The sequence below is a fragment of the Roseibium aquae genome (assembly GCF_008711285.1).
GTDB lineage: Bacteria > Pseudomonadota > Alphaproteobacteria > Rhizobiales > Stappiaceae > Roseibium > Roseibium aquae.
Genome location: NZ_VXDC01000015.1, coordinates 1 through 57,671 on the forward strand (window position 1 = coordinate 1; position 57,671 = coordinate 57,671).

A 57,671-nucleotide genomic window follows, 5' to 3' on the forward strand; every position below is an offset into this window, starting at 1 on the left:
CTTCGGCTGAAATTGCGCTGGCGACTTCCGGCCGCAGCTTTGTGTGGATTTGTTCTGTCCTGGGTGACCTTGGACGACCGAGTTTTTCCATAGTTAAGCCTCTGTATTTGCTTCATTTTATGGCTCTAATTGTACCATAAAAGCACGCAAAAACCTAAGCTTTTGGGCGGTGCAAGGGTGGATAAACTAGACACGTACTCTCGCAAAGCTGACCAAACCTTCACCGGGCTGAGTTAACCCGGCTGGAGCGCGACGAACAGATTGCGCGGTGGGTGGAGTTGACTGAGGCTAAGGAGGTTTTGTTTCAAGTTGAAACGAAACCCCAAGGCGGCAGGCCAGAAAGTGGCGTTAACGCAGCATCACGTGAATTGGGCATCGACAAGGATGCCGCATACCGCGCAGTCAAGGTCGCCAGTATCAGCGACAGGGCCAAGGAAGCCGCACGGCAAGCGTTCAGGCGTTGGCCACTGCCAAAGAGGCCGGGATTGATCCACAGGCGGCGCTCAAGCTGCTGGACTGGGGCGAGGCGGCGGAAGGGCCGACCGAATAGGGGACGCCACCCCTGCCGGTTTTCCTCAGTTGTCCGGCAAATGGTAGCGGTAACTCGTGAGTGCGCTTTGAAAAAACCGCGAGAGGGGACGGCAGGTTGGTCACTGCTGCTTGCGCGGTCCCCGCTTTTTTCCGCACACCTAAAAAGGGGGAATTAGTGGGGGAAGGATTTTTTAAGAAGTCAATTTTGATATAAAAAACAATAACTTATGGAAAAGGTTGGCGGTGGGGGTGGGATTCGAACCCACGGTACGCTCTCACGCACGGCGGTTTTCAAGACCGCTGCCTTAAACCACTCGGCCACCCCACCTTGGATGCGCACACCAGCCGCGCCGAGAGCCCCCGTTTCGGGTCTTTGGCGCCCGATGTCAAGGGCGAAGTCATGCGATGGCGGTTTTCTTGGGCGCAACGGCCCACCCCTGTGAGCGGGTCCGATATGGAGAAGCGAAATCTCGGCTTTGACATGACCGGGCTGGATCAATCGCCCGTCAAGTCAAAGCGGCACGCTCCCGCTTAACCGGAAAAGTCCCTCTCCCTTTTTAAAGTGGGAGAGCATCTTTTCCTGATCCGATTGATCGCAAGGCGATTCAATCGTCTCAAGAAGGCTCCAGCTTGGAGCGGGCCGAGCCGGACCCGTCAAAAGAAAGGCACGGGCAGCGGCGCTTCCAAACGGGAGACCGCGGCGCGCAGGCACAGTCCCTGCGCCCCGCCGGAGGCCCGGATCATCCAGAACCTCTCAAGTCGGACGGCCACTGGCGGCATCTGCACCAGCGCGTTGGCCGTTTTGCTTGCAACGGCCAAAGATGCGCACCCACTCAAGAATCGCTCAGCTGAAGGCGTGAACCCGGTTCAGATTGAACGCCAAGTGATCTTGGTGCGCCGGCAGGTGCACCAGATTGCCGGGACGCCCCAGATCTCCCCAACAGGATATGCAGCCGGGGACGCACGGGCCGGACGGCCGGGCGGTTCCCCTTCTGTGACGATCCTGCATGCTCCCCCGGGACCGGAGCTGGCCCGTGCCCGCCGATCCGCATCATCAGCCGGTCACGCCGCCTGATGAGCGGCCATCACCCTTTCCAGATGAAAGTCCGTATCGCCCAATTGGTGGTCGATCATCACCAGCCGTTTGGCCAGATGGGAGGACGGATACTCCCAGGTCATGGCGATACCGCCCTGCATCTGGATGCTTTCCTCGGCGATCAGCCTGGCCGTGCGCCCGATCAGGTTCTTGGCCATGGACACCGTGCGAGACTGGTCCGGCGTCCCCATGCGGCTCGCCGCCAGGATCGTGATCGAGCGCGCCTGTTCGATCTCGGTCGCGAGATCCACTGTCCGGTGCTGCAGCGCCTGGAAGGAGCCGATCGTCTGCCCGAACTGCTTGCGGGTCTTCAAATATTCCAAGAGAAGCGCAAAGGCCCGGTCCATGACGCCGAGCGCCTCGGCGCACAGGGCCAGCGCCCCAGCATCCAGGGCATCCTGAAGCGCCGCCGCGCCATCGGCCACCACGAGCCGGGCCGGGGCGTCGTCTAAAAAGACTTCAGTCGCGCCGCCGCCGTCGATCAGGCCATAACCGGACACCGCGCAATCCCGCGCGGCGACCTCGAACACGGCGAGCGTGTCCCCCAGGCGCGCGGCCACGAGAAACAGGTCGGCGACATGTCCGCCATAGACGACGCTCTTTCGGCCGGAGACCCGATAGCCGCCGTCGACCGCCTCTGCCTGTGCCGCAATGTCTTCCAGGCCGTAGGGCGCCTCGATCTCCCCGATGGCGACCCCGTAGCGTACAGCCCCCGAAAGCAGCGGCCCAATTCCGGCCCCCGTCCCGGTCCCGGTCCCTGCCCCGTTCGCTGTCTCATCCCCAGCCGCGAGCACCCTGGCCGCCATCAACGCCGGAAGAACGGGTTCCGGACACAAGGCCCGCCCCAGCGGCTCGAACACGGCCATGATGTCAAATCCGGTCCCGCCATAGCCGCCCTGCCCTTCGCCGGCCAAGGCATAGAGAACCCCCAGATCGGCCAACTGCGTCCATTTTTCAGGATCGTGAAACGGGGCATCATACGCGACCTTGGTCCGGTGCTCGATCCCGTAGGTGTCGCCAAGAAAGCGGTTCAGGCTGTCCGCGATCATGCGGCGGTCTTCGCTCATTTCAAAATTCATCGCTTACAGCCCCAGCATCGCCTTGCTCAGAATGTTCTTCTGGATCTCGTTGGATCCGCCATAGATGGAGATCTTCCGGTTGTTGAAATAGGTGGCCGCATGGCACCGGTCTTCGGCCGGCACAGGCGCCGCGTTGCCGTCGAGATCCTCGGAAGGAAACGGGGCTGCGGCCGGGCCGAGCGCGCGGCGCGACAGATCGTTCAGGGCCTGGCGGATCACCGTGCCCTTGATCTTGAGAATGGAACTTTCCAGCCCCGGCGCGCCGTTTTTCTGGGCATTGCTCAACATGCGCAGGTTCGTGATCTTCATCGCTTCCAGATCGATCTCGATCTCGGACAGCCGCGCGGCGAACAACGGATTGTCGATCAGCCTCTTCCCGGACCGGCGCTGACGCTTCGCCAAGGTCTTGAGCTGGTCGAGGGCCTTCACCGAATAGCCCACACCGGCGATGCTCGTGCGCTCATGGCTAAGCAGGAACTTGGCGATCGTCCAGCCCTGGTTTTCCTCCCCGACAAGGTTTTCAGCCGGCACACGGACATCGGTGAAGAAGACCTCGTTCACTTCATGGCCCCCTTCAATCAGACGGATCGGCCGGACCTCTACCCCCGGCGTGTCCATGTCCACCAGAATGAAGGATATCCCCTGCTGCGGCTTGCCGTCCGTGGAGGTGCGCACGAGGCAGAAGATCTTGTTCGCGTGCTGGCCGAGCGTCGTCCAGGTCTTCTGGCCGTTGATGACATAATGCGCGCCGTCCCGGACCGCCCGGGTCTTCAGGCTGGCAAGATCCGAACCCGCGCCCGGCTCCGAGTAGCCCTGGCACCACCAGTCGGCGCCGCTCAGAATGCGCGGCAGGATTTCCGCCTTCTGGCGATCGTTGCCGAATGCCATGATGACCGGACCGAGCATGTAGATCCCGAACGGAACCACCTGCGGCGCATTGGCCATGCACGATTCTTCCTCATAGATATGCCGTTGCACCGGCGTCCATGCGGCCCCGCCATATTCTTTCGGCCAGGTGTTGGCCAGCCAGCCGCGCGCGTTCAGGATCGCGTGCCAATGCTCCATGTCGGCCTTGGTCAACTCCCGGCCCTGCCGCACCTTGTCCACGATCTCGGCCGGCAGCTTTTCTGTAAAAAACGCCCGCACATCATCGCGAAACGCCCGTTCCTCCGGCGAAAAACTTAACTCCATGCAATCCTCCAGCCACGGGGACATCGCGCCCCGCCTCAACGCTTTACCGCGCCGCCGTTCCTACCCCGGCACCATCAGGAGATGACGTATTGGTAAGCGTCGTCAAGCCCACTTTTGGCGGCAACAGGCCGGAGCAGCCACCGTCAAGCAAGCGCAGCCCGGATCACGGGCCTGCGGGCGCGCTGCCTGAAAAGCAATTCCGCGTCAGGTCAAAGCGGCACGCTCCAATCTGAACGGGAAAATTGTTCTCTATTCTATAGTGTTAGAGCGTCTTTTCCTGGCAGGATTAAACCAGGAGCGGCTCAAACGCGTCAGCAGATACTCTCGTGAACCGGACACCGGCGCAATCGCGTCAAGCAGCAGCCAGACGCGAAAGCTTGGTCAGAACCGTGGCCGCGCCTTTCAGGCGCGTATCGGTGTTTTCCCACTCGCGGGACAGCACGATCTTCTGGTCCGGCCGGATTTTCGCGAGCACGCCCTGTTCGGAGATATAACTGACCAGAGCGGCGGGATTGGCGAATTCGTTGTTGCGGAAGGTGATGACGATCCCCTTCGGCCCGGCGTCCACCTTCTCGATATTCGCCTTCCGGCACAGCCCCTTGATGAAGACGATTTTCAGAAGATGTTGCACCTCGTCCGGCAACGGCCCGAACCGGTCGATCATCTCGGCGCCGAATGCGTCGATTTCCTCGGCCTCCGTGAGATCGCCAAGCCGGCGGTACAAGTTAAGACGCAACTGCAAATCTGGGACATAACCTTCTGGGATCAGTACAGGTGTCCCGATATTGATTTGCGGCGACCATTGCTCTTCGCCGAAATCCGCGCCGCCATCCTTGAGCTGGGCGACGGCCTCTTCCAACATCTGCTGGTAAAGCTCGAACCCCACTTCCCGGACATGGCCCGACTGTTCCTCGCCAACCAGGTTGCCCGCGCCCCGGATATCGAGATCGTGGCTGGCAAGTTGAAACCCGGAGCCGAGCGTTTCGAGCGATTGCAGCACCTTCAGGCGCCGCTCCGCCGCCGGGGTCATGGTCTTGTTCGCCGGTACCGTGAAAAGCGCATAGGCCCGTGTCTTGGACCGTCCGACCCGTCCGCGCAGCTGATAGAGTTGGGCCAGGCCGAACATGTCCGACCGATGGACGATCAAGGTGTTGGCGGTCGGGATATCGAGGCCCGATTCCACGATCGTGGTGGACAGGAGAACGTTGTACTTGCCTTCGTAGAAGGCATTCATCACGTCCTCCAACTCGCCCGGCGGCATCTGACCGTGGGCCACCGCCACCTTCAGCTCCGGCACCTGCTCCTCCAGAAACGACTTCTGGTCGGCCAGGTCCGCTAGCCGGGGGCAGACGTAGAAACTCTGGCCTCCGCGGTAATGTTCGCGCAGCAGGGCTTCGCGGACCACCAGCGGGTCGAACGGCGAGACAAACGTGCGCACCGCGAGCCGGTCGACAGGGGGCGTGGCGATCAGCGACAGCTCCCGGACCCCGGTGAGCGCCAGCTGAAGCGTGCGCGGGATTGGCGTCGCCGACAGGGTCAGGACGTGAACGTCGGACTTCAGCTCCTTGAGCCGCTCCTTGTGCTTGACACCGAAATGCTGTTCCTCGTCGATGATCAGCAGCCCGAGATCGCGGAACCGGATGGCCTTTCCAAGCAGCGCATGCGTGCCGATGACGATATCGACCGAGCCATCCGCAAGCCCCTTCTTCGTCTGGGTCATTTGCTTCGCAGGCACCAATCGCGAGGCGTGGGCCACGTTGACCGGCAATCCATGGAACCGTTCGGCGAAGGTTTTGTAGTGCTGGCGCGCAAGCAAGGTGGTCGGCACGACAACCGCCACCTGCCGCCCCGTCATGGCCGCAACGAAGGCGGCGCGCAGCGCAACTTCCGTCTTGCCGAACCCGACGTCGCCGCAGACCAGCCGGTCCATCGGCCGCCCGGCCGCCAGATCCGCGAAAACCGCGTCGATAGCGTTGAGTTGGTCCTCGGTTTCCTCGTAGGGAAACCGGCTCGCGAATTCGTCATAGACCCCCTCTGGGGCCTCGACCACCGGCGCGCTTTTCAAGGCCCGCGCGGCGGCCGTCTTGATGAGACCCTCGGCGATTTCCAGAATGCGCTTCTTGAGCTTGGCCTTGCGGGCCTGCCAGGCTCCGCCCCCCAGCTTGTCAAGCTGGACCTCGGTGTCCTCGGAGCCATAGCGCGACAGAAGCTCGATGTTCTCGACCGGCAGATAGAGGCGGTCGCCGCCGGCATATTGCAGTTCCAGGCAATCGTGCGGCGCGCCGACCGCTTCGATCGTCTTGAGCCCGACAAACCGGCCGATCCCGTGATCGGCATGCACGACAAGGTCGCCCTCGGACAAGCCCGTCGCCTCGGTGATCACCTCCGAGCCCCGCGCCTTGCGCCGGCTCTTGCGCACAAGCCGGTCACCAAGGATGTCCTGTTCGCCGATAAAGGCGATCTCCTTGAGTTCAAAGCCGTGCTCAATGCCCAGAACCGCGAGGGCGGTGGTCTTGGCCGGCAATGCCAGGGCGGCCTCCAGGGTGTCGACCTCGGCCTTGTTCTCAAGCCCGTGGTCGGCCAGGATTTGCCCCAGACGATCCCGTGACCCTTCGGACCAGCAGGCGATCACCGCCCGCTTTCCGGCGCCCTGCAGCGCGCGGACATGCTGGGCCAGCGCGTCGAAAATGTTGACATCTCCGGCCGCGCGCTCGGCAGCAAAACTGCGGCCCTGGCGCCCATCGAGATCGATGACGATCTTGCCCTGCCCCGGGGGCGGCGTGAAGGGATCAAGGCTCGCGGTGCCCATGTCCGCCAACCGGCCGGTCCATTCCTCACTGGACATGTAAAGCAGCCGCGGTTCGACCGGCATGTAGGGCACGGCTCCCGCGCCCTTGCCATCGTGCCGGGCCTCCTCCCGGGCCGCGTAGTGCTCCTTGATCTGGTCCAGACGCTCGCGTACGGCATCCGCGGCCAGCGCATCGAGCACGACCGGCGTATCCCCGATATAGTCGAACATGGTTTCCAGCCGCTCGTGAAACAGGGGAAGCCAGTGCTCCATACCCGCATAGCGGCGCCCGTCACTGATCGACTGGTAGAGCACATCGTCGCGGCTGGCCGCGCCGAAGCTGGCCAGATAGGACCGCCGGAACCTGGAAACGGCCTCTTCCGACAGGACCACTTCGCTCATAGGCACAAGATCAAGCCGTTTCATCTGCTTGACGGTACGCTGCGTCGCGGGATCGAAAGACCGGATCGATTCCAGCGTGTCCCCGAAAAAATCGAGGCGCACCGGCTCGGACGAGCCGGGGGCAAAAAGATCCACAATCCCGCCACGCACCGCGTATTCGCCGGTCTCACGCACGGTTGGCGTTCTGGAAAAGCCGTTGCGTTCCAGCCAACTGGAAATGTTGGCCATATCGATCCGGTTGCCGGGCGCCATGGCCAGCGCCTGCCCGGCCATCCAGCCGCGTTCGGGAAGACGCTGCAAAGCCGCGTTCACCGTCGTCATTAGAACCGTGGGCGCGGCCGATTGAAGACCACGGGCGAGCTCGCCGAGGGCCAGAAGACGCCGGGCGCTGATCGAGGTATTCGGGGACACGCGGTCGTAGGGCAGACAATCCCAGGCGGGCAACTGAAGGACGTTCGCGTCCGGCCGGAAGAAGCCGAGGGCCTCGGTCACCATCTGCATGCGGGTCGCATCGCGGGCAATGAACACAAGCGCAAGACCCGCGCCAGCGCGCTCCTCCAGCAGGCGGGCCAGCGCATAGCATTCGGCACCATCGGGCACGCTGGCCAGCGTGACGTTGGCCTGATCCTTCAATAACGGGTCGAACACCTGCTTTATCCTGTCTTACTTGTTCTTGGCGTTCATGGCCGGAATATTGGCTTCATGGTAGGCAATGATCCGGCGGTAAAGCGGACCGTCCCATTCCGCCGGCAGCGGCCGGCGCCCGGTCATCCAGGCGTACAGATCCTGATCGTGGGCCGTGAGCAGATGCTCGAGCTCGGCCAGTTCGTCCTCGCTCAAGGCCGCGATATGCGCCTTGGCAAAACCGCCAAGCAGAAGATCCATTTCCTTCATGCCCCGGTGCCAGCAGCGGAACAGAATCTTCTTGCGGCGGACTTCGTCGGTCGTGGGCTCGGCGATTGAAGAACCACTTTCCATAGATGTCATTGTGTTTCCCAAGTCTCAGGTGTCTGATCCGGCGTGCGGGCGGTATATAGCGCGTCCCCCTCACTCTGTCAGTGCCCCGATTTGCAGAGGGGGCTGAACCATGCCAGAAGATGTCGGCCGAACCCTCCGATACCAAGTTGCTCTCATGCGGCCCAACGTTCTCGATCCCCTGTTTGCCCCCGTATCCAGTCTGCCGGGCGTTGGTCCGAAAATCGCCGCCCTGATCACCAGCCTGGTGAGCCGTCTGCCGGATCGCGAGGCAACGGTGGCGGACCTGTTGTTTCACATACCCCATTCGATGATCGACCGGCGCCACCGGCCCGGGATCGCCTATTCGGAAAATGGTGATATCGTCACGCTCGACGTCACGATCGCCCGCCATGCGGCCCCGCCCCGCGGGTCCCGCGCGCCTTACAAGATCCTCGCCTTCGACGACACCGGCCAGATCGAGTTCGTGTTCTTTCATCCGCGCCGGGACTGGCTGCAGAAAACCTTCCCCGAAGGGGAAAGACGGATCGTGTCGGGCAAGGTCGAATGGTTCAACGAACGCCCGCAAATGGTCCATCCCGACTATGCGGTGCCGCCGGATGAGGCGGACAGTTTGCCGGCTGTGGAACCGGTCTATCCGCTGACGGCCGGTCTGGCGGCGAAGACCCTGCACAAAGCGGTGGGCGGCGCCCTAATGCGCGTGCCCCACCTGCCGGAGTGGCTGGATCCCGCCCATCAGCGGCAGAACCACTGGCCCGATTTCAAGGATGCCATCACCATCCTCCACAAGCCGCAAGGCCGTGAAGACCTCGCCCCGGAGGCCCCCGCAACCCGGCGGCTGGCCTATGACGAGTTGCTGGCGAACCAGCTGGCGCTTGCCATGGTGCGGTCCCATATGCGCAAACTCAGCGGGATCTCCCGCAAGCCGGAGGGCCGCCTGCAACGGGCCGTGATCCGCGCCCTGCCCTTTCAGCTGACCTCCTCCCAGGCCAACGCGATCAAAGAGATCAATGAGGACCTGGCAGCTCCCGTGCGCATGCTAAGGCTGCTTCAGGGCGATGTCGGATCGGGCAAGACCGTTGTGGCCCTGGCCGCGCTTGCCCAGGTCATTGAAACCGGTGCACAAGGCGCGCTGATGGCGCCAACCGAGATCCTCGCGCGCCAGCACGCCGCCTCCATGGCGCCCTTGTGCGAGACAACGGGCATACGCCTTGCGCTTTTGACCGGCAAGGACAGCGCCAAAGCACGCCGGGAAACGCAAGACGCGATCCTTGCCGGGGAAATCGACCTTGTGGTGGGAACGCACGCCCTGTTTCAGGGCTCCGTCGCCTTCAAGAACCTGGGGCTCGTGGTGGTCGACGAGCAGCATCGCTTCGGCGTGCACCAGCGGCTGGCGCTGTCCTCCAAGGGCCAGGGCGTGGACGTGCTGGTGATGACCGCCACCCCGATCCCGCGCACTCTGGTGCTGACCTCCTTTGGCGACATGGACGTGTCCCGGTTGACCGACAAGCCCGCGGGACGCAAACCGATCACCACCGTCTCCGCCTCCCTTGACCGGCTGGAAGAGATCATCGGGCGGATCGGCAGGGCCATTGAAACCGGACAGAAGGTGTATTGGATCTGCCCATTGGTGGAAGAGTCTGAAAAGATCGATCTTGCGGCTGTCGAAGACAGGCACAGGATCCTGGAACAGGTCCTTGGCCAGCGGATCTCCCTGGTGCATGGCCGCATGGGCGCGGACGAAAAGGAAGCCGGGATGCAGGCTTTCAAGTCGGGTCAAACGAAGGTCCTTGTCGCGACAACGGTCATCGAGGTCGGCGTCGATGTCCCCGATGCGACCATCATCGTCATCGAGCATGCCGAACGGTTCGGCCTGGCCCAGCTTCACCAGCTGCGCGGCCGGGTCGGGCGGGGCGACAAGCCCTCCACATGCGTCTTGCTGTTCAAGGGACCGCTCGGAGAGACGGCCTCGGCCCGCCTCAATATCATGCGCGAGACGAATGACGGCTTCCTGATTGCAGAGGAAGATCTGAAATTGCGGGGTGGCGGCGAAATCCTGGGTACCCGGCAGTCCGGCATGCCGGGTTTCCGGATCGCGAACGCCGAGTTTCATGCCGACCTGATGGAAACCGCCCGCGACGATGCCCGGCTAGTTCTGGAAAGGGATCCTCAACTGAAATCCGCCCGCGGCGAAGCGCTGCGCTGCCTGTTGTATCTTTTCGGCCGTGATTCCGCGATCAGCTACCTGCGGGCGGGATAGGCTCCGCGGCCCGGTCATGCGTCTTCCGAGGCGGACACTTTGGGTTTGGGGCCGTCCGATTGCGGGTCGGCAGGTTGTTTCCGCTGCCGGATCGCTTCGGCGGCAGCGGGATCCATGTGGTCCTTGAGCATCTCGGGATACTCGGGGTTCACAAGACCGGCTGAAATAATGAGTTTGGCGGCATCCTCAACGCTCATCTTCAGTTCGATCATGTCTTCGGCCGGCACGAACAACAGGAAGCCGGATGTCGGGTTGGGGGTTGTCGGCAAAAAGACAGACTTAAGTTCACCCCCGACGGAAAGCCGTTGGGCGACCTCGCCTTTTGTCGTGGTCGACACGAAAGCGATCGCCCAGAGGCCCCGCCGCGGATATTCGATCAATGCCGCCTTGCTGAAACTGGAGCCACGTTCGTCGAGAATGGTCTCGAATATCTGTTTCAAGCCACTATAGAGATTGCGGACGAGCGGCATCCGGCCGACGATCGATTCCCCGAAAGAGATCAGGCTGCGACCGGCGAAATTGGCGGCAAGAAACCCGACCATCGTCAAAAGAAACCCGGCGACGATCAAGCCGAAACCCGGTATGCCGAACGGCAGATAGGTTTCGGGATGGTAGATTTTCGGGACAAGCGGCTTGACCCAGCCATCGACCCATTTGATGAACGTCCATGTCAGCCAGAGGGTGATCCCGATTGGCCCGGTGATCACGAGCCCGGTGAGAAAGTAGTTCCGGATACGGGTTGCCAGGTGGCCCTTGTGTCCGCCGGTTGAATCTTGTTCTTTGCCCTTGTCGCGCGTCATGCGTCTTGTCCACTTGCCATGATGGTCTGTCCACCGTCCCCCCGCTCCGGCGTTAAGCAGTAGTTTTATAACGCACTCGGCCCACGACGCGATGTGTTATTTTTGGCCCCAAAGCACAGGTCGCTGCACGAATCGGAGGCATTTTTTCCCTTGCGCCGAAAAACCTTCTTGGTCCTGGGTTGCCTCAGCCTTGCGGTTGGCGCGGCCGGCATTGTCTTGCCGGTGCTCCCCTCCACCATATTCTTCATTTTGGCGGCCGGCTGTTTCGCACGCTCGTCGCCCCGGCTCGAACGGAAGATCCTGGATCATCCCACCGTCGGTCCGCCCGTTCGCGCATGGCGCGAGCACGGGGCTATTCCGGTCAACGCGAAGATCTACGCCATCACGGGGATGACGGTGGGTTTCGGCCTGTTTTACTGGAGTTTGGCCCCCACCGCCGTGTTGACCGTGCTGGTTGGCGGCAGCATGGTTGTGTGTGCGATTTTCGTCTTGACACGGCCCAATGGGCCGCGACGAGCCAAGATCCCCGACGGCGCGCCAAAACCGGGCTCAGCCCCGAACGATCCTTAAGCCGAAGGGGCGCCCCCGGGACCAAACCCTTTTGGATGGCCCTACTCGACCGTCACCGATTTCGCCAGGTTCCGCGGCTGGTCAACGTCCGTTCCCATGAAAACCGCCGTGTGGTAGGCAAGCATCTGGACCGGCAGCGCGAAGATGATCGGCGCCACCAATTCATGCATGTCTGGCAGCACGATCTTTTCCATGCCTGCGGTGGCAGGGTTGTCCGCGCCCGCCTCGTCAGTGATCAAGACAATGCGCCCGCCACGGGCTGCGACCTCCTGCATGTTGGAGACGGTCTTTTCGAAAATCGCATCGTGTGGCGCGATAACGAAAACGGGCATCGTCTCGTCAATCAGTGCGATGGGTCCATGTTTGAGTTCACCGGCGGCATAACCTTCCGCATGGATGTAGGACAGCTCCTTCAGCTTGAGCGCTCCTTCAAGCGCCAGCGGAAAGTTCGTTCCGCGGCCCAGATACAGCGCATTCGGCGCTTTGGAGAGCGCCTGCGCCAGGCCTTCGATCGCCGGCTCGGCCTGCAAGGCTCGCAATGCCAGGTTAGGCGCGGCCGACAGGGCACCGACAAGATCGGCGTGCGCTTCGGCTGACAGATGCCTGCGCGCCAGGCCCGCATGCAGTGCAAGAGTGACCAGAACGGTCAGCTGGCAGGTGAAGGCTTTGGTCGACGCGACCCCGATCTCTGGGCCCGCAATGGTCGGGAACACAACATCGGCTTCCCGCGCGATCGTGCTTTCGGGAACGTTCACGACCGCTCCGATCAACGCACCTTGCGCCTTGGAATAGCGGAGCGACGCCAGCGTATCGGCCGTTTCCCCCGACTGGGAGATGAACAGGGCAAAGTCGCGGTCGCTCATCGGTGTTTCACGATAGCGGAACTCCGACGCTATATCGATTTCCACGGGCAGCCGGGCGTATTTCTCGAACCAGTATTTCGCCACCAGACCGGCGTAGTAGGCCGTGCCGCAGGCCGATATCACGATCCGGCCAAGAGATTGAAAATCAACACTTTCAATGCCCTGGATTTCGGTCGTCCTTTTGCCCAGGTCGATATACCGGGACAGGGTATGGCCGATGACCTCGGGCTGTTCATGAATTTCCTTGGCCATGAAATGGCGGTAATTGCCCTTCTCGACGAGCGCAGCGGTGACCGACGACTTGGAGACCGGACGAAGAACGGCGGCATTCGCCGCGTCGAACACCTGAAGACCCGACCGGGTCAGGACCACCCAGTCCCCTTCTTCCAGATAGGTGATCCGGTCTGTGAAGGGCGACAGGGCGATCGCATCCGATCCAAGGTACATTTCACCGTCGCCATGGCCCACGGCCAATGGCGATCCCTTGCGGGCACCGATCAGCAGATCTTCCTCACCCTCAAACAAGATCGCCAGCGCGAAGGCCCCGCGCAAACGCGGCAGAACCGCCGCGACCGCTTCTTTCGGCCGTGCCCCTCTGGCACGTTCCGCATCCAGCAGATGGGCGACCACTTCCGTATCGGTGTCCGATAGCAAGGTGCCACCGGCGGCCACGATCTCCTCGCGCAGTTCGAGGAAGTTTTCGATTATGCCATTATGAACAACGGCCACCCGGCCGGCGACATGCGGATGGGCGTTCAGGACGGTCGGTGCGCCATGGGTGGCCCATCTTGTGTGGCCGATGCCGATCGAGCCCCGGATCGGCGCCTCGCCGAGGGCTGCCTCCAGGTTTCGCAGTTTTCCCTCTGCGCGCTTGCGGGCAAAAACCCCCTGATCCAGGGTGGCGATACCGGCCGAGTCGTAGCCGCGGTATTCCAGCCGTTTCAAGGCATCGAGCAGTTGCAGCGCCACATCCTGACGGCCAAGAATACCAACAATTCCACACATGAATAAAATCCTTGCTCCACAAATCCGGCACGATCCGTTTATCCGCTCCTGGAAGACGAAGCGAAATCAAACCCTGTTGCAAAAGATGACAAGGCGGCCCGGGCATAGCCCCGCGAAAGGGCTGTCTTCTACTTGCGGCCGTCCTTGGCAGCTTGCAACCGGGCCCGCAAGGTCTTTGCCCGCCCTTGTTTAATCACCTGGCGGCCACGGCCGATGACGAGGGAATCCCCGGGGACGTTGTCGGTCACGGTACTACCGGCGCCGACATAGCTGCCCGGGCCGATCGAAACGGGCGCGACCAGGGTGCTGTTCGATCCGATAAAGCTCTTGGCCCCTATCTCCGTGCGGTGTTTGGAAAACCCGTCATAGTTGCACGTGATCGTCCCGGCCCCGATATTTGCCGCCGACCCTACCGACGCATCCCCCACATAGCTGAGATGATTGACCTTAGCGCCCTGGCCGATGGTTGCATTCTTGATTTCCACGAAGTTGCCGACATGGGCCTGCGGGGACAGGGATGCCCCCGGCCTAAGCCGAGCAAAGGGTCCGACCGTGCAGCCGGTTCCGACACTTGCGCCCTCAAGATGACTGAACGCGCGGATTCTCGCACCCGGCTGCACCTTCACCCCGGGACCGAACACAACGTTCGGTTCCACCACCACATCCTCGCCCAGCACCGTATCATGAGAGAAATGGACAGTTTCGGGCGCCTGCAATGTGACACCGTTCTCCATGGCCTCCGCGCGTTTGCGCGCCTGGAACACCGCCTCGCAGCGGGCGAGCTGAGCGCGTGTGTTGATCCCCTGAACTTCGTCTTCCGAGCCTTCGACAGCCTGAACTGTCAATCCCCGGGAGTTTGCGATTTCAACGGCATCGGTGAGGTAAAATTCGCCCTTCGCATTGGCATTGCCGATGGCATCCAAAAGCTCCAGAGCCGCTTTTCCGCAAAAACCCATAATGCCGGAATTACAGAAAGTTACAGCCTTTTCCTCAAGTGTCGCATCCTTGTCTTCACGAATAGCAACGAGACGGCCGCCCTCCACTAGAAGCCGGCCATACCCCGCCGGGTTTTGCGCCTCGAACCCCAGAACCGCGACATCTGCTCCTTGCGCCAGTTGCTCCCGCACCCGAAGGATCGTTTCTGGCGAGACCAGCGGCGTGTCTCCGAACAGGACCAGCACATCGTCCGCGCCGGCTTCGAGGGCCGGCCGCGCCGCAAGCGCCGCGTGCGCGGTTCCCAGGCGCTCGTTCTGCACATAACAGCCCGCCTCAGGCACCAGTTGGCGAACCTGGTTCTCAAGGTCCTCCATCTGCGGCCCGACAACCACCGCAATTCGCTCGACGCTGGCCGACCGCAGAGCGGTCAGAACATGGCCCACAAGGGACAGTCCACCGATCTCATGCAGAACCTTGGCCCGGCTCGATCGCATGCGGGTTCCAAGGCCAGCAGCCAGAACAATCGACAGACAAGAACGAAAAGACATGGGGACATCCCTGCAGCACTTTGGTCGGTTGGCGCTACCTATGCCCTGTCCATTTGAAAGATGAAAGTTCTTCGGGGGAACTCGCTGAACTTTCGTTGTTCATTAACCATAAATGGGGTGTCATGGGATGCTAGCACGCGAAGATTCGCATCCAAACAACATCGGACCCTATCATTTTGCGCAAGGGCAGCCCGAAAGTGCCGATCCGCGACCTGATCACGCAGACGCTGACACCCCAGCGCCTGTCCGTGAGCGGGTGGGCTTTAGCGGCGATCCTGTTCGGAACCGTCGGATTGGCGGCAATCAACATGGATGCCCGCACCCCCGGTTTCGATCACCGTTTCGCCGCCCCCGGCCTTCCGCTTCCTCCAGCCGGGCCGGTCACGACAACCGCTTCGATTGGCGGCCAGCCTTACCAGATCGAGGTCCTCTCCCCGCCGGATACCAGGTCCGGGTCGGATCTGGCCGGTCATGTTGAGACCCTCCGGCAGGAGATCGTCGCCCTTCGCCGGCGTCTTGAAGCCATAGCCAATCAGAACGAGGGGTATTCCGCCCGGCTTTCCGCCCTCGAAGCGGGCATGGAGGAGCCATTGTCTTCGATTACCGGCTCTCCGACTGTGCAGGCAGGCCAAGCTCCTGGTCCCGTGGCGCCGGTTCCGTTGGCAACAGGCAAGATGGAAGGTGAGATCCAAGGCTCGCCGTTGCCCCCCGACACAACCGGCCCCCACCCGCAAGCCGCCTCCCCGTTCCCTCTTCCCAAACCGAAACGCGGGACAGCCATAGCCATGACGGACACGGCGGTTGATGCCGCCACAAATGCACGTCCGGAACCGGCCGATGACATCCCGGCCACGAACCCGCAGCTCTCGGAAGCCCCGGCACCGGACGCAGCGAATGTCCCGGAAACGATTCCCCGCACCGGCCCCCCACCGCGTCTGATCGAGGGTCCGCTGCCGGGCTTTCCGATGCCGGAGCGGGATTTGCCCGCGCCGATCGGCCCCAGACTTGCCGACACCGCCGACAGCCCCGTCAAGATCATCGAGCTTCCGACGGATACGAGCGCCCCGGTCACCACCGGTTCAATCGATCCCGCCGAACAAACACGCGTCCCGGCCGCACCTGCCACTGTATCGGGACCCGGCATCGAGGAGGCCGCCGCACCGGAGGAACCGGTTTCCCTGCTTCCCCCGGTCGTTCGGGCTTCCGATGGTGTCGGCCGTTTGAAAAGCGCGGCCGCAAGCAGCCTGGCGCGGAGTGATTTTGGCGCTGTGATCGGGCGCTATGCCAGCCAGGAAGACGCAATCATGGCTTGGATCGACTTTGCCGATCAGAATTCCGAACGGATGAGTGGATTGCGCCCGATGCTCGCGCCGTCCACAATATCGGACACCGGGTTCGAATTGCTGGTCGGCCCTTTCGGAAATGCGGCCGATGCCGCGGTCGCGTGCCTTCAGCTGCTGGATGTCGCGCAAACGTGTTACCCGACGCTCTTTGCGGGAAAGCCTCTGCCCGCACGCGAAAATGCGCAGAATACGGTCCGCCGGCCATAGAACAAGTCCGGACCCCGGTTCACGCATCGCGCTTTTCGGTTTCCAACGCCCGCTGATCTAATCGCGGAGCGGGTCAATCTCGTCAGGTGATCGGCTCGGCGTGCCAGGGCCGGCAAAAGCGCGCCGACTTTGCTTGGCGATCCTGGCGTGAGATTTTATAGATGGATGGGAAGAGCTTTCCCCTTGATCTCCGGCTGGCTGGCTCACCCACGCAAGAGACCGGCGCGGGCGGGTAGCGCCGGCCTGCCGGTGCGGCTGTCACTCAACCGATCTGTTGGAAAACCGGAAAAGTCTCCAGAAGCCAGAATGAAAAGACCGCCATCTGTCCGGTGAGAAACATAATACCGGTCAGAACGAGTACACCGCCCATGGCCTTTTCGACCTTGCCCATATGGCGTTTGAAACGGGCCATGAAGCCCATGAATGGCCGGGCGAACAGGGCCGCCAACAGGAAGGGGATCCCCAAGCCAAGCGCATAAGCGCTCAACAGCAAGGCGCCTTGCGCGACCGTACTCTCGGACCCCGCCACGAACAGGATGGTTGCCAGAATGGGTCCGACGCAGGGTGTCCAACCGAAAGCGAACGCCAACCCAATCAGGTAGGCACCAACAAGACCGGCCGGTTTCCGCGCTACATGGACCCGCGCTTCCCGGTACAAGAACCCGATCCGGAAAAGCCCGAGGAAATGAAGCCCCATGATGATGATCGCGGCACCCGCAATGTAGCCGAGAAACTGGATATGCTGGGTGATGAACTGTCCCAGAAAACTGGCGCTCGCCCCCAGGATGACAAACACGGTCGAGAACCCGGCGACAAAGGCCAGCGCACTGAAAAACACCCTTTGGGAGGCTTCGTTCCGATCGTCCTCACCGGTCAGTTCCTCAAGCGAAACCCCGGCGAGAAACCCGAGATAAGGGGGAACAAGGGGCAGGACACACGGTGAGACGAAGGACAAGACACCGGCGAAGACGGCACCCAGTATTGTGACTTCCTGAAGCATGCATGTTCCGTTTCAGACGGGACCTGCGCACAGCCCCTGACGACGCGCGATCCTGTTTTAATCGATCCCGGCGCACGGCGCAAAGACACGGCCGCCTCACCTTTGCGTGTGGCTCATCTGTCGCAGCCTGTCTCGGGCACCCCTTAGTCGCGCACGATCATGACGGACTGATTGGCGTGGCGGACCACCCGTGCCGCATTCGGACCGAGTAGATAGTCCTTCAACTCCGGCCTGTGGGAGGACAACACGATCAGATCGCAGCCGAGCTTATCCGCAGCCTTATTGATTTCCTCGTAAATCGTCCCGTGCGCGATATGCCCCTTCGAGACGATATCTTCCGGCACATGCTCGGCCATGAAGGCCTTCAGAATGTCGGCCGCCTTCTGGAGCGCCTCGCCTTCGAAATTCTTCGGAAAATAGCTGCCGACAATCGAACGGCCGAAATCGGGCACGACCGTTACGACGTGGAGTTCCGCCCCGAAAGTCCGGCACAATGCAATGGCCGACGGCAAGGACTTCTCCCAAGACGAGGCCTCACCGAGATCCAGGGGCACCAGTATCGACTTGTACATGATCGTTGTCCTTAGAATGCGGGAACATCGGTCCGGCGGCGCTGGACCGCGATCACGATGAACAGCAGGCCAAGCGCCGGGATGTAGAAGATCTCCTTTGGCAAACGGTCACTCGCCTTCTGCACCTCGATCACCTCGACGGGCTGGTCGCCGTAAAAGTCGAAATCCTGGAAGGTGGAGAAATAGGGTGTGCCAGGGAACGGCTCTTCCAGAAGCGCCTTTCCGTCGTCGACCATGATCGTCAGGCCCGCGTCATTGATGCGGCTCTCGCCATCTGAGCCGGCGGCAAGTGGAACTTCGATGAAGGTCTCCACAATCCGATCCGGATTGTCGAAATCCGGACCGCGCACGACGAATTTCAGATAGCCGCCGTCACCCACCGTGGACGCCGTCTCGAACACAGCTGCCGGATCGGTCGACTGATAAGGCGGCTGAACCATGTCCAGCCAGAAGCCCGGGCGAAACAGCGTGAACGCGATCAGGAGAAGCGCAACGGCTTCCCACGCCTTGTTGCGGGCAAAGAAGTATCCTTGGGTGCCTGCCGCGAACAGCAACATCGCCACCGTTGCCACGATGAACACGAACACCGCTTCCACCGGTCCAACATCGATCAGCAGCAGGTCGGTATTGAAAATGAAGAGGAACGGGAGAGCAACGGTGCGCAGGCTGTAGTAAAAGGCTGTGAAGCCGGTCTTGATCGGATCTCCCTGGGAGATTGCGGCCGCTGCAAAACTTGCCAGCCCGACCGGCGGTGTCACGTCCGCCATCAATCCGAAATAGAAGACGAACAGATGGACCGCGATCAACGGCACGATCAGTCCGTTCATGGCACCGATTTCCACCACCACGCTCGCCATGAGCGACGAGACGACGATGTAGTTCGCGGTCGTCGGCAATCCCATGCCAAGGATCAGCGAGAAAACGCCGACCAGAATGAGCATGAGCATCAAATTACCGCCGGAAAGGAACTCGATGAACTCGCCCATGATCTGGTGGGCACCAGTCAGTGAGATCGTTCCGACGATGATGCCCGCGGCCCCGGTCGCCACGGCGATGCCGATCATGTTGCGGGCGCCGGCGATCAGTCCCGCGGCCAGATCCGAAAGACCGTTTGCGACCTCCCCGCCGAGGTTGCCCGTCCCGCGCATTATTGCTTTCAGCGGTTTTTGGGTCAGCAGGATGACGATCATTCCGACGCTGGCCCAATAGGCGGAGAGCCCGGGCGAGAAGCGCTCGATCATCAAACACCAGACAAGGACGACGATCGGGAGGAGATAATAGAGCCCGGTCAGAAGCGTCGGAATGAACGCAGGAAGTTCGGTCACAGGAGCATTCGGGTCGTCCAGTTCAAGATCCGGCCGCCGGGAAGCGACATAGAGCAAGCCCAGGTACGCGAGGGCGAAAATCACGATCACCGCCTGGAACGTCGCGTCCCCGAAGACATCCTTGGTCCAGCCAAGGCCATAATGCAGGCCGGCCGCCAGAAGCGCGATTGTCAGGAAGCCCGTCAGGATCCCCAAGATGCTCTGGATCACCGTCTTCGCGGGACCCGGTTTCGGCAGCCCCTGCATGCCGGCCTTCAGAGCTTCCAGATGCACGATGTAGAGCAGCGCGATGTAGGAAATGGTAGCCGGAACGACGGCATGACGAACGACGTCGAGATAGGAAATCCCGACATATTCGACCATCAGGAAGGCGGCCGCGCCCATCACCGGAGGCATGATCTGGCCATTGACCGAAGACGAAACCTCGACCGCGCCGGCGGTTTCAGGTTTGAAGCCGACCCGTTTCATCAGCGGGATCGTGAAGGTGCCGGTCGTCACCGTATTGGCGATGGACGAACCCGAAATCAATCCCGTCATCGCCGAGGATACGACGGCCGCTTTGGCCGGCCCACCGCGCAGATGGCCCAGAAGCGCGAACGCCACCTTGATGAAGTAGTTCCCGGCCCCGGCCTTGTCGAGCATCGACCCGAACAGGACAAAAAGGAAAATCATCGATGCCGAAACACCGAGGGCAATGCCAAACACACCTTCGGTCTGCATCCAGTAATGCCACATGGCTTTGCCATAGGAGGCTCCCTTCCATTGGATCACTTCCGGAATGAAGGGCTGATCGCCAAAGAAGACATAAATCAGGAAGACAGACGCAACGATCACGAGCGGCAGGCCAAGCGCCCGGTAGGTGGCGACCATCATGATGACCAGACCCACGGTTGAGACAACCAGGTCACTGGTGGTTGGAAGACCCGCCCGCGTGGCGATGTCGTCCTTGAAGACCACGAGATAAAGACAGGCGCCGACGCCAAGCAGCCCCAACAGCCAGTCGTACCAGGGGATGGCGTTCCGGGGGCTTGTCTTGAACAAGGGATAGGCCATCGATGCCAGCAGCAAGGCAAAGGCCAGATGCACGGACCGGGCGGTGTCCGAATTCAACGTGACATTGATTCCAAGGAGATCCGTGAGCAGGAACGGCAGTGTCGAGGCGTAGTAGAGCTGGAAAAGAGACCACGACAGCGCCAAAGCCGCCATGAGGTTCCCGATGGAGCCGGCGGGACTGCGGGCACCCGTGTCCGACTGCGCAACCAGCTCATCCAGGTCGATCTCTGAGGATTTGGAGACGCCGCCACCGGCGCTGGTTTGTTCGCTCATGGCTACCCCACCCTGCCGCTGTTCACCGCCCGGCGCTTGCGCGCTCTGGTCTCAAACGGGTCAGCGGTCGTGTCTTCGTCAAAAAGGCAAAAAAGAAACGGAGCGGGCGAATGCCCGCTCCACCAGGCCGGATTACATCCAGCCACGTTCCTTGTAGTACTTCTCGGCACCCGGATGCAGAGGGGCCGACAAGCTGTCCTTGATCATCTCCTCTTCCTTCAGGTTGGCAAATGCCGGGTGCAGCTTGGTGAAGTCTTCAAAATTGTCGAAAACAGCCTTCACGAGGGTGTAAACGACTTCGTCCGGCACATTGGCCGAGGTGACGAATGTCGCCCCCACGCCGAAGGTATTGACGTCTTGTTCATTGTTGTACATGCCGGCCGGGATCGTGGCGGTACGATAGTACGGGCGATCGGCCACAAGCGCTTCAATCTCCGGACCGGTCGCATTGACCAGCACGGCTTCGCAGGTCGAAATCGTCTCCTGGGTCAGGGCCGACGGATGGCCAACCAGCCAGAAATAGGCATCGATCTTGTTGTCGCACAGCGCCTGGCCGGTTTCGGCTGACTTGAGCTCCGCAGCCAGCTTAAGGTCGCTCCGCTCCCAGCCCAGGGCCGTCTCGATCACTTCCCAAGTGCCGCGCGTTCCCGAACCGGCGTTCCCAATGTTCAGGCGCTTGTCCTTCAGATCTGTGATGTTGGAAATCCCAGCGTCAGCACGGGCAAGAATGGTCACCGGCTCCGGATGGACCGAGAACACGGCGCGCAAGTCTTCAAACGGGCCAGCCTCTTGGAAGCTCGATGTGCCGTTGAATGCGTGATACTGCCAGTCGGACTGGGCAACGCCGAATTCCAGCTCGCCCGCACGGATCGTATTGATGTTGTAGATGGACCCGCCGGTGGATTCCACGGAGCAGCGAATGCCGTGTTCCTTGCGATCCTTGTTCACCAGACGGCAGATTGCGCCGCCGGTCGGATAGTAAACCCCGGTCACACCGCCCGTGCCGATCGAAATGAACTGCTGCTCGGCGGCCTGAACGGCACTCATGCTGCCAGCGACCATTGCGGCGCCAAGCGCAAGGCTTGCGATCTTCATGTGAGTACCTCCACGTAAATCGTTGCGGCCTTCCGGCCGGCCGGCATGTTTCACCGGCCTTCTGACCTAACCAAAAAGCGCCGTAATTGAAAACCCTTACAAGCCGAATTTAGGGAAAACATTCTGAATTGTAGGAATGTTTTCTGCCATAGTCAGTTTCTCGGCCGAAAAACGAAAAGGGCGCGCCGATTGGTGCGCGCCCTTTTTCGGGGGGACCGGCAGATCTGGAAATGGCAGACCTCCGGTAACTTTGACTAGTTGTGACGGCGCCCGCCACTGATGACTTCGAACAGTTGCCGGCGAAGCTCAACCTCGTCTTCGCCGTCCCGCAGACCCTGACGCCATTGTTCGATAACCAAGCGCAGCCCCATTGTGTCGCGGCTGTGCGGCAGCTTTTCTATGAAGCCTTCAAAAAAGGCATCCAGACGATCCCGATCGAGCGCACCCTGATCGATCATTGCATGAATGAGCGTCATGGTGGCGGCGATGTGGCCTTTCACAAATTCCAGTTCGAGGGTCCGGGGCTCGGGGCCCGCCGGATGGTAATGCATTGGCTTCACTCGCTCTTCGCAGCCACTCGTCCGCCAAAGTACGGAGTTCGCGGGGCTACGCATGTTTTTGTGGTCGGGGAAGAGGCCCAGGTTTGGGCGCCTCAAGCCCGTGCGTCGATCATCAAAAAAAGGTGCGGCTTCCTATCACTCCAGCCGCGGTTCATCAAACCAGACCCTACCGGAAACCGCGTAAAGAACATTATATCATTAACATGAGCTCGGACGTATGGGTTGTGCCGTCGCCCGGCGCTGACCTTACTTAGTTAAGCACACCAATGAGCGATTGGAAGATTGTCAAAATTTGCCTCCAGCTCAGTTTGGTGCCTGACGATTGACACACAGTGTTCCTGTTCAAACCCCACACGCATATAACCCCCTGATATACGGCGCGGTTTTGTCGGATATACTCAAACAATGTCAGGTCGGCCGGACGGATCCCACTACCCCGCACTCTTCGATCCTTGGTTTCAAAAAACCTAAGTAAATAACTCCAGAATGACCCTATCAGCTGACGCCAGTCTTTCAATGACAAAATTTCTGGTTGCCTTGTATGAAATACGATGGGGCGAAGTTGAATGCGCCAGCAGGCAAGATCGGTTTCCATTTCGAACCTGTCAGGATGCACAGCAGTGATAGAGAGCCAAGTCCAAGAAACGACCGCTAAGCCCTTCTTTGCCCTTATCATGTTGGACCCGACTACAACACCCGCGCCATAGCGCTGTCGTCGGGTGTGCCAGGAACCCTACAGGTTCAAAATCGGGTACCGGCCCCTCAAGGCGCGTATCCCAGTGACATGTCCCAGCCGGACAGAAAGTCTTGTTTCTTCAGATCGTCGAGAAATGTCAGCAGACCCGGGGTCAGGCGGATCGGCAGGAAGGTGCCACGCCGGTTCTCAATCTCCCGCTCGATCGCTGATTTCGGGTTCGCAACAGGCAGCAACGGCAGCAGCGGCGTTTGTTCGGAGATAATCCTTTGGCCTTCTTCGGAAAGAAGAAACCGGATGAACTGGGCGGCCACAACCGGGTTTGTGGACGTTTTGGGCACGAAAGCAGTGCGGGACATGACCAAATTATAGTCGTCGAAAAAATGCAGGCCGAGATAAGGGCTCTCCGCGGCATAATGGGACGCATAAGAGCCAATGGCATTGAATACAAAAGCAATTTCACCGTTAGACATCGCCGCGACCATATCGGCGGTGCAACAGAAGGTTCGCAAACCTGCCCGTCCCAAAACCTCGAAAAGGCGCAAGGCCTGCGGTCCTTGCAGACTGTCCTGGGTCGCGTAGAGATAACCGATCCCCGCCTGGCGGATGTTGTAGGTGCCTATCCTGCCTCGGAACCGGTCCTCGTTGCTGCGCACGAAGGATGCAAGGTCACGGTGGCTCAGCGGCAATTCCTCACTCGAGATTTCACGCCGGTCGTAAACGACCACAGCGGGCTCGAACGTGAAGCCGAACAGCTCCGAACGCCAGACCGCCCAATCCGGCGGCGCGTTTTCCGGGGTCACCTTGATGCGCCGCGCCAATCCCCGATTAACCAGATCGACTTGCAGATCCATGGCCGAGGAGATGACGACATCCGGCTGACGGGCCGTGTCCGGCTGCAGAACGGACTGGTAAAGGCTAAGGGTCTGGAACTCGACATAGTTCACCTTGACGCCCGGATTCCGGTTTTCGAAGGACTCCACCAGCGGCCGCATAGCGGGTGGGTCGGTGGCGCTGTGAATCAGCAGGGTTTGGGCCGCAGCCGGTTCCGGTTCAACCAGCACGCCGGCCAGCAGAAGAACGAGCACAGCGAGCCGTTGGAAGATCAACGTCACGTTCAACCCTCCGAGGCTGGAGCGGCCAAGCTTCAGGTCCGCGCCATGCCCCTCGGCGACCGCCTTTACGATCGAAAGGCCCAGACCCGATCCCTTGGTGTAATCGGACAGTGACGTGAAACGATCCGTCGCACGTGCCATATCGGTCTCCGCGATTCCCGGCCCGGCATCCTCCACGCTCAGCCGCACACGGCTTTCATCCGAAGCGAGCGTGATCATGACCGTATTGTCAACGGGACCATGGCGGACGGCATTTTCAATCAGGTTGCGCAGCGCCTCGCCGATCGACACCTCGTCACCTGCGATCACATCTGTCCCCACCGCCAGGTCATCGTCGTTGAAAGAGAGCGACACGGCACGCATCTGGCTGTCGCGCAAACTCTCACCCAGGATATCGCGAACCAGCGGTTTCAGGGCAAGCGGCTGCAGGCTCGCCTTGTCAGACCGATGGATCACCATGGCATTGGCCAGGAGTTGATTGGTCAAACGGACGGTGCGCTGGGCCTGGCGGTCCGCCTTGATCAAACGGGTCCGCATCTGGTTCGGGTCCTTCGCGTCGGCGGCCAGAGAAAGATGCCCCTGCATCGCCGAGAGCGAGGTACGGGTCTGATGGGCAACATCGGCAATGAACGTTTCGGTCAACGTGCGGCTACGCCGCAGACGGATGATGAAGCCGTTGATCGCGTCGAAAAGGCCCTTTATTTCCCGCGGCGGCACGCCCTCAACGAGCGCCAGGTCGCCAGGCTCGCGGCGCGCCAGATCCAAGGCAATCTGCCGCAGCGGTGCAAGCGAAGTGCGGATCGCAACCCAGACGAACCCGAGACCGATCAGGGACAGAACGGCCAGCCCGGCAAGCCCTGTGGTGAAGAAGGACCGCTGCTGCGCTGTGCGCTGCTCCACCGTCTGCCCGACCTGAACAGCGACCCATGTCCTGCCCTCGGGCGTGTTGATCTGGCGCCCCTGAAGGACAAATCGGAACACGGAACCCCGATAGACCGAATCGTAGAAAACGGGTTCGATTGATGGGGTCAAATCGCCGGCAGCCGGCAGGTCCCGCGTTCCGGTGATCTCCCGCTGCCCGGGAACGAAGACCCTGTATTTCACGCGATCAACCGGGTTGAGCGACAGAATGTCCATGGCGGAATTCGGCAAGTCGACGGTTGCGCCGTTCGTGCGGACGGAGACGCGGTCAAGGATCGCCAGAGCGGCCCCGGCCAGCAGAAGGTCCTGGGTCCGGTTCGCCGCCGCCTGCGCATATGTCCACAACAAGGCGGAAATGAGCACGAGCAGCAGCGCAAATCCAACGGCCATCGTTGCCAGCAAACGGCGTTGCAGCGAATGGCTCTGCCGCTCATTCATCATCGGCGAGATACGCCATGTATCCAAGACCGCGCGCGGTCTTGATGACCAAGGGGGTGCCATCCAGTTTGCGGCGCAGCCGGGTAACGATCTGCTCCACGGCATTCATGCTGGGCGCTTCCGAGAACGTGTAGAGATGATCGGCGACCTCTTCCTTCGTCAGCATCCGGCCAATATTGTCGAGCATGATTTCAAGAAGCTGGATTTCCCGGGCCCGCAACTGGGCGTCCTGCCCATTGATGGTGGCCCGTTTGGCCGCCCGGTCGAACGACAGGGTGCCTGCTGAAAAGATATTGCTCGCGCTCCCTGCCCGGCGCCGGGCCAGCACGCGGCACCGGGCGGACAGTTCCCGGAAATCGACCGGTTTCACCATGTAGTCATCCGCGCCGGCATCCAGCCCCAGCACCCGGTCATCGATCTGGCTGCGGGCGGTCAGAATGATCACGGGCGTATCGTCGGTGCGCGCCCTGAGCGAGCGCAGGAGATCATAGCCGCTCCGTCCCGGCAGATTGACGTCGAGCAGCACCAGATCGAATTTGAAATGGCGCAACAACTCATTCGCCTCGTTCCCGTCCCGTTCCCGGTCAACGGAATGGCCCTCTGCCCGCAGCCGATCGATGATCGTCTCCGCCAACTCGTCATTGTCTTCAACCAGGAGCATGCGCATGCCGCCAAATTAGCAGGCCGGTTTGAGGCCGCAAAGCGCGGACAGACCGAACCCGCAGCATGTCAGCGTCCTGTCAGTTTGACGTCAGGATTGTCTCAGCCTGCGCTGCAATGGTCGGTGCACGGGGCCAAAACCCGTCCACAAACAGTTCTGGGAGGAACACCATGTCTTTCGCACGCCTCGGCGCGGCCATGTGCCTTGCCGCCTCGCTCGCCGCGCCCGCTTTCGCCCAAAGCCAGATCGACGATCCCGAATGCGTTGCCCCGGCCAATCCCGGTGGCGGGTTCGATCTGACCTGCCGGGTCGCGCAGACCGGCCTCGACCCGCATGTCGACGCGCCCATCCAGGTCAATTTCATGCCCGGCGGGATCGGCGCCGTGGCCTACAATCTCTTCAACACGACCCGCACCGATGACGGCTCGGCCATCGTCGCGTTTTCGACCGGCTCGCTGCTGAATATCGTGACCGGCAAGTATGGTGCGTTCACGGAAAAAGACGTCCGCTGGGTCGCCACGGCCGGCGCGGATTTCGGGGCGGTCGTCGTGCGCGCCGACAGCGAGTACCAGACCTTGGCGGAACTCATGACCGATTTCTCCGCGGACCCGGCGTCCGTTGTCGTGGGAGCAGGCGGTTCGGTTGGCTCTCAGGACTGGATGAAAGGCGCGCTCCTGTTGCGCGAGGCAGGCGCCTCCCCCATGGACATGCGCTACGTCGCCTTTGACGGCGGCGGGGATGCGATCGCGGCCCTGCTCGGCGGGTCTATCGAGGTCTATACGGGCGACGTTGGCGAAATGGTTCCGCACATGGAATCGGGGCAGATGCGCTTGCTCGCCGTCATGTCTCCCGAGCGTCTGGAAGCGCCCTTCGCTGACATCCCGACGGCGATCGAAGAAGGGTTCGATGTCGAATGGACTATCATGCGCGGCTTCTACATGGGCGGCGATGTCTCCGATGCCGATTACCAGAAATGGGTCGATGCGTTTGAAGCCGCCTATGCGACGGAAGCCTTTGCCCAGGTCCAGAAAGAACGCGGCCTTCTGCCCTTGAACATGGCGGGCGAGGAACTTCAGACGTCCGTGGAACAACGCGTTCAGACCCTTCGGGAAATCGCCACCGAGGCGGGCCTGATCCAATAACCAAGGCCACTGGCCGGCCCGTGTCATTCGAGGTACGGGCCGGATTCCCATTTCAACACCCCCTTGCATCAGGAGACCGTCATGGTCGACCGAATTTTTGCCGGGGTGCTTCTGATCGTGACGCTGGCCTATACAGTAATCGCATTCACCGCCATCAGAGCGCCCTTCCAATATGATCCGCTCGGCCCCGAGAGCTGGCCGCAAATCCTGTCCGTCGTCGCGATCTTGTGTCTGCTCTTCATTTTATGGAAGCCCGATGCCTCTGAACTGGGTGTCTCGAAACAGACGTGGTTCCGCCTTGCCGCGACCGTGATATTGCTCGGCGCCTATGCAGAGCTGTACGAGCCGCTCGGCTTCATTCTGTCCACCCTGCTTTTTGGGACCGCCCTCTGCGCCATGTTGGGCGGCAGCATCCTGAAATCGCTGATCTTTGGGTTTGCCACAAGCGTGGCCGGCTTTCTGCTCTGCGTCACGCTGCTCGGACTCAATCTTCCGGAAGGAGAGCTGGTGGAATACCTCCACAAGCAGGCTTCAGGCCTTGAAGAAGGAGTGTCGTGATGGATGCGGTCTTGACTGGCCTTGCGACCGGTTTCAGCGTCGCTCTCGATCCTTTCAACCTGTTTCTCGTTCTTGCAGGCTGCTTCGCCGGCACACTCATCGGCGCCTTGCCGGGGCTCGGGCCGATCAACGGCGTCGCGATCCTGCTGCCGATCGCGTACGGTCTGGGCTTCGGCCCGGAATCCGCGCTGATCCTTCTCGCCGGCATCTATTATGGCGCAGAATATGGCGGCCGGATTTCCTCCATTCTTCTGAACGTTCCCGGCGATGCCAGCGCGGTCATGACGACGCTCGACGGCAATCCGATGGCCCGCAACGGAGAAGCGGGGCGCGCATTGTCTCTGTCCGCGATCGCGTCTTTTGTCGGCGGGACGTTTGCTGTTGTTCTCCTTTCCCTCTTTGCTCCAACGCTGGCGACATTCGCCGTGACCTTCTCGCCTGCCGATTATGTCGCGTTGATGGTCTTCGCGTTCGCGTCCCTGGCTTCGCTCGTCGGCAAGAACGTAGTCAAGACGCTGCTCGGCGCAACCATCGGACTGATGCTGGCAACCATCGGGATCGACGCGAACACAGGGGTTCCCCGCTACACGTTTGGCATTCCAGACATCCTGGCGGGCATCGACTTCCTGATTGTCGTTGTTGGCCTGTTCGGAATGGCGGAATTGTTGACGCTGGTCGAGCAGCAGGTGTCGGGAAAGCTGAAATCCCTCCCGCTCGACAACAGCTTCGTGCGCATGGCCGATCTGGCGAAATGCAAATGGACCATCGTCCGGTCTTCCATCATCGGCTTCTTCATCGGGGTCTTGCCGGGCACCGGAGCGTCTGTTGCCTCGGCGGTCGCCTATGGCACGGAAAAGCGCATCGCCGATGACGGCAGCACCTTCGGCACGGGCAATCCGCGCGGGCTGGCCGCCCCCGAATCCGCGAACAATGCGGCCGCTGGCGGCGCCATGGTGCCCATGCTGACGCTCGGCATTCCTGGCTCCGGAACAACCGCCATCCTGCTCGGCGCGCTGCTCATGTTCAACATCCAGCCAGGGCCAATGCTGTTTTCCCAGAACCCAGAAGTGGCCTGGGGCCTGATTGCCTCGATGTATATTGGCAATGTCGCGCTGTTGATCATCAACTTGCCGCTGGTTGGGATTTTCGCCCGCATGTTGACGATCCCGCAGCACTATCTGACGCCCCTGATCGCCATTTTGGCCTTCATCGGGATCTACACAATTGTCGGGAACCCGTTCGATCTTCTGTTGATTACCCTGCTTGGAATCTTCGGGTGGTTCTTGCGGAAAATGGACTTCTCGCTCGCACCGGTCATTCTGGGTTTCGTTCTGGGCAGCCTGTTCGAGAACAACCTCCGGCGTGCCTTGTCGATTTCGGGAGGTGACTGGACAATCCTGGTTGCAGACTACAAGAGCATCGTGCTTTACGCGCTCTCCGTGCTGGTTGTGCTTGCCCCCATCTGGCTCGCCCGCCGGGCCCGCCGGATGGCAGCCGGTCCTGTCTCCTCCAGCAAGGGCATCTGATGATCGGCGGATTGGCACCGGCCGCGGCAACGCTCGCTGCAGGCTTGACGGGGGCGGCTTTGGCCGCCCTCATTGGGGTTCCCGCCGGAGCGCTCATCGGCAGCACCCTTGCCGTCGGTGCGCTTGCCACGTCCCGCATCCAGGTCGGCTTGCCGGTCTGGCTGCGGAACCTGGCCTTTGGCACGATCGGCGTATCGCTCGGATCGGGCGTCGACGAACGGCTCTTGGATCAGCTCGGCGCCTGGGGCATCAGTCTGGCGATCCTGACCGTGTCCCTGATTGCGACGATCATCACCGGACGACAGATCCTCATGAGCGGATTCGGGCTGGACAAACAAACAGCGACGCTGGCCAGTTCCCCGGGAACCATGTCGAACGCGATTGCCATTGCCGCCGAAGGCCGGGGCGATGCGACGGCGGTGATGTTCCTTCAGCTGATGCGCCTGCTGGTATTGGTCTTTGCCGTCCCGCCGCTGGCCATGGCCCTCGATAGCGCTCCATTGGAGACGGGGGTTGCACCGCAAACCATGTCCGTTCCGGTGCTTGGCGGCCTTCTGGCCCTGACGCTTGCGGCCGGCACCCTCGGAAGCCGGCTCGGAGTGCCAGCCGCCAGCTTGCTCGCCGGTGTGATCTTGAGCGCCGCCGGCCACGCGACCGGCCTTGTTCACGGCGCCGCTCCGGCCTTGCTGATTTTTCTTGCCTTCGCGACTACAGGCGCGGTTCTGGGATCGCGGCTGAGCCGGGTCAGCACCGCTCAGATGAAGCGCTATGCGGCGGCGGGTGCTGCCTGTGTTGGGACCGCCCTTGTCGTCTCCCTGGCATTCGCGTTCCTGGCCGCCCAGGTGACCGGCCTGCCGTTCTCGCAAGTCTGGATCGCCTATGCCCCCGGCGGCGTTGAGGCAATGGCGGCAATCGGCCTGTCGCTCGGTCTCGATCCCGCCTACGTGGCGGTTCATCATTTCGCCCGCATCTTCGCGCTCATCCTGATCGTTCCGATCGCTCTCAAGTTGTGAGCGGAACGGCCATAAAGGCTCTTCCGGGCTTGAAAGGCGAAACGAAGAACCGCGTTTCAGGCTTTGCGGCGATCCCGCCGCCAGCTTGAAGTAAATGACAAAGCATGGAAATCACGCGTTTCCACAATCCAAGTTTTTTTGAAAAATCGCGCTTCAAGGGCTTGCGGCAAGGTCCCGGAACCATTAGACAACGCGTCATCCCAGCACATGGTGAGAGCCGATAGCTCAGCTGGTAGAGCAACTGACTTTTAATCAGTAGGTCCAGGGTTCGAACCCCTGTCGGCTCACCAAATAAAGATCCGATCCCGTCCGGCAACTTCGTGACACCACCGAATAGGGCTGGTGATTGCGAGACATTGGCCGCGCTGGCCAACTCCACTTCCATGCCCCCACGGACAGGACATTGCGCGAACTGCATCCGAGCGGATAATCGCCCAGCAATGGTGAACAACCGTGCGTGCGAAAGCGCACCTTCCGGCGGATGTGTCCAGCGGATCACGGCATTGGCATCTTCAATCCGCCCGGTCACGGATCAAGGCTGTTGACCGGCTTGAGAAACGGAAAGCAGATACTCCCATCAGCTTGATGCCGGAGGTGCGGTTTGTCCGAAACCTCATCTTGAGGTGCGGAGCGAAGCTTCGAAAGAAAGGCAGCAGAAACAATACGCCCGCGACGGCCTTGTGAAACGCTCCTTCGAGACCGTCCTGTGGACCTCATCAGAATGAGGTGATCAACGCGCCTTGTCAGCAGTCTGACGGGAGCAGGTGCTCCCGTCTTCCTTGTCGTGGCTGCAGCTCATTCGGCCGGTGCAGGCGCTGGGTCGGACGGCTTGCCGCCTGGCCCCTTGTCGCCCCCGCCCAGCATGGCCTTCACCCGCTCCCGGACGCCTTGCAAAGCCGTGTAGAGCACCGGGATAAGGATCACTCCAAACACGGTGGCAAAGGCCATGCCGCCGAAGACCGCAAAGCCGATCGCCTTCTGGCTGGCCGCGCCCGCACTCGAGGCCGTCATCAGCGGAACCACGCCCAGAAGGAAGGACAAGGCCGTCATCATGACGGCGCGGAACCTCAGATGGGCGGCCTCGACGGCGGCTTCCATGATCGACTTGCCTTGCTCACGCTGCTCCATCGCGAATTCCACGATCAGAATCGCGTTCTTGGCCCCCATTCCAACAAGCATGATCATCCCGATCTGGGTGTAGAGATTGATGTCGCCGCCAGTAACCATTACCGCAACAAAGGCACCCAACAGGGCAACACTTACGGACATGAGAATGGCGACCGGCATACTCCAGCTTTCATACTGCGCGACGAGGAACAGATAGGCGAACAGGATCGACAGCAGAAGAATGAACAAGACAACATTGCCCGTGCCTTGCTGTTGCTGCGCCGTTCCGGTCCATTCATAAGCATATCCAGCCGGAAGCGCCTCCTCGGCGGCCGCCTCCATCTCGCCCATGATGACGCCTGTGGAGGCCCCTGGGGCCGGCTCGCCGTTCACAGACGCGGCGCGGAACATGTTGTAGCGGTTCAGACTTTGCGGACCGAGCACATTTTCGGTTGTGATCAGGGTGCGCAGCGGCACCATTGTGCCATCATTCGCCCGCACATACAGCTGACCAATGTCGTCGACCTTGTTTCGGAACTCGCCTTCCGCCTGGATCATAACTTTGTAGACCCGGCCAAAGATGTTGAAGTCGTTGATGTAATACGAGCCCAGATAGGCCTGCAGGGTTGTGAAGACATCGGCGACATTCACACCGAGCGTCTTCGCTTTCTCCCGGTCCAAATCGACGAAGATCTGCGGAACGTTCGCCCGAAAGGTGGAATAGGCCTGTGCGATCTCCGGACTCTGGTTGACCGAGTACACCAGCGACCCAACCGCCGATGACAGATCCTGCGGCGTTCCCCCGCCCGTCTGCTGGACCTTCATCTCCACACCGCCCGTTGTCCCAAGGCCCGGGATTGGCGGCGGATTGAAGGCAATGATGTTCGCCCCCTGGATCGTGGCAAACTCCTGCCAGAACTTTGCCAGGATTGCATCCACCCGAAGACTGGGATCCTGCCGGTCCGACCAATTCGACAAGGTTGTGATGATCAGCGCGCTATTGGAGGACAGAGCGTTGTTCAGCATAGAGAACCCGTTGACCACCACGACGTCGGTGACGCCCGGCGTTGCCCGAACTTGATCGACAACTTGACCCGTCACAATTTCTGTTCTTTGAAGCGAGGCCCCATCTGGAAGCTGAACATCAACCATCAGGTAGCCCTGATCTTCCAGCGGAAGGAAGCCTCCGGGCAAACGTCCGCCCAGAATAGCAATCATCGCAATAACGCCGCCAACTGCGACAATCCCGAGGAACGAAACCCGTACGAGCCGCTTCACCAGGCCCGTATAGCCGTTGCGTACCGAGCCGATGCCCTTTTCAAAAACGGCCAGGAGGCCCTTTGGTGGGCCGCTGCGCGCCTTCAGGATAAGACCACACAAGGCCGGCGACAGCGTGAGCGCGTTGATCGAAGAGATGATCACCGCTGCGGAAATCGTGATCGCAAACTGGGAATAAAGCTGACCGGGAATACCCGGCATGAAGATGGTCGGGACAAACACCGCCAAAAGCACCAAGGTCGTGGCAATCACGGGTCCAGTGATCTGCTCCATCGCCTTGGCGGTGGCTTCCGGAGGAGATAGTCCCTCCTCGGTAATGATCCGCTCGACATTCTCGACTACGATAATGGCGTCATCGACCACGATCCCGATCGCGAGGACTAGCGCAAACAACGAGATCGTGTTCAGTGACATGCCAAGCGCCAGCAAAACGGCGAAGGTGCCGATCAGGGACACCGGAATGGCGACCGTTGGAATGATCGTCGCCCGCCAGTTTCCCAGAAAGACGAAGACAACGGTCACGACAAGCAGGAAGGTAATGAACAGCGTTTCAATGACGTCGTTCAACGAAGCTTCAACGAAATCCGTCGTGTTAAAGGGAACCGCATAGTCCATATCGTCCGGGAAAGACTGAGAAAGACTTTCCAGCCGCGCCAGAACGCCATCGGCCACCGCTAGGGCATTGGCGCCCGGCGCCTGATAAATGGCGAGAACGGTAGAAGGCTGTCCGTTGAACTGACCGCTCGCATTATAGAACTGCGCAGCGCGTTCCACCCGGGCGACGTCGCCTATTCTTACAACCGCGCCGTTCGCGCCAGTGCGCAAAACGATGTCTTCGAACTCCTTCTCAGTGGTCAGGCGGCCCTTGGCTGTGATCGTGTATTGAAACTGCTGGCCCTGCGGGACCGGCGGGGCGCCAATCTGGCCAGCGGCGACCTGGATGTTCTGGTCCCTGACCGCAGCAATAAAATCCGTCGGGGTCATGCCGAGGCTCGTCAACCGGTCCGGATCCAGCCAAATCCGCATCGCATAGGCAAAATCGGTCATGACATCCGCCCTGCCCACACCTTGAACCCGGGCAAGCGCGTCTTTCAGATTGATCGAGGCGTAGTTGGACAGAAACACCTCATCATAAGTCCCTTTGGGGGAATAGAGCGTGACGACCAGCAACATGTTTGTGCTGGCTTTTTGAACGGTGACGCCGCTTGTCGTCACCTCGCTCGGCAATTGGCTGGTGGCCTGGGAAACACGGTTCTGGACATTGACGGTGGCAATGTCCGGGTCCGTACCGACCGCGAACACAACGTTCAAGGAATAATTGCCGCTGTCCGCGCTGGTCGACGTCATGTAGATCATGTCGTCCACGCCATTGACCTGCCCCTCGATGGGGGCCGCGACTGTTTCCTCCAAGACCTGCGCGTTGGCCCCGGTATAGGTTGCCGACACGTTCACCACGGGCGGCGTGATATTGGGGAACTGCTCGACGGGAAGCGCCAGATACCCGAGGATACCTGCAATCGTGATAACGAGCGAAATGACCAGCGCAAATTTCGGCCGGTAAATGAAGAACTTGGAAAACATTTAGCTTTGCCCCGCCGGCTGACTTGCGAGCACGGCGTTGACCGGAACTCCCGGACGCACCTTCTGAAGACCTTCCACGATCAGCCGCTCGCCTTCCTGCAGGCCGTCGGTCACGATGAAGTCCCCGTCGATCTGATCGCCAAGCTGGACATAACGCTGTTCCACGGTCTCCTGTTGCCCGACCACCAGAACGAAACTGCCCTTCTGGTCCCGCTGGACAGCGGCCTGCGGGATCATGAGCGCCTTTGTTTCCTGCGGCGCTTCAATGATCACGGTCACGAATGTGCCGGCCAGCAGCAAACCGTTCGCATTGTCGAATTGTCCGCGGAAAGCCACGGTCCCGGTCGCCGGATCCACCTTGTTATCGATGAAGAAGATCTTGCCCTTCTCGTCAAATGTCCGCCCGTTGGGCAGGATCAAACTGAGATCCGGGGTCTTCGAGGGATCGATATCATCCGGGTTGATGTCATGGGTTTTGACCGCATCGAGATACTGGGATTCGCTGACGGCAAAATTCACATACACAGGGGCTTGCCGGATGAGTTGCGCCAGCGGCTGGGTGTTCGGGCCGACAACTTCTCCAACGCTGTAGGTCGTTTTCCCGATCTGTCCGGGAAACGGCGCCTTGATATCGGTGTAGCCCAGATCCAGAGCCGCATTTTGCATAGCGGCATCGGCGGACTGAACAGCGGCCTCAGCTTGCTCCTTCAGCGCCAGAGTGGCCTCATAAGCGGCTTCTGAAACGTGGCCCTTCTGGAACAGATCCAGATCCCGCTTTTCGTTGGCCGCTTTCAAGGCCGCGTCGGCCTTGGCACTGGCAAGACCCGCTTTGGCCCGGTCGAGTGCGGCCTTGTACTGCGCCTTCTCGATCGAAAACAGCAGGTCGCCCTCTTTGACGAATGCGCCGTCGTTCACGTGTTTGGTTTCGAGAAAACCGCTGACCCGGGCCACCAGGGAAACCTGGTCGACAGCCGCAACTTGGCCAACGAATTGCGCGCTCTGGCGCACCTCCTTGGTCTGCGCAGCCGCAACACTGACGGAAGGCGGCGGCGCTTGGGGTGCCGCCTGCTGGCTTTCATCGCTGCACCCCGCCAACAGGGCGAGACAGACGCCCGAAACGACCGCTGCGCGCGGGAAAGAAGGAAAAAACGACAACCGCATGGGGCGAGCTCCGCAAGGCACAGGAAGGCTGCCGGACAAGTACCCGGCGACATGTCTTAGACTATCCGCCAAAAACGTGCCGAAACAAGACCTTGGCGCGGATTAGGCAAGAAAGGTGGGGTTAATCCATATCCGGGAAACGGCGTGCACCGGTGCATCTGTTTGAAAAACCGGCGGACTTTTCGTTTCCAGGCGAACCGGCTGCGGCCGCTTGCACACCCTCTCAATCGCTCAACGGCTCGAGGACAACCGTCAAGCCATGATGATCCGTGCCCGGATAAACGCGCCGCTCGGCCATCCCCACACAGCCGATGGTAAGCGCACCGATGGCTGGAAGGCGGTCCGGCAGGCTCGCCGCCACGTCCGGCCCGTAAAGTTTCTCATAGGCAACCGGCGACAGAACCGTGACAAGACCGCGCGGCGTTTTCAGCTCCAGGCCCAGGCTGGTGGCCCGCATTTCGCGCTGGCCCGTGAACCCTCCGAGGAATTCGTGGAGATCGGACGGATCCGGCGCGACCAGCGTGATGCCGAGAATTTCCCGCGCGCCGTTGCCGTGAACCTGAAACTCGGGCTTCCAGAAATTCTCCGGATACCGGTTGAAACAGGTGAAAAAACCAAGGGTCGGCGCGGCCTCATCTGACAGAAAGGTCAGGTCGAAACCGACCTTGGCCGTGCTTCCGTCGGCAAGATTCGCAACGCGTTCGAAGGAAAACGGCTCGTGGACCCGCAAGCCCAGGGTTTCGAACGAGGCCCGGTCGGCGGCGGGGTCCTTGCTTTCCAGGACCAGCATCGACCCGCCCTCCCCGGATTGGAGAAAGTCACGGTTGAAGGCTCCAAAAGAGAAGCTGTTGGCGACCGGCTCCTGGATCAATGCCTCGTCCCGGATGCCCAGAAGCTCGACAAAAAAGCCGTCCACCTGGACCAGCCTGTTGGATGTGCCCCAGGCGTGGTCATTTTGCGGCGTCACAACGAACCCCAGATCCGACCAAGCTTCGGCCGCGGCCGCCAGATCGCGCACCGCAACGACAACATGATCCAGTCCGCGCACCATGCCTCAGCCTCCCGACGGTCAGAAAATCTTCACACGAACCGGCTTTGGTGAAGCGCCGCGGCGATGAACGAGGCGAACAGCGGATGCGGCTCAAATGGCCGTGATTTCAATTCCGGGTGATATTGAACCCCGATGAACCACGGATGATTCTCGATCTCGACCGTTTCCGGCAGCACTCCGTCCGGCGACGTGCCGGCAAAGATCAGGCCGCATGATTCAAGCTTTTCGCGGTATCCGATATTCACCTCGTACCTGTGCCGGTGGCGCTCGGACACTTCGGTGGACCCGTAGATTTCGGCGATCTTGGATCCGGGCTTCAGGGCCGCCTTGTAGGCGCCAAGCCGCATCGTGCCGCCGAGATCATCGTCCTCACCGCGCACTTCGCGCTCATTGCCGCGCACCCATTCGGTCATCAGACCGACAACCGGGTCTTTTGCCGGACCGAACTCGGTCGAACTGGCATCCGAGATGCCGGCAAGATTGCGCGCCGCTTCGAGCACCGCCATCTGCATGCCGAAGCAAATGCCGAAGTAGGGCACCTGACGCGTGCGGGCGAAGTGGGCCGCGGCAATCTTGCCCTCCGAACCACGCTCGCCGAAACCGCCTGGCACCAGAATCCCGTGAACATGCTCAAGGAACGGGCCCGGATCCTCCTTCTCGAACACTTCCGATTCGATCCATTCGATATGGACCTTCACCTGATTGGCGATCCCGCCATGCACGAGCGCTTCGATCAGCGACTTGTATGCGTCCTTGAGCACCGTGTACTTGCCGACCACGGCGATGGTCACTTCGCCTTCCGGGTTGGTGATCCGCTCGGAAATGCCCGTCCACCGGTCGAGCACCGGCGCCGGCGCGCCCTTGATGCCGAATGCGGACAGAACCTCGCCGTCCAGACCTTCCTTGTGGTAGGCGATCGGCACGTCATAGATCGATTTCACGTCGTAGGCCGGGATGACGGCGGATTCGCGCACGTTGCAGAACAAGGAGAGCTTGCGCCGCTCCGTCTCCGGGATCGGACGGTCGCAACGGACCATGAGGATATCCGGCTGAATGCCGATGGATCGCAATTCCTTGACCGAATGCTGGGTCGGTTTCGTCTTCATTTCACCGGCGGCCGGGATATACGGCATCAGGGTGAGATGAACGTAAACCGCGTCGCCGCGCGGCAGGTCGTTGCCAAGTTGCCGGATGGCCTCGAAGAAGGGCAGCCCTTCGATATCGCCAACAGTGCCGCCGATTTCGACCAGCACGAAATCATAGTCGTCGTTGCCGTCCAGCACGAAGTTCTTGATCGCGTCGGTCACATGGGGGATCACCTGGACGGTCCCGCCAAGATAGTCGCCGCGGCGCTCCTTGGCGATAATGTCCTGATAGATCCGGCCCGTGGTGATGTTGTCCTGCTTGTTGGCCGGACGCCCGGTAAACCGTTCATAGTGGCCCAGATCGAGATCCGTCTCGGCCCCGTCATCGGTGACGAAAACTTCGCCATGCTGATACGGGCTCATCGTGCCCGGATCGACGTTAAGATAAGGGTCGAGCTTGCGAAGCCGGACCTTGTATCCGCGGGCCTGGAGCAGTGCGCCCAGGGCCGCAGAAGCCAAACCTTTGCCAAGCGAGGAGACCACGCCGCCAGTGATGAAAATGTATCGCGCCATGGAGCAATACCATATCGTTGCCGCGTGTCTTTTGACCACCCGGACAGTTATTGTTCACAACATAAAAATGCCCTGCGAGAGACGCGCAGGGCTTTCGGGAAAAGCGGACGGCACATTGGTCCGCTGCATCCGCCGTTATTGAGCCGCTGGGACCTGGGGGCCGGAAGGCTGGCTCTGCTCCTGCAAAGCGTCCAGAATCCCGCCGCCGCCATTGCCATCGCCCGGAACAGGGACCGTTCCGTCCGCAGCAGGCGTTGCATCGAGAATCGATGACGGACGATCTTCATTCTTCGCGATCAGGCTCAGGCCAAGTGATGTGCAGAAAAACGCGACGGCGAGGAAAGCGGTCGCCCTGGTCAGCACGTTGGCCGTGCCACGGGTCGAAATGCCGCCGCCACCACCGCCGATTCCGAGTGCGCCCCCTTCGGAGCGTTGCAGCAGGACGACGAGCACAAGCGCCAGGACAATCATCAAGTGGATGACGATGACTACGGTTTCCATCGAATACCAGTTCTTTTCTGCGTAAGGATGGGGCCTTCTACACCAAGGTCCCGGCCATGGCCACCCTTCGGTTTTCGTTTTCCGTGGGAGGCCGTTATTCGGTCACACGGTAGGCGTCGAGGATACCGAGAAAATCGTCGGTTTTAAGGCTGGCGCCACCAACCAGAGCCCCGTTCACGTTGGCCACCGCCATCAGCTCTTTCGCATTGCCCGGTTTGACCGACCCCCCATACAGGATCCTCATGTCCTTGCCGTGGTCGCCGAAGCTTGCACACAAGCGTGAGCGGATCTCACGGTGCATTTCCTCGACATCGTCCGCCGTCGGTGTGAGACCGGTTCCGATGGCCCAGACCGGTTCATAGGCGATCACCGTGTTGTCCGATCTCGCACCTTCGGGAACCGAACCCGCAAGTTGACCCGACACGACCTCGACGGCCCTGCCCGCCTTGCGTTCTGCCTCCGTCTCCCCAACACAGATGATCGCGGTCAGACCGGCCCGCCAGGCCGCGAGCGCCTTGCCGTTGACGGACCGGTCGGTTTCCCCGTGATCGGCCCGGCGCTCGGAGTGACCGAGAATGACGGCCCTGGCGCCGCAATCGGCGAGCATCTCGGCCGAAAGATCCCCGGTGTGCGCCCCGCTGGCCGCCGCATGACAGTCCTGGGCGCCAACCGCGATCCGTTCGCCCACGGCGGCTGCGGCCAAGGAATAGATCAACGTCGCCGGCGGGCAGATCATGACATCGACGCTCTTCGCCAAGGCGGGCCCGACACCCCGGCACATCTGCGCGAACGTGGCGAGCTGCGCGCGGTGACCATTCATTTTCCAGTTGCCTGCGACCAGGGGCTTGATCTGCGAGTTCATCGGGCTTGTTTTCCTCATTCGACCGGGTTCGGCGCTTTGCCGCGACCGTATAGAGCAAAAGGCAGCCGCAGTTGCAATTCCTGCCCGGTGTTTTCCGATTGTCATGACATTGTGAACCGTGCGCCGCGTCCCTTGCCCCGTGCGCCCTGCCTCTTTATGATCCGCGCGCTTCGCCAAGGACGGCAAGCGGTCACGGCCGGACCGATGTCCCGAACGACCAAAGACAAGCAAGAACGACGGGAGACACGATGCTCGACACGCTGCGCAAGGGCACCGGCACATGGATTGCCAAGATTTTCATCGCCCTTTTGGTCTTTAGCTTCGCCATCTGGGGTGTCGCGGATGTCTTCTCCGGTTTCGGTCAGAACGTGGCGGCCAAGGTCGGCGACACCGAAGTGTCGACCTTCACCTTCGATCGCGCCTACCGGCAGGAACTCAACCGGTTCGGCCAGCAGTTCGGACGCCCGCTGACAAATGCGGAAGGGGCGCAACTCGGCCTGCCACAGCAGGTTCTCGGGACATTGATCGGCCAGGCAGCCCTCAATGAAACCGCTCGCCAGATGAACCTTGGCGTTTCCGATGAACGGCTTGCGGGCGACATTCAATCCGACCCGGCGTTCGTCGGGCCCACCGGCACCTATGACCGCACCAGGCTCGCCCAGATTCTTCGTTCGAATGGCATGACCGAGGACGAATATGTGATCGAGCGCCGCGATGGTCTGAACCGCGAGCAATTGGCGGCCGGTGTTGCCGGCGGGATGCAGGCGCCGCTTGCCTATCTGGAAGCCTTGCATGTTTTCCAGAACGAATCGCGTGACATTCGCTACATCCGTCTGGAACCGGACGTCCTCGGCGATATCGAACAGCCGGATGCGGCGGCGTTGGAGGCCTTCTATGAAGAGGCAAAAAGAGAGTTCCGCGCCCCCGAGTACCGCAAAATCGCACTGCTGACCGTTACCGCAGAGACACTCGCAAATCCGGATGCGATCACCGACGAAGACGCGCGCGCCGATTACGAACGCGATCTCGCACGCTTCTCCCAGCCCGAGCGCCGCCGCGTTCAGCAGATGGTGTTCCAGGATCCAGCCGAAGCGACGGCCGCAGCCGAGGCCCTAGAATCCGGCACGCCTTTCGAGGAGCTGATGGCCGAACGGAACTTGACCGACAGCGACGTCGATCTCGGCCTGATGAGCCGGGCCGACTTTTTGGATGATGCGGTCGGCGACGCGGCCTTCTCTGTCCAGACCGGCCAGACCAGCGAGCCCGTCGACGGACGTTTTTCGACCGTGATCCTGAATGTGACGGAAGTTATTCCTGCCCGGACGCAGCCATTCGATGAGATTAAGGACCAGATCAAGGCGGAACTGGCGGAGCGCGAGGCGCAGCGCGAGATTTTGGATCTGTTCGACGAGATCGAGGATGCCCGGGCCGGCGGCGCGCTGTTGAGCGAAATTGCCGAACGGTTCGGCCTGACCGTGACCGAGCCCGAGCCGTTCGACCGCAGCGGTCTGACGATGGACGGCGATCAGGCCCGTTTGCCGGATGCGAACGGTCTGATCCCCGGAACCTTCGATGCGGAAGTCGGGATGGAAACCGATCCGATCCAGCTCCAGTCGGGCGGCTTTGTCTGGTATGAGGTCAATGACGTCATTCCGGCCCGCGACCGCGATCTGGAGGAAGTGCGCCCCGATGTTGTTGCCGCCTGGCGCGCGGCCGAGATTGCCCGGCGTTTGCAGGAAAAAGCGGAGGCCCTTGTCACACGCGTCCAGAACGGCGAGACACTGGATGCGGTGTCCGGCACCGAAGGTCTTGAGATATCGGAAGCCTGGGGCGTGACCCGGACAGCCGGTTTCGGAGGCTTCGCCGCCGATGCGGTCGATGCGCTGTTCGCCGGACCGCAGGGCACGGCGGCCGCAGTGGCCGCTTCCCAGGCCCCGGCGCGGATCGTCGCGGTCGTTTCCAGTGTCATGATCCCGCCGTTCAACCCCGACGCGGACGAGATTCAGGCCTTGCTGCCGGAAATGTCCCGCCGTCTGCAGGATTCGATCCTGGGACAATACGTTGCGGACATCGAGACCCGGGAAGGCGTTGAGATCAACAATGCGTCCATCACCCGGGTCCTCGGCCTGAACAGCACACAGTAAGCCGGACTGGCGGGTGGGGCATGACCACATTCAAGGACTATATCGCGATCGTTGCCGAGGGGCGAAGCTTGAGCGAAGACGAGGCCCGGGCTGCGTTCGACATCATTTTGTCGGGCGCCGCGACGCCCTCTCAGCTTGGCGGGTTCCTCATGAGCTTGCGGGTGCGCGGCGAGAGCGTGGCGGAGGTCACCGGAGCGGTGGCCACCATGCGGGCGAAAATGCTTCCCGTCGTCGCCCCGTCAGGCGCGGTCGACATTGTCGGAACGGGAGGCGACAATTCCGGCAGCTACAACATTTCGACCTGCGCGGCCCTGGTGCTGGCCGGCTGCAGCGTTCCCGTCGCCAAACACGGCAATCGCTCGCTTTCGTCCAAATCCGGGTCGGCGGAAGCCCTTGCGGAGCTTGGCATCAATATCGACATCGGGCCGCAACGGATCGCCCAATGCATCGAAAGCGCCGGGATCGGGTTCATGTTCGCGCCGCTGCACCATTCCGCCATGAAGAATGTCGGCCCGACACGAATGGAACTCGGCACCCGAACGATCTTCAATCTTCTCGGGCCGCTTTCCAATCCGGCAAGTGTGCGCCGACAGCTTGTCGGGGTGTTCGCCCGCAAGTGGGTTGAACCGGTCGCCGAGGCGCTGCGCAATCTGGGTACGGAGCATGCCTGGGTCGTTCACGGTTCCGACGGCATGGACGAGATCACCACCACCGGACCGACCTTCGTCACCGAGGTCAAGGACGGTGCCTTGCAGTCCTTTGAAATCACGCCGGACGACGCCGGTCTGCCGATGGCGGCGCTCGCAGAGCTGAAGGGCGGGGAGCCGGCGGAAAATGCGGCCGCGCTTCGCGGCGTTCTGGACGGAGCCCGCAACGCCTATCGCGATGTGGTGCTCATGAACGCCGCCGGCGCGCTGATCGTTGCCGGCAAATGCGCCTCTTTGAAAGAAGGCGTTGCACTGGCTGCCCAAAGCATTGACAGCGGCGCGGCGGCGGACCGCCTGAAGCGGCTTGTCGCTGCCTCGAACGGATAGATTGATGGTCGATATTCTGAAAAAGATCGAGACCTACAAGCGCGCGGAGATCGCGGCGGCGAAGGACGCCGTGCCGCTGGCCGAACTGAAGGCCAGGTGCCAGGACGTGAGCCCGCCGCGCGGCTTCCACACCGCCTTGAAGGCGAAGATCAATGCCGGGCAATATGCGCTGATCGCCGAAATCAAGAAGGCCAGCCCCTCCAAGGGGCTGATCCGCGCGGACTTCGATCCGCCCGGGCTGGCCCGGGCCTATGAGGCCGGGGGGGCCGCCTGCTTGTCGGTCTTGACCGACACCCCCTCCTTTCATGGCCAGCCCGCGTTTTTAGGCGCAGCCCGCGATGCCGTCTCCCTTCCCGCTCTGCGCAAGGATTTTCTCTACGACACCTACCAGGTTCATGAAGCAAGGGCCTGGGGCGCCGATTGCATTTTGATCATACTGGCGGCGGTCGGCGATGCCACGGCAAAGGCGTTGGAAGAAACCGCGTTCGAACTGGGCATGGATGTGTTGCTGGAAGTGCATGACGCGGCCGAACTGGAGCGCGCCCTCGACCTGAACAGTCCGCTTGTCGGCATCAACAACCGGAACTTGCGAAATTTCGAGACGCGGTTGGAGACGAGCGAAACGCTGGCCCCGATGGTCCCCACCGACTGCCTGGTGATTGGCGAATCCGGCCTGTTCACGCCGGACGACCTAGCGCGCATGGCAAGGGTCGGGATCTCGGCCTTCCTGATCGGGGAAAGCCTGATGCGCCAGGACGATGTGGCCGGCGCCACACGCGCGCTCCTGGCGAATCCTTCCCTGTCAGCGACATCATGAGGCAGCCCATGACCAGCGGCCCGAAACTGACCCATATCGATGCATCCGGCGCGGCCAACATGGTGGACGTGACCGACAAGGATATCACCGACCGCTTTGCCGTGGCCGAGGGCCGGGTCAAGATGCATCCCGAAACGCTCGAACTGATCTGCTCGGGAAGCGCAAAGAAGGGCGATGTTCTGGCAACCGCCCGTCTTGCCGGTATCATGGCGGCCAAACGGACCCATGAGCTGATCCCACTCTGTCATCCCTTGATGCTGTCCAAGATCGGCGTCGAGATCGAGCCCGACGAGACCCTTCCCGGTTTGCGCGTGCGCGCGACCACCAAGGTGACCGGCAAGACCGGCGTGGAGATGGAAGCGCTCACCGCCTGCACCGTCGCATGCCTGACCATCTACGACATGGCCAAGGCCGTCGATCGTTTCATGGAAATCGGCGAGATCCGGATGGTCGAAAAATCCGGCGGAAAGTCCGGCCATTGGCACAATGACACACCGGTGCCGGACAGCGCACCGCGCGGAACCTGATCCCGATGAGCCTGATGCCGGTTTCCGAAGCCCTGAAGCGGTTGCTCGACGGCGTTGATCCGCTCGGCACCGAATGGACCGACCTGGCACAGGCGAACGGGCGCACGCTTGCAACGGATCTGGTCTCGACCCGCACGCAGCCGCCCTTCGCCGCCTCCGCCATGGATGGCTACGCGGTCCGGCATGAGGACACGACCCAACCGGCGGCCCGGTTGAAAGTGATCGGCGAAGCGCCCGCTGGACATGCCTTTTCCGGGGTCGTGGGACCGGGGGAAACCGTTCGCATCTTCACCGGCGCCCCGCTGCCGGAGGGCGCCGACACGATCCTGATCCAGGAAAATGCCGAGCGGTCCGGGGACAGCATCCTGGTGCGGGAGGCGCCCTTGAAAGGCGTCTTCGTCCGGCCTGCGGGGCTGGATTTCGCCGAAGGCGAAACGCTGATTTGCGCGCCGAAGCGGCTGAATTACAGGGATCTGGCTCTGGCCGCGGCGATGAACCATGCCCGCCTGCCGGTCAGACGGCGGCCAAAGGTCGCCATACTCGCCACCGGCGACGAACTGGTCCGGCCGGGCGGCGATCCAAGGCCGGATCAGATCATCGCCTCGAACCATGCGGGCATTACCGCGCTGGTGGAGGACTGCGGCGGATCTCCGCTTGATCTGGGCATTTCGAAGGACGATCCGGTGGAGCTGGCCGGCCATATCCGCCGTGCCATCGAGGCAAGGGCCGATGTTCTGGTTACCCTCGGCGGGGCGTCCGTGGGCGATCATGACCTCGTTCAGGAGGTTCTTGGAGCCGAAGGCATGGACCTCGCCTTCTGGCGCATCGCCATGCGCCCCGGCAAGCCGCTGATGGCGGGCCGTCTGGGCCAGACAAAGGTGCTGGGCCTTCCGGGCAATCCGGTCTCGAGCCTGGTGTGCAGCCTTCTGTTTCTAAAGCCCCTCATCGCCCGGATGAACGGCCTTCCAGACGAAAACGCCGGTGAGCGGGATGGGGTGCTGGGAGCAGATCTCGGTCCCAACGACCGCCGGCAGGATTATGTGCGGGCCGTCCTGGAGACCCGGGCCGGCGGTGCCCTGGTTGTCACCCCCTTTGCCAAGCAGGACAGTTCGATGCTGGCGCTTCTGGCGAGATCCGGCGCCCTGATCGTCCGCCCACCGCACGCGCCAGCGGCAAAAGCCGGCGAAACGGTGCGCTTCTTGCCGCTATAGACGGCCCCCACAACAGCCGCGGCCCCGGTCCGCCGATTGGGATCCACAAGTCCCGAACAATCAAAAAAGGCCGCCCGAAGACGGCCTTTCCAATCTCTTCTTGGGCGCCTCTCAGCCGGCGGCCGCAACGGCGCGCTTGGCCATGACCGTCACCAGGTTCGCCCGGTAGGCGTTTGAGCCATGGATGTCGGACAAGAGCCCGTCGGCATCGACAGAGATGCCGGCCACCGCTTCCGGCGTGAAATTGGCGGCGAGCGCCGCTTCCATTTCCGCGCTGCGGAACACGCCATTCTGTCCGGCGCCCGTGACTGCGACCCGGACGGTACCGTCCCCATGCCGGGCAACAAAGACACCGGCCATGGCGTAGCGGGAGGCCGGGTTGGGGTATTTGGCATAGGCCGACTTTTCCGCCACCGGAAAAGACACGGACAGAACGATCTCGTCCTCATCAAGCGCGGTCTCGAACATGCCCGTGAAGAACTCCTCGGCGGACAGCTTGCGCTTTGTCGTCGATATGGTCGCGTTCAACGCCACCAGCGCCGACGGGTAATCGGCCGCCGGATCGTTGTTGGCGATCGAACCTCCGAGCGTGCCCATGTGACGAACGGCCGGATCGCCAATCCCGCCGGCGAGCTTGGCAAGTCCGGGGATCCGGGCCTTGACCAGATCGGAGCCTGCGACTTCGGCATGGGTTGTGGCGGCCCCGATCGAGATGGCGTTGCCATCCTCGCAGATGCCGTGCATGTCGGCGATCCGGCTGACATCGATCAGGTCGCTGGGCGCGGCCAGACGCTGTTTCATGGTCGGCAAAAGAGTTTGACCGCCGGACAGGATCTTCGGGTCATCAGCGCCGCCCAAAAGCGCGACTGCATTTTCGACACTCTCGGCGCGGTGATAGGTCGTTTCATACATTTACTGGGTCTCCCCGTTCCGGTCCGCCGCACCGCGTTTGGGCGGTGGGCAGGACCTTGACTTTAAAGTTCTTATTCGGCGGCCATTTTCATCTGGGCCCGGCAGAGCTGCCACACTTTTTCAGGTGTCGCCGGCATGTCCAGGGCGTTGTTTTCGATGGCATCCGTGATGGCGTTGATCACCGCGGGCGGAGAACCGATGGCCCCCGCCTCACCGCAGCCCTTCATGCCCAGCGGGTTGCCCGGACACAGCGTCTCATGGGTCGACAACTGGAACTGCGCCGGAAGATCATCCGCGCGCGGCATGCAGTAATCCATGTAGGACGCGGTGATCAGCTGGCCGCTGTCATCATAGGTGGCGTTTTCCAGAAGCGCCTGGCCGATGCCCTGGGTCAGTCCGCCATGCACCTGGCCTTCGACGATCATCGGATTGATGATCTTTCCGAAATCGTCGGCGGCGACGAAATCGATGATCTCCGTCTTGCCGGTTTCCGGGTCGACTTCCACCTCGCAGATATAGGTGCCTGCCGGGAAGGTGAAGTTGGTCGGATCGTAAAACGCTCCCTCCTTCAAGCCCGGCTCCATGCCCTCGGGCAGATTGTGGGCGGTGTAGGCGGCCAGAGCCACCTCCGTGAAGGAAAGTTTCTTGTCGGTACCGGCCACTTTGAGCTCGCCGCCCTCGATCTGGATGTCGCCTTCGGCGGCCTCCATGAGATGAGCGGCGATTTTCTTGGCCTTGGCTTCGACCTTGTCGAGCGCCTTGACAATGGCGGACATGCCGACCGCGCCGGACCGGGAACCATAGGTTCCCATGCCGAACTGAACCTTGTCGGTGTCGCCGTGAACGATGGAAACCGCATCCATATCAAGGCCGAAACGCTCGGAAATCAGCTGGGCGAATGTCGTCTCGTGCCCTTGGCCATGGCTGTGCGACCCCGTCAGAACCTCGATCGTTCCAACCGGATTGACCCGCACCTCGGCCGATTCCCACAAGCCGACGCCGGCCCCCAGCGATCCGACGGCCGCTGACGGTGCGATCCCGCAGGCTTCGATATAGCAGGAGAACCCGATGCCACGCAGCTTGCCACGGCTGGCGGCCTCCGCCTTGCGGGCCGGGAAACCGGCGTAGTCGATTGCCTTCATCGCGGCGTCGAGCGTCGTGTCATAATCGCCGGCGTCGTAGCACATGATGACCGGCGTCTGATGGGGGAAGGACCTGATGAAGTTCTTGCGGCGGAACTCGGCCGGATCCATGCCGATTTCACGGGCCGCCGTCTCCATCATGCGCTCGAGGAGATAGGTCGCCTCCGGCCGGCCCGCGCCGCGATACGCATCGACAGGCACGGTGTTGGTGTAGACCGCCTTCACATTCGCGTGGATCGCCGGAATGTTGTATTGGCCCGACAGAAGCGTCGCGTAGAGATAAGTCGGCACGGACGACGAGAACAACGACATGTAGGCGCCGAGATTGGCGACCGTCTTGACCCGCAGGCCGGTGATGTTGTGGTCCGCGTCCAGCGCCATCTCGGCGACCGAACGGTGGTCGCGGCCATGAGCGTCGGTGAGGAACGCCTCGGTCCTGTCGCAGACCCATTTCACCGGCCGCCCGACCCGCTTGGACGCCCACAGGCACACCATCTCTTCGGGGTAGATATAGATCTTGGACCCGAAGCCACCGCCGACATCGGGGGCGATCACCCGGAGTTTGTGCTCGGGTGCCACATTGTAGAATGCGGACAGAACGAGGCGCGCGACATGCGGGTTCTGCGACGTCGTATAGAGCGTATAGTGCTCTTCCGCCGTGTCGTAGACCGCAAGGGCCGCACGCGGCTCCATGGGGTTCGGCGCCAGGCGGTTGTTGTGGATCTCCATCGTGGTGACATGAGCAGCGCTGTCGAAGGCGGCATTGGCCGCCGCTTCGTGACCGATCTCCCAGTCATAGATGAGGTTGTTCGGCGCTTCCGGGTGAAGCTGCGGCGCGCCCTCTTCCAAGGCTGCGACCGGATCGATCACCGCATCCAGTTCCTCATACTCGACCATCACCGCTTCGGCCGCGTCCTTGGCCTGGGCGGCGGTGTCGGCCACAACGACGGCCACGGCCTGCCCCACGTGACGCACGATTTCGGGCTCAAGGGCGCGCCAAGCGCCCATGTTCATCGGGGAGCCGTCCTTGGAATGAATCATCCAGCCGCAGATCAGATTGCCGATGCCGTCGCCCACAAGCTGCTCGCCCGTCAGCACGGCATCCACGCCGGGCATATCGAGCGCCGCGCTGGCATCGATCGACACGATCTTCGCATGAGCATGCGGGGAGCGGACGAAGGCCGCGTAGCCCATGCCCGGCACCGTCATGTCGTCAGTGTATTTTCCCTTGCCCGTGATGAAGCGCTTGTCTTCCTTGCGCCTGGCGCGCGCACCAATGCCTTCAACGCCCATAGTCTCTCTCCCATAATCTTCCCGCTGGGCCGGACCCCGTCCGGTCGGCCGGAACGGAACGCAGTGCGTTCCACCCACTCAAGCGCGGACTGTACCCGGCCCGGCTATCCGCCGGCCGGCCTTCGCAGTCCGAACGCCGCGCCCTGTGACGGCCCGCAACGGTGCCATTCGATTGCCCGGTCACCTCCTCATCGGACCGGATCGGCACCCGCAGCGGGTTCGCGCGGCCTTTTCCCTATTCGGCGGCTTGCTGCATCCCGGCCATCTCGTCGGAGGCCGCCTTGATCGCCTTCACGATGTTCTGATAGCCGGTGCACCGGCAGATATTGCCCTCAAGCTCGTGCCGGATGGTCTTTTCGTCGAGGTTTCCAGGTCCATACCGGTTGATCATGTCCACCGCGCTCATGATCATGCCTGGGGTGCAGAAGCCGCATTGCAAGCCGTGATGCTCCCGGAAAGCGGCTTGAACCGGATGAAGGTTGGCCCCATTCGCCAATCCCTCGATGGTCACAACATCCGCGCCATCGGCCTGGACGGCCAGAAGCGTGCAGGACTTCACCGCCTTGCCGTTCACATGCACAACACAGGCGCCGCATTGCGACGTGTCGCAACCGACATGCGTTCCCGTGAGATTTCGGGTTTCCCGGATGAAGTTCACAAGCAGGGTGCGGTCCTCCACCTGGCCGCTCACCTTCTTGCCGTTCACACTCATGGATACGTGTGCCATAGGTCTCCTCTCCCAGTGTTCGGGCGGTTCGCGTCCAGCCCGATTGTTTTCCGAACCGGCGGCGGGGCCGCCGGCAATCCGACTTACGACATCAAGGCCAACACAATGATCAAGGCGCCGAGTGCGACGAGGCCCCAAACCATCGGGCCGCCATAGGCGCCCTTCCCGGCAGCAACCTCGAGTTTCTCCTCAGCCTTGTGATAGCCTTCCTCGACATCGTGCAGAGCGTCTTCCGCCTTGTGGTAGACCTCCTCAACTGCGTGCTCTACAGCCGCCTCGGCATCGTGCAGAGCATTTACGGCATCCTCCGGCAGATGCTCTGTCGCAATCCGCTTGGCCTCCGAAGCGACCCCGGGGTCGAGAGTATCCTGCTGCGCGCCCGACGCACCCACTTTCTCCGAGAACGAACCGAAAAACTCGTCAGCCATTTTTCGCGCCGTGGAGTCAATCAGGCGGCTACCGAGCTGGGCCAGCTTGCCGCCGACCTGGGCTTTGGCCGTATAGGTGAGAACGGTCTCATCGCCTTCTTGCGTCAGATGCACACCGGCCGAGCCCTTCGCGAAACCCGCCACACCGCCCTTCCCTTCACCAACGATGGTATAGCTCTCCGGCGGATTGAGATCCTGCAGCGTGACTGTGCCTTTGAACTTGGCCTTGACCGGCCCGATCTTCGATGTCACGGCGGCCTGCATTTCCGTCGGGCTGGTCATTTCCAGTGACTCGCAACCCGGGATGCATTCCCGCAGGATATCGGGATCGTTCAGGGCTTTCCAGACCTCCTCCCGGGGCGCCGGAATCCGGTAGGTTCCCTCCATGTCCATGGCGGCGATGTCTCCCTCTTTCCCGTCGTTTCAAGCAAGGCCCGCTCCGGACGTAGACCCTTTGCAATGAACGACTTGTACCGTTGCTCACACTGTTGGACGGCCCGCGAATTTTTGCAAGGGGGTTTTCCGGGCGATCTGGGATGCCGCAAAGCCGATGGCGCCGCAAACGGCGGATCGACACCGCCGTGAAGACCCTTGTCATCTAGCGGTCTATCATTCCAAGCCAATGCGTCAGGGCAGCGCTGACCTCCTCAGGGCGCTCCAGCGTTGGCAAGTGGCCCGCGCCCTCAATGATGACCAGACGCGACCCGTCGATCAGCTTATGCATCAATTCATGCCGTTCAATGGGACAAAGCCGGTCATCCGCGCCCATCAGGATCAGCGTTGGCACCTTGACCGCTTGCAAGGAAGCCCGCTGATCGGGCCGGGTCTGCAGCGCGCGGGATTGGCGGACAAAAACCTCCGGCCCGAGATCTACAGCCATCGTCATGCAAAGGTCCAGTATCTCCCGCCGCCGGGGGCCGGAGGCCAGATAGTTGGGTTTCAGCTCGTTGCGCACGACCGACCGCAAATGCCCGGACAGCACCTTTTCGATTTGCGGCTCCCGCTTCGCCTTGACCGTCTCCAGTTCCGGGCAGGGGTTGGTATCCAGAAGCGCCAGGCCTGCCACACGGTCCGGCGCCTTGCGGATCACCTCCATGGCCACGATGCCGCCCATGGACAGACCCGCAAGGGCGAACCGCGGTGGAGCATGCTCAAGGACGCTGATCGCAAGCGCCTCAATGCTCGCCTGACCCGTGATCGGCGCACAATGGAGCGTACGGGTGCCGGAAAAGGCCGCGATCTGCGGCCCGAACAAGCGGGCATCGCACATCATGCCGGGCAGCAGGACCAGGGGTGTCACGCCCGTTGTCCCGCAATGGCCGCCCCCTCCGACAGCGCGGCAAGTTTGGCATAGGCGATTTCCGGATCCACAGCCCCGAACCCCGCAAATGTGCCGAACCCGCAATCGGATCCGGCAATCACACGGTCCGCGCCCACGATCCCGATGAACCGGTCGAGGCGCTGAGCGACCACTTCCGGGTGCTCGACAAAGTTGGTGGTGGTATCGACAACGCCCGGCACCAGGATCTTGTCGTCGGGAATCTCGGTCTTCCGGTCGCGGAACACGGTCCATTCATGAGCATGGCGGGGATTGGAGGTTTCGAACAAGACGTATCGCGCCCGGGCGGACATGAGGGTCGAAAACACCTTGTCCATGCCGATATCGCAGACATGCGGGCCTTCATAATTGCCCCAGCAGATGTGAATGCGCACCTTCGCCGGATCGACATTTTCAAGCGCGTGGTTGAGCGCCTCGACATGGGATGCCGCGATCTTCACAAACTCGTCATCGCTGAGATCGTTGAAAAGCATGTGCCGGGACAGGGCCAGATCCGGACAGTCAAGCTGCAGATCAAGGCCCGCCCCGACGATCGCCTCGTACTCGGCCCGCATGGCGTCCGCCAAAGCTGCCAGATAGGCAACCCGGCTCGGATAGAAATCGTTTTGCAGAAACAGCGAGATCACGCCAGGCGAGGCGGCATTCATGAAGCCACGGGGCGCGCCATGCGCAGTCATCGCGGCTTTCAAGTTGGCGATGTCCTTTTCGAGCTCGCCATTGTCTTTTGGCCTCACCTCTCCGGTGCACATCGGCCGGGCGTATTTTGGTGTGCCGCCGCTCTCCGCGAGGCGCTTCAAAAAGGTCGGGTAGAGCTTGAGATCCGCCGGCGCGTTGCGCGGGCTATCGCCGGAAAAGCCGGTGTAGCGATCCTTCACATAGGTCGCATAGGAAATCTTGGACGTCTCGCCATCGCTGACGATCGTCACGCCAGCGTCGACCTGCCGTTTGACCGTGCCGGACACTGCTTTGGTCATCGCCGCGTCGAATGCGGCTTGATCGCAGGGCTCTTGCCGCTCGCGCGCGAAGATGAAATCGACCACCTCCTGCGTCCGCGGCAGGGATCCCACGTGGGTCACCTCGATTTCCGGCATGGTCTTCCCCCTTCTTTGCTCTCATTGCATCGCAAACGGTATTGCGCTTTCAGTTCCCGGACACAGGCGCGGCGCCGGGGTGCCGGAACCGCGCGCCCGCCCTCATTCCAGGGCGCGATCCGGGCCGGGCCCTGTTCAGCGGGTCCAGGTCGGTCCGGCCGGATCATCGGTATTCATGACCCGGTAAAGGCTTGCCTCTCCGCTCATGGACGGGGCCAGACTGTGCTCAAGGCCGGGTGGAACCGCGCAGGTGTCGCCGGGGGCAAGGACAACGGCCTCCTTGCCCCAGCGGACGATCCAGTGTCCCCGCATGACCATGAGGACCTCGTGACGATCGGTCGTATACGGCGTTTCGGCGATGGACCCGCGCCTGAGCAGATCGACTTCAAAGCCGGGCCTGTCCTTGATGAGGCCATCTGCCCCGATCACCTTGCAGGGCTTGCCGTCCGCCAGCGCCATCATGTCCCAGTAGCGCGCGATATATTTGGACACGACTTCGTCGCTTCGCGGTTCGGGATAGGTTGCCAGTTCCCGATCCGTCAGGAGCGGCATGGGTCCAACACCGTCCGGCAGCGCCTCTCCCTTCTTGGTATCGTAAAGCACGCCATTTTCCCCCAGAACAAGGCCGTGCTCCCGGGCATCCTCGATCACCTGGGGGGCCCAGATCACCCCGCCGCCGGCATCTTCGCCGCCAAGGATCGCCATGATCATCCCGTAATCATCGCCGATGTTCTCAAATCCGCGGAAAATGCCGGTCGGGATGTTGAAGATGTCGCCTTCTTGCAGAACCACCTCCCCGGCCGTGCCCCAGCGGCCCCAGAAGAAGCGCCACCGGCCTTTGAGCACATAGAACACTTCGGCGGTGCGGTGCGAATGAAGAGAATTCCGGCACTTCGGCGGCTGCCCGGCCGCCCCGATATTGAAGCCGGGCGTTTCCTTGATGTGCACATGCTGGTCAGGACTTTCCGAGACCCCGCCGCCGATGATGGTGAAATTCTCTTTTTGATCCGATCCGGGCGTATGTGCATCGATAAAGGCCGTGCGGCAGGGTATCAGTTCGCCGTAACGCACGATTTGCGGAGCGGTCATTCTTTTTCCTCCTCCTGGAGCACCTCCTCACCAGATTGAAACGCTGCGCGATCAATCAAAGCCGGGAAAAGATGCCTGACACTCAAAATCGCGCGCAATTCCCGGTCCGGTCCCGCGCGATTGGCTCAACCGGTTTGCATGAGGATCTGCTTCCAGATCGCGGTTTCATCGAAAAGCACATACTCGCGGCGCAAGCCCCATGGACCGAACTCAGCGTGAGCGGCGCCCATGACATGAACATTTGCACCCGTGGGAGCGCCCAACAGTCCCCAACCGTCATGCTTGCCGTTCAGCGACCACCGCAGCGCAGCCCGCGGCGGCATCATGGGATCGTCCCGGCCGATCCGGTGTTCGATCGTGAACCGGGCAGACGGCAGGCTGGCGCGCAGCGCCATCCAGAACCGGTCGGCGTCACCGTGGGAAACACCGCTCTGTCCGCCCGGGTATTCCAGTTGGCAGGCCCTGTCATACTCCGCAGGGATCACCGCCATATCGGCTTTCATGATGCGGGACAGGACATCGGCGTATCGCAGGCCCCATTCATTGTCGTTGCCCTTCCCGGCATAGGGCCCGGGCTTGTCGATCCCGGGCGTGAACGGCTTCACGCAAGCCTCCGGCCCGCCTTCGCGCGCGATCAAATCGCGTGCGTAGTCCCTTGGCTCCCAGCCGAGTTGGCGCACAACCGCGCCCTGGTCGCGGATCAGCCACTCATCGTTGATCTGGTTGCCGATCGCATGGCAGTCGGCGATGATGCGATATGTCAGCCTCTTGCCGGTGGCCCGGCCATAGACCCCGTCGCCGGAATGGGTCGCCGTGGACAGGATCCGGTGCGAAGACAACATGCCGTCCTCTGGAGTGCCCGACCAGATCACATCCTCTCCAAACAGGGTTCTGTCCGGAAATTCGGCGAGCGTTGCCATGGTCGCTCCGATCACACCCCGGTTGCCCGTCACAACCGAGCCGGGCGAGCGGACAATAATGTCCTCGGTGTAATACTGGTGCAGGCTCGCGATCTTGCGCTGTTCCCAGATTTCCTGGGTGATCCCGATTATGTAACCGGGAAAATCCTGCCAGCGTGGCTCAAAGCCCTTCATAAGACCATCCTTCCGGTACCCGCGCCGAGCCGCGGATCATCAGCGGTCCATCAATCTCGATCTTGCGGACATCCCGGCTGCCCTCCTCAATCCAATCAAGCAAGGTCTTGACCGTCGCCTCGACCATTCGGCCAGAAGGTTGGCGGAGCGTTGTCAGGTCATAGGAAGGCCAGGCGGCCATGGGGACGTCGTCGTAGCCAACGACCGAAACCTCGCCGGGCACATCCAGCTTGAGTTCATGCTTCAAGGTGTCGAGGACGGCAAAGGCCATGTGATCGTTGCCGACGAAAATCGCGTCCGGCTTCACATCGCCCGCAAACATATCGCGCGCGGCCTGAGCCGCGATCTCGCGCCGGTACATGCCATCGATACAGGCAACAAGATCGAGCCCCTTCTCGCGCAGGCGGTCCTCGAACCCGTGGCGCCGGTCCCGGCCGGTGGACGACCCGCTCCACCCGGCGATATGCGCGATCCGGGTATGACCGCCGGCGATCAGGAAATCCGCGATCCGGCGGCCACCAATGTAGTTGTTGGATGTCACCTGGTTGAGGCGCTCGTCGTCCTGTCCGCGATTGAACAGCACGACCGGGACCCCGGCAGCAGCACACCGAGCCGCCAAGGCATTCGACATGGCAACCGACGCCGTGATGATCCCGTCGACCTGATAGTCGAGCAATTCCCCCATCACCTTCTCGGTTCCACTCTCGTCATTGGACACCATGAAGACGAGAATATGATAGCCGTGTGTTTGGAGGGCGTTGGACAGCCTTTCCAATGCATCGGGATAGAACTGATTGTCGAGATAGGCGACGACCAGGCCGATGATCCGCGACCGGCCAGTGATCAACGACCTTGCCAGGACATTGGGCCGGTAGCCCAGTTCCTCGGCCGCCTTCAGCACCTTTTCGGCCATTTTCGGGGAAACGGATGCCCCGGGCGTGAACACGCGGCTGACGGCGGACTGGCTGACACCGGCCCTTTTTGCCACATCGACTGAAGTGACCTTCTCGCTGGGCATCAATCCGCCGTCCAACCTCCGTCGACCAGAAGGGACGTTCCGGTCACGAGCGACGAGGCATCGCTCGCAAGATAGAGCACCGCGCCCATGATGTCCTCGACCGTGCCGGTCCGGCCAAGCTTGATCTTTTCCTCGATCCACTTGACACGGTCCGGGTTTTCGAATGTCGCCTCGGTGAAGGGCGTGCGGATAAAGGTCGGGCAGATGGTGTTGACCCGGATCTGCTTCGGTCCGAATTCCAGCGCCATGGCCTTGGTGAACCCTTCGACGGCAAACTTCGAGGCACAATAAACGGCCCGATCAAGGCCGCCGACATGCGCCATCTGGGACGACATGTTGATCAGCGAGCCGGGTCTGCCCGCGCTGATCAGCCCCTTGGCGACCGCTTGGGTCAGAAAGTAAGCGCCGCGCAGATTGAGGTTCATGACCGCATCGAAGTCTTCGGGCGTGGTTTCAAGTGCCGGGGAATGGCGCGCGACTCCGGCGCTGTTCACCAGGACATCGAAGGGACCGTGCTTCTCGACAGCCACTTGCACATCGAGAACATCGGCCACATTCATTTGAAGCACGGATGCATTCCAGCCCTTGGCGGTCATCGCGTCGACCGCTTCTTGCAGCTTGTCTGCCCGGCGGGCCGCAAGCACCACATCGCCTCCCGCTTCTGCCAAGGCAGAGGCACAGGCCAGCCCGATGCCAGAGGACGCACCGGTCACGAGAACCTTTTTGCCCTCCAGGGAAAACGTGGGCGACGTCGGCAAATCAATCATGTCAATGCAACTCCGGTCTCGGGATCAAAGCCTTGTCTCGCCTTGTTGAATTCCCGAAGGCGGTGGAACACGTCAACGCCTAATTGCCCAAAGACATCCAGAAGATCGACCAAGACCCAGTTTTCCCGGATCAAACCGTTTTCCACCCGCCAGAAATCAAGACTGCGCAGCGTGATGCGCTGGCCAGCCGCGGCGATCCCCAACCAGCCGTCATGCGAAACGGTCTGCAGCATGTTGGGCCAGCCCGTGACTGCGGCGTAATCGCGGTCGCCAAAGAAATGGTGGTTGGTGCCCTCGGTAGCCTGCCCCCGGTCAGGCATGGCGTTCAAAAACGGAATCTGGTGCCAGTTCCGGAAACCTCTAATCCCGCGTCCGGTACCGATGCCTGCCGGTCCGTACCAGCTCATGCGCGGATGCCAGAACCGGTCCAGTTCCATAATCTCCGCGCCCCCTTGCGAAGGGTGTTTCGTCATGAAGTTGAGCATTTCGATAATCAGCGCACAGGTTCGCGCGCCCGCCGCTTCATCGTGAGGACCCGGGACAATCCCATCTTGCGTGGCAGGGCCGGGCACTTGCCATTCACGGCCAAGGCTTGGCGCCATGGGCCAGGCGTCCGCCTGCATCATGACCTCGGGGAGGTCCCAGATCGCCTGGACCTCCACCACCTGGCTGTCGACGAACCTGTAGAACTCGTGAAAGCGCATGGCGGCCTGGTGGCCGGTCGGCGGGATGTCGAGCCACGGCTTTTCAAAACTTCCGGTGTACGTGCCACAACAGCCGACCCAGTGGTCCCCTTGGCCGGTGACCCCGGCCATCACCATGAAATCGCGCCGTTCCAGATCCGGGATGGCGTGCAGCAGCGGAGCGTAGGCCTTGTCATAAAAATTCCCGGGGCCGGTTATATCTCCGAAGGGATGGCACAACCGGAAGAGTGCATCGGGCGCGCAAAGAACCGCCAATGCCTCTCGGACGCCTTTTTCGGAAAAGTCGTACATCGCCGACCGCAACGGGGCGATCAGCGATTTGTGCCTGGTATGGGCATCGCCCGTCATGCACCCTCGACCTTCATGCCCCAGAAATCGATCATGACTTGCTCTTGATACGCTGGACGGGCGCACAACCGCTCGTAATAGGCCTTCAGGCCCGGGAACTCGGCGCGCTCGAACGGCAACTCGAAATAGCGGTACAGCAACCCGCCAATCTGGTAGTCCGCAAGGGTCAGATTCCCTCCGCCAAGAACCGCTCGCTCGATCAGGGCTTCCACGACCGTCATGACCTGCACCAGGGACGCTTCGGCCT

44 protein-coding genes and 2 tRNA genes (1 of these 46 running past the window's edge) are annotated in these 57,671 nt (G+C 61.5%); 13 read left to right on the forward strand and 33 right to left on the reverse strand.

Annotated features, from left to right (window positions below; translation table 11 throughout):
• Window positions 1–769 precede the first annotated feature (769 nt).
• The 5 genes from F0184_RS18320 to F0184_RS18340 form a co-directional block, all read right to left on the reverse strand.
• Window positions 770–859, reverse strand: a tRNA-Ser gene (locus F0184_RS18320).
• Between the two features lie 734 nt (window positions 860–1,593).
• Window positions 1,594–2,694, reverse strand: a complete 1,101-nt coding sequence (locus F0184_RS18325; protein WP_208998556.1) for an acyl-CoA dehydrogenase family protein — start codon at window positions 2,692–2,694, stop codon at window positions 1,594–1,596.
• Between the two features lie 15 nt (window positions 2,695–2,709).
• Window positions 2,710–3,897 (reverse strand): acyl-CoA dehydrogenase family protein, encoded by a 1,188-nt coding sequence (locus F0184_RS18330; protein WP_150497664.1) that lies wholly within the window; start codon window positions 3,895–3,897, stop codon window positions 2,710–2,712.
• Between the two features lie 352 nt (window positions 3,898–4,249).
• Window positions 4,250–7,735 carry a transcription-repair coupling factor gene (gene mfd, locus F0184_RS18335; RefSeq protein ID WP_150497665.1) on the reverse strand — a complete coding sequence of 1,162 codons (3,486 nt, stop codon included), beginning with the start codon at window positions 7,733–7,735 and terminating at the stop codon, window positions 4,250–4,252.
• Between the two features lie 15 nt (window positions 7,736–7,750).
• Complete coding sequence (locus F0184_RS18340) at window positions 7,751–8,074, reverse strand: FAD assembly factor SdhE (RefSeq protein WP_150497666.1); 324 nt, start codon at window positions 8,072–8,074, stop codon at window positions 7,751–7,753.
• Between the two features lie 145 nt (window positions 8,075–8,219).
• Here F0184_RS18340 and recG point away from each other — a divergent pair, with 145 nt between their 5' ends.
• A complete protein-coding gene (gene recG / locus F0184_RS18345) occupies window positions 8,220–10,322 on the forward strand; it encodes an ATP-dependent DNA helicase RecG (RefSeq protein WP_150497708.1) in 2,103 nt (700 codons plus the stop codon).
• 14 nt (window positions 10,323–10,336) lie between these two features.
• On the opposite strand, the gene F0184_RS18350 is transcribed toward recG, so the two are convergent.
• Window positions 10,337–11,122 (reverse strand): DUF502 domain-containing protein, encoded by a 786-nt coding sequence (locus F0184_RS18350; RefSeq protein ID WP_150497667.1) that lies wholly within the window; start codon window positions 11,120–11,122, stop codon window positions 10,337–10,339.
• Window positions 11,123–11,290: 168 nt separating this feature from the next.
• On the opposite strand from F0184_RS18350, the gene F0184_RS18355 reads away from it, so the two are divergent.
• The gene (locus F0184_RS18355) at window positions 11,291–11,692 is read left to right on the forward strand and encodes a YbaN family protein (protein ID WP_244299324.1); all 402 of its coding nucleotides are present in this window, start codon (window positions 11,291–11,293) and stop codon (window positions 11,690–11,692) included.
• A 41-nt stretch (window positions 11,693–11,733) separates the two neighbouring features.
• On the opposite strand, the gene glmS is transcribed toward F0184_RS18355, so the two are convergent.
• Together glmS and glmU are read right to left on the reverse strand one after the other, a co-directional pair.
• Window positions 11,734–13,560 carry a glutamine--fructose-6-phosphate transaminase (isomerizing) gene (glmS, locus tag F0184_RS18360; RefSeq protein WP_150497669.1) on the reverse strand — a complete coding sequence of 609 codons (1,827 nt, stop codon included), beginning with the start codon at window positions 13,558–13,560 and terminating at the stop codon, window positions 11,734–11,736.
• A gap of 128 nt (window positions 13,561–13,688) precedes the next feature.
• The gene (gene glmU, locus F0184_RS18365) at window positions 13,689–15,044 is read right to left on the reverse strand and encodes a bifunctional UDP-N-acetylglucosamine diphosphorylase/glucosamine-1-phosphate N-acetyltransferase GlmU (protein ID WP_150497670.1); all 1,356 of its coding nucleotides are present in this window, start codon (window positions 15,042–15,044) and stop codon (window positions 13,689–13,691) included.
• 176 nt (window positions 15,045–15,220) lie between these two features.
• Between glmU and F0184_RS18370 the strand changes: the two genes are divergently transcribed.
• A complete protein-coding gene (locus tag F0184_RS18370) occupies window positions 15,221–16,594 on the forward strand; it encodes a hypothetical protein (protein WP_150497671.1) in 1,374 nt (457 codons plus the stop codon).
• 262 nt (window positions 16,595–16,856) lie between these two features.
• Here F0184_RS18370 and F0184_RS18375 read toward each other — a convergent pair whose 3' ends face one another.
• The 7 genes from F0184_RS18375 to F0184_RS18405 all read right to left on the reverse strand — a co-directional run bounded on the left by F0184_RS18375 (window position 16,857) and on the right by F0184_RS18405 (window position 26,301).
• On the reverse strand, window positions 16,857–17,594 hold the full coding sequence (locus F0184_RS18375) for a cytochrome c biogenesis CcdA family protein (protein ID WP_150497672.1): 738 nt from the start codon (window positions 17,592–17,594) through the stop codon (window positions 16,857–16,859).
• Between the two features lie 143 nt (window positions 17,595–17,737).
• A complete protein-coding gene (locus F0184_RS18380) occupies window positions 17,738–18,166 on the reverse strand; it encodes a universal stress protein (protein ID WP_150497673.1) in 429 nt (142 codons plus the stop codon).
• An 11-nt stretch (window positions 18,167–18,177) separates the two neighbouring features.
• A complete protein-coding gene (locus F0184_RS18385) occupies window positions 18,178–20,817 on the reverse strand; it encodes a TRAP transporter permease (RefSeq protein ID WP_150497674.1) in 2,640 nt (879 codons plus the stop codon).
• 132 nt (window positions 20,818–20,949) lie between these two features.
• Window positions 20,950–21,912 (reverse strand): TAXI family TRAP transporter solute-binding subunit, encoded by a 963-nt coding sequence (locus F0184_RS18390; protein ID WP_150497675.1) that lies wholly within the window; start codon window positions 21,910–21,912, stop codon window positions 20,950–20,952.
• A 254-nt stretch (window positions 21,913–22,166) separates the two neighbouring features.
• Entirely contained in the window at window positions 22,167–22,463 is a 297-nt protein-coding gene (locus F0184_RS18395) for a hypothetical protein (RefSeq protein WP_150497676.1), read from the reverse strand.
• A gap of 771 nt (window positions 22,464–23,234) precedes the next feature.
• On the reverse strand, window positions 23,235–25,667 hold the full coding sequence (locus F0184_RS18400; RefSeq protein ID WP_208998558.1) for a sensor histidine kinase: 2,433 nt from the start codon (window positions 25,665–25,667) through the stop codon (window positions 23,235–23,237).
• Window positions 25,633–26,301: a response regulator transcription factor gene (locus F0184_RS18405; protein WP_244299327.1), complete on the reverse strand. Its 669-nt coding sequence runs from the start codon at window positions 26,299–26,301 to the stop codon at window positions 25,633–25,635. The genes F0184_RS18400 and F0184_RS18405 overlap by 35 nt, the downstream gene beginning before the upstream one ends.
• 170 nt (window positions 26,302–26,471) lie before the next feature.
• Here F0184_RS18405 and F0184_RS18410 point away from each other — a divergent pair, with 170 nt between their 5' ends.
• From F0184_RS18410 to F0184_RS18430, 5 genes are all read left to right on the forward strand, one after another.
• Window positions 26,472–27,443 (forward strand): Bug family tripartite tricarboxylate transporter substrate binding protein, encoded by a 972-nt coding sequence (locus F0184_RS18410; RefSeq protein WP_150497678.1) that lies wholly within the window; start codon window positions 26,472–26,474, stop codon window positions 27,441–27,443.
• Window positions 27,444–27,524: 81 nt separating this feature from the next.
• Window positions 27,525–28,001: a tripartite tricarboxylate transporter TctB family protein gene (locus F0184_RS18415; protein WP_150497679.1), complete on the forward strand. Its 477-nt coding sequence runs from the start codon at window positions 27,525–27,527 to the stop codon at window positions 27,999–28,001.
• Window positions 28,001–29,527, forward strand: coding sequence for a tripartite tricarboxylate transporter permease (locus F0184_RS18420; RefSeq protein ID WP_150497680.1), 1,527 nt, complete (start codon window positions 28,001–28,003; stop codon window positions 29,525–29,527). Before F0184_RS18415 ends, F0184_RS18420 begins: the two co-directional genes overlap by 1 nt.
• Complete coding sequence (locus F0184_RS18425) at window positions 29,527–30,540, forward strand: AbrB family transcriptional regulator (RefSeq protein WP_150497681.1); 1,014 nt, start codon at window positions 29,527–29,529, stop codon at window positions 30,538–30,540. Before F0184_RS18420 ends, F0184_RS18425 begins: the two co-directional genes overlap by 1 nt.
• Before the next feature lie 214 nt (window positions 30,541–30,754).
• A tRNA-Lys gene (locus F0184_RS18430) sits at window positions 30,755–30,830 on the forward strand.
• Window positions 30,831–31,335: 505 nt separating this feature from the next.
• On the opposite strand, the gene F0184_RS18435 is transcribed toward F0184_RS18430, so the two are convergent.
• From F0184_RS18435 to tpiA, 6 genes are all read right to left on the reverse strand, one after another.
• Window positions 31,336–34,506 (reverse strand): efflux RND transporter permease subunit, encoded by a 3,171-nt coding sequence (locus tag F0184_RS18435; RefSeq protein WP_150497682.1) that lies wholly within the window; start codon window positions 34,504–34,506, stop codon window positions 31,336–31,338.
• Window positions 34,507–35,667: an efflux RND transporter periplasmic adaptor subunit gene (locus F0184_RS18440; protein WP_150497683.1), complete on the reverse strand. Its 1,161-nt coding sequence runs from the start codon at window positions 35,665–35,667 to the stop codon at window positions 34,507–34,509.
• 223 nt (window positions 35,668–35,890) lie between these two features.
• Window positions 35,891–36,718 (reverse strand): VOC family protein, encoded by an 828-nt coding sequence (locus tag F0184_RS18445; RefSeq protein WP_150497684.1) that lies wholly within the window; start codon window positions 36,716–36,718, stop codon window positions 35,891–35,893.
• A gap of 29 nt (window positions 36,719–36,747) precedes the next feature.
• The gene (locus F0184_RS18450; protein ID WP_150497685.1) at window positions 36,748–38,376 is read right to left on the reverse strand and encodes a CTP synthase; all 1,629 of its coding nucleotides are present in this window, start codon (window positions 38,374–38,376) and stop codon (window positions 36,748–36,750) included.
• 135 nt (window positions 38,377–38,511) lie between these two features.
• Complete coding sequence (gene secG, locus F0184_RS18455; RefSeq protein ID WP_150497686.1) at window positions 38,512–38,877, reverse strand: preprotein translocase subunit SecG; 366 nt, start codon at window positions 38,875–38,877, stop codon at window positions 38,512–38,514.
• Window positions 38,878–38,971: 94 nt separating this feature from the next.
• A complete protein-coding gene (gene tpiA / locus F0184_RS18460) occupies window positions 38,972–39,739 on the reverse strand; it encodes a triose-phosphate isomerase (protein WP_150497687.1) in 768 nt (255 codons plus the stop codon).
• 248 nt (window positions 39,740–39,987) lie between these two features.
• On the opposite strand from tpiA, the gene F0184_RS18465 reads away from it, so the two are divergent.
• From F0184_RS18465 to F0184_RS18485, 5 genes are read left to right on the forward strand one after another with little or no spacing between them, the layout of a single operon-like run.
• Entirely contained in the window at window positions 39,988–41,883 is a 1,896-nt protein-coding gene (locus tag F0184_RS18465) for a peptidylprolyl isomerase (protein ID WP_150497688.1), read from the forward strand.
• Between the two features lie 20 nt (window positions 41,884–41,903).
• Window positions 41,904–42,917, forward strand: a complete 1,014-nt coding sequence (trpD, locus tag F0184_RS18470) for an anthranilate phosphoribosyltransferase (RefSeq protein ID WP_150497689.1) — start codon at window positions 41,904–41,906, stop codon at window positions 42,915–42,917.
• Between the two features lie 4 nt (window positions 42,918–42,921).
• Window positions 42,922–43,734 carry an indole-3-glycerol phosphate synthase TrpC gene (trpC, locus tag F0184_RS18475; RefSeq protein WP_150497690.1) on the forward strand — a complete coding sequence of 271 codons (813 nt, stop codon included), beginning with the start codon at window positions 42,922–42,924 and terminating at the stop codon, window positions 43,732–43,734.
• A gap of 8 nt (window positions 43,735–43,742) precedes the next feature.
• Window positions 43,743–44,261: a cyclic pyranopterin monophosphate synthase MoaC gene (moaC, locus tag F0184_RS18480; RefSeq protein WP_150497691.1), complete on the forward strand. Its 519-nt coding sequence runs from the start codon at window positions 43,743–43,745 to the stop codon at window positions 44,259–44,261.
• A 5-nt stretch (window positions 44,262–44,266) separates the two neighbouring features.
• Window positions 44,267–45,472: a molybdopterin molybdotransferase MoeA gene (locus tag F0184_RS18485; protein WP_150497692.1), complete on the forward strand. Its 1,206-nt coding sequence runs from the start codon at window positions 44,267–44,269 to the stop codon at window positions 45,470–45,472.
• 111 nt (window positions 45,473–45,583) lie between these two features.
• Here the strand turns inward: F0184_RS18485 and F0184_RS18490 are convergent, their stop codons facing one another.
• From F0184_RS18490 to F0184_RS18545, 12 genes are all read right to left on the reverse strand, one after another.
• Window positions 45,584–46,384: an FAD binding domain-containing protein gene (locus F0184_RS18490; RefSeq protein ID WP_150497693.1), complete on the reverse strand. Its 801-nt coding sequence runs from the start codon at window positions 46,382–46,384 to the stop codon at window positions 45,584–45,586.
• Window positions 46,385–46,455: 71 nt separating this feature from the next.
• Window positions 46,456–48,819 (reverse strand): xanthine dehydrogenase family protein molybdopterin-binding subunit, encoded by a 2,364-nt coding sequence (locus F0184_RS18495; protein ID WP_150497694.1) that lies wholly within the window; start codon window positions 48,817–48,819, stop codon window positions 46,456–46,458.
• A gap of 235 nt (window positions 48,820–49,054) precedes the next feature.
• Window positions 49,055–49,546, reverse strand: coding sequence for a (2Fe-2S)-binding protein (locus tag F0184_RS18500; protein WP_150497695.1), 492 nt, complete (start codon window positions 49,544–49,546; stop codon window positions 49,055–49,057).
• An 83-nt stretch (window positions 49,547–49,629) separates the two neighbouring features.
• Entirely contained in the window at window positions 49,630–50,367 is a 738-nt protein-coding gene (locus F0184_RS18505) for an SRPBCC family protein (protein WP_150497696.1), read from the reverse strand.
• 205 nt (window positions 50,368–50,572) lie between these two features.
• Window positions 50,573–51,274, reverse strand: coding sequence for an alpha/beta fold hydrolase (locus F0184_RS18510; protein WP_150497697.1), 702 nt, complete (start codon window positions 51,272–51,274; stop codon window positions 50,573–50,575).
• Entirely contained in the window at window positions 51,271–52,404 is a 1,134-nt protein-coding gene (locus F0184_RS18515) for a cobalamin-independent methionine synthase II family protein (RefSeq protein WP_150497698.1), read from the reverse strand. The genes F0184_RS18510 and F0184_RS18515 overlap by 4 nt, the downstream gene beginning before the upstream one ends.
• A 135-nt stretch (window positions 52,405–52,539) precedes the next feature.
• Window positions 52,540–53,493, reverse strand: coding sequence for a cupin domain-containing protein (locus F0184_RS18520; RefSeq protein ID WP_150497699.1), 954 nt, complete (start codon window positions 53,491–53,493; stop codon window positions 52,540–52,542).
• A 125-nt stretch (window positions 53,494–53,618) separates the two neighbouring features.
• Entirely contained in the window at window positions 53,619–54,587 is a 969-nt protein-coding gene (locus tag F0184_RS18525; RefSeq protein WP_150497700.1) for a nuclear transport factor 2 family protein, read from the reverse strand.
• Window positions 54,574–55,605: a LacI family DNA-binding transcriptional regulator gene (locus tag F0184_RS18530; protein ID WP_150497701.1), complete on the reverse strand. Its 1,032-nt coding sequence runs from the start codon at window positions 55,603–55,605 to the stop codon at window positions 54,574–54,576. The genes F0184_RS18525 and F0184_RS18530 overlap by 14 nt, the downstream gene beginning before the upstream one ends.
• The gene (locus F0184_RS18535) at window positions 55,605–56,372 is read right to left on the reverse strand and encodes an SDR family NAD(P)-dependent oxidoreductase (protein ID WP_150497702.1); all 768 of its coding nucleotides are present in this window, start codon (window positions 56,370–56,372) and stop codon (window positions 55,605–55,607) included. Before F0184_RS18535 ends, F0184_RS18530 begins: the two co-directional genes overlap by 1 nt.
• On the reverse strand, window positions 56,369–57,424 hold the full coding sequence (locus F0184_RS18540; protein WP_150497703.1) for an ester cyclase: 1,056 nt from the start codon (window positions 57,422–57,424) through the stop codon (window positions 56,369–56,371). The genes F0184_RS18535 and F0184_RS18540 overlap by 4 nt, the downstream gene beginning before the upstream one ends.
• A protein-coding gene (locus tag F0184_RS18545; RefSeq protein WP_150497704.1) for a glutathione S-transferase family protein crosses the window boundary here: on the reverse strand, window positions 57,421–57,671 show its end. Its footprint extends 382 nt past the window's final position; 251 of the gene's 633 nt are visible here — the last part of the coding sequence; its start codon lies beyond the right edge, outside the window — the gene reads right to left on this strand; it ends in the stop codon at window positions 57,421–57,423. The genes F0184_RS18540 and F0184_RS18545 overlap by 4 nt, the downstream gene beginning before the upstream one ends.

Excerpts from the sequence above, each read along its gene's own strand:
- F0184_RS18325 (WP_208998556.1), bottom strand. The coding sequence starts at position 2,694 with ATGAGCGAAGACCGCCGCATGATCGCGGACAGCCTGAACCGCTTTCTT.
- F0184_RS18330 (WP_150497664.1), bottom strand. The coding sequence starts at position 3,897 with ATGGAGTTAAGTTTTTCGCCGGAGGAACGGGCGTTTCGCGATGATGTG.
- F0184_RS18340 (WP_150497666.1), bottom strand. The coding sequence starts at position 8,074 with ATGACATCTATGGAAAGTGGTTCTTCAATCGCCGAGCCCACGACCGAC.
- recG (WP_150497708.1), top strand. The coding sequence starts at position 8,220 with ATGCGGCCCAACGTTCTCGATCCCCTGTTTGCCCCCGTATCCAGTCTG.
- F0184_RS18350 (WP_150497667.1), bottom strand. The coding sequence starts at position 11,122 with ATGACGCGCGACAAGGGCAAAGAACAAGATTCAACCGGCGGACACAAG.
- glmS (WP_150497669.1), bottom strand. The coding sequence starts at position 13,560 with ATGTGTGGAATTGTTGGTATTCTTGGCCGTCAGGATGTGGCGCTGCAA.
- glmU (WP_150497670.1), bottom strand. The coding sequence starts at position 15,044 with ATGTCTTTTCGTTCTTGTCTGTCGATTGTTCTGGCTGCTGGCCTTGGA.
- F0184_RS18375 (WP_150497672.1), bottom strand. The coding sequence starts at position 17,594 with ATGCTTCAGGAAGTCACAATACTGGGTGCCGTCTTCGCCGGTGTCTTG.
- F0184_RS18380 (WP_150497673.1), bottom strand. The coding sequence starts at position 18,166 with ATGTACAAGTCGATACTGGTGCCCCTGGATCTCGGTGAGGCCTCGTCT.
- F0184_RS18385 (WP_150497674.1), bottom strand. The coding sequence starts at position 20,817 with ATGAGCGAACAAACCAGCGCCGGTGGCGGCGTCTCCAAATCCTCAGAG.
- F0184_RS18390 (WP_150497675.1), bottom strand. The coding sequence starts at position 21,912 with ATGAAGATCGCAAGCCTTGCGCTTGGCGCCGCAATGGTCGCTGGCAGC.
- F0184_RS18395 (WP_150497676.1), bottom strand. The coding sequence starts at position 22,463 with ATGCATTACCATCCGGCGGGCCCCGAGCCCCGGACCCTCGAACTGGAA.
- F0184_RS18405 (WP_244299327.1), bottom strand. The coding sequence starts at position 26,301 with ATGCTCCTGGTTGAAGACAATGACGAGTTGGCGGAGACGATCATCGAT.
- F0184_RS18410 (WP_150497678.1), top strand. The coding sequence starts at position 26,472 with ATGTCTTTCGCACGCCTCGGCGCGGCCATGTGCCTTGCCGCCTCGCTC.
- F0184_RS18415 (WP_150497679.1), top strand. The coding sequence starts at position 27,525 with ATGGTCGACCGAATTTTTGCCGGGGTGCTTCTGATCGTGACGCTGGCC.
- F0184_RS18420 (WP_150497680.1), top strand. The coding sequence starts at position 28,001 with ATGGATGCGGTCTTGACTGGCCTTGCGACCGGTTTCAGCGTCGCTCTC.
- F0184_RS18425 (WP_150497681.1), top strand. The coding sequence starts at position 29,527 with ATGATCGGCGGATTGGCACCGGCCGCGGCAACGCTCGCTGCAGGCTTG.
- F0184_RS18435 (WP_150497682.1), bottom strand. The coding sequence starts at position 34,506 with ATGTTTTCCAAGTTCTTCATTTACCGGCCGAAATTTGCGCTGGTCATT.
- F0184_RS18440 (WP_150497683.1), bottom strand. The coding sequence starts at position 35,667 with ATGCGGTTGTCGTTTTTTCCTTCTTTCCCGCGCGCAGCGGTCGTTTCG.
- F0184_RS18445 (WP_150497684.1), bottom strand. The coding sequence starts at position 36,718 with ATGGTGCGCGGACTGGATCATGTTGTCGTTGCGGTGCGCGATCTGGCG.
- F0184_RS18450 (WP_150497685.1), bottom strand. The coding sequence starts at position 38,376 with ATGGCGCGATACATTTTCATCACTGGCGGCGTGGTCTCCTCGCTTGGC.
- secG (WP_150497686.1), bottom strand. The coding sequence starts at position 38,877 with ATGGAAACCGTAGTCATCGTCATCCACTTGATGATTGTCCTGGCGCTT.
- tpiA (WP_150497687.1), bottom strand. The coding sequence starts at position 39,739 with ATGAACTCGCAGATCAAGCCCCTGGTCGCAGGCAACTGGAAAATGAAT.
- F0184_RS18465 (WP_150497688.1), top strand. The coding sequence starts at position 39,988 with ATGCTCGACACGCTGCGCAAGGGCACCGGCACATGGATTGCCAAGATT.
- trpD (WP_150497689.1), top strand. The coding sequence starts at position 41,904 with ATGACCACATTCAAGGACTATATCGCGATCGTTGCCGAGGGGCGAAGC.
- trpC (WP_150497690.1), top strand. The coding sequence starts at position 42,922 with ATGGTCGATATTCTGAAAAAGATCGAGACCTACAAGCGCGCGGAGATC.
- moaC (WP_150497691.1), top strand. The coding sequence starts at position 43,743 with ATGACCAGCGGCCCGAAACTGACCCATATCGATGCATCCGGCGCGGCC.
- F0184_RS18485 (WP_150497692.1), top strand. The coding sequence starts at position 44,267 with ATGAGCCTGATGCCGGTTTCCGAAGCCCTGAAGCGGTTGCTCGACGGC.
- F0184_RS18490 (WP_150497693.1), bottom strand. The coding sequence starts at position 46,384 with ATGTATGAAACGACCTATCACCGCGCCGAGAGTGTCGAAAATGCAGTC.
- F0184_RS18495 (WP_150497694.1), bottom strand. The coding sequence starts at position 48,819 with ATGGGCGTTGAAGGCATTGGTGCGCGCGCCAGGCGCAAGGAAGACAAG.
- F0184_RS18500 (WP_150497695.1), bottom strand. The coding sequence starts at position 49,546 with ATGGCACACGTATCCATGAGTGTGAACGGCAAGAAGGTGAGCGGCCAG.
- F0184_RS18505 (WP_150497696.1), bottom strand. The coding sequence starts at position 50,367 with ATGGACATGGAGGGAACCTACCGGATTCCGGCGCCCCGGGAGGAGGTC.
- F0184_RS18515 (WP_150497698.1), bottom strand. The coding sequence starts at position 52,404 with ATGCCGGAAATCGAGGTGACCCACGTGGGATCCCTGCCGCGGACGCAG.
- F0184_RS18520 (WP_150497699.1), bottom strand. The coding sequence starts at position 53,493 with ATGACCGCTCCGCAAATCGTGCGTTACGGCGAACTGATACCCTGCCGC.
- F0184_RS18525 (WP_150497700.1), bottom strand. The coding sequence starts at position 54,587 with ATGAAGGGCTTTGAGCCACGCTGGCAGGATTTTCCCGGTTACATAATC.
- F0184_RS18530 (WP_150497701.1), bottom strand. The coding sequence starts at position 55,605 with ATGCCCAGCGAGAAGGTCACTTCAGTCGATGTGGCAAAAAGGGCCGGT.
- F0184_RS18535 (WP_150497702.1), bottom strand. The coding sequence starts at position 56,372 with ATGATTGATTTGCCGACGTCGCCCACGTTTTCCCTGGAGGGCAAAAAG.
- F0184_RS18540 (WP_150497703.1), bottom strand. The coding sequence starts at position 57,424 with ATGACGGGCGATGCCCATACCAGGCACAAATCGCTGATCGCCCCGTTG.